Here is a 57,046-nt window from a genome sequence, read left to right on the forward strand (position 1 = left end):
CGGATCATCCATGCGGCGGACGCCACCGGCCGGGCCGTCTCCAACACCCTCGTGGACCGGGTTCAGGAGGCCCCCCACATCACCCTGCTGGAGTACCGCACCTGTGTGGATCTCATCACCCACGCCAAACTGTATCTGCCCGGCAACCGCGTGGCAGGCGCCTATCTTTACAACCGTCGCACCGGCAAGGTGGAAACCGTCAGGGCACGCTTCGTGGTGCTCGCCACCGGCGGCGCCAGCAGCGTTTACCTGTATGCCAGCAACCCGGAGGTAGCCACGGGAGACGGGATTGCCATGGCCTGGCGGGCCGGCTGCCGGGTGGCCAACATGGAATTCAACCAGTTCCATCCCACTTGTCTTTACCACCCGGATGCCCGCTCGGTGCTGATATCCGAGGCGGTCAGGGGCGAAGGCGGCGTGCTCCGGCTCCCCAACGGGGAGCGCTTCATGGCGCGCTTTGACGAGCGGCTGGAGCTGGCCCCGCGCGATATCGTGGCCCGCGCCATTGACCATGAAATGAAGCGGCTGGGCGCCGACTGCCTGTATCTGGACATCTCCCACAAGCCGACAGACTTCATCAAGAGCCACTTCCCGACGATCTATGAAACCTGCCTGGAGTACGGGATCGACATGACGAAGGAGCCGATCCCCATCGTTCCGGCGGCCCATTACACCTGTGGCGGCGTGATGACCAACCTGAAGGGTCAGACCGATCTGCCCTACCTGTACGCCGTGGGTGAAACCGCCTTCACGGGACTGCACGGCGCCAACCGCATGGCCAGCAATTCCATTCTCGAGTGCCTGGTGTTCGGTAAGGCCTGTGCCGAGGACATTGCTGCACGCCTGAACCGGGTGCCGGAAACACCCCCTCTGCCCGACTGGGATGAATCTCAGGTGACCGATTCGGATGAAGACGTGGTCATCTCCCACAACTGGGACGAGATCCGCCGCTTCATGTGGGACTACGTGGGCATTGTGCGCACCAACAAGCGGCTGCAGCGCGCCAAGCACCGGATCGACCTGCTGCAGCAGGAAATTCGTGACTACTACAGCAACTACCGTGTCGGCAATGACCTGCTGGAGCTGCGCAACCTGGCCGTGGTGGCCGATCTCATGATCTGCTCGGCCATCGCCCGCAAGGAAAGCCGCGGCCTGCACTACACCCTGGATTACCCGGGCACCAGTGACCGCCCGCAGGACACCATTCTGACCCCGATCAACCATACCCGCGATGCGTGGTAACAGCGGAGAAATGTCATGACAACCCAAGAAGATCTGGTCTACAAGCGACTGCGCTGGCACAGCCGCCGCGGCATGCTGGAACTGGATGTCCTGCTGATTCCCTTTCTGGAAGAAGCGTATCCGTCGCTGCCCGAGGATGACCAGGCCAGGTACCGCAAGCTGCTGGAGTGCGAGGACACGGATCTCTTCCACTGGTTCATGCAGAAGGGAGAGCCGGACGATCCCGATCTGAAGCGCATCGTCAGGATCATCCTGGATCGTGTTCAACCCGATTGAATTACCCGTTTTCGCCTCGCGCCAGCTCACGGCCTCGGGCCTGCTGATCTGGCTGACCATGGTGGCCGGCGTGGTCCAGACCAGCCTTGCGCTCTGGGCTCAGGCCGCACTGGTCGTGCTGGGCACCCTTCCGCTCCTTTCCGTGATATGGCATCAGGGATTTCAGGCCAGCCCGCGGAGCATCACGCACGTTCAGTATCTCTGGCATGACGGCACCCATTACGCCATCCTCAGTACGCGGTCCGGCCGGCAAATCAATGCCCGCGTGCATCCGGACACACGCATCCTGGGAACCTGGGTCATACTGCTGACCCACCACCCTCGCCACCAGATCATCCTGCATCCCGGCAATACGGATGTTGACGCTTTACGGCGCTTGCGGGTAGCCTTGCGCTTCCAACCGGGAGGGGAAGACCATGTTCGTGCGTAACGATCTCACTGCGCTCACACTTGAAGGACCGGATACTCAACGCTTTCTGCAGGGACAGCTGACCTGTGATGTCAACGCGCTGGCACCCGGCCAGTCAGTCTGGGGCGGCTGCTGCACGCCCAAGGGGCGTCTGGTGGCCACCTTCCTGCTGGCCCGAACCGGCGAGCACCAGTTCGTGCTTGTCGTGCCTGACAGCATGACGGACCTCCTTCAGGCCCACCTGAACAAGTACCGGGTATTCTTCAAGACCAACTGGCAGACCACCACCTGGAACCTGGTCTGCACCGACGCGGACACCCAGCCACCGGCGAGCGGAACATCCCTGCCCGCACCCGGTGGCTGGTCACAATGCCTGCAAGCCGCCAATGGCCTGCCGGAAGTGCCCGAAGACGTCCTCGCCCGGCTGCAGGTTGCGGAAATCAGGGCCGGGTTTCCGGTCATCCTGCCGGCCACCACGGAGCTGTTCCTGCCGCAAGCCGTGGGCCTGGACCACCTGGGCGGCGTCAGTTTCAGCAAGGGTTGCTACACGGGACAGGAAGTGGTTGCCCGGGCACGCTACCGGGGCAAGGTCAAGAAGGCCCTCTATGTCCTGCAGACGGATGCGCCCTGCGACCCCGGAGCACGCATCGCCGGTGACAGGGATGAGGCCTGGGGTACCGTATTGCGCTCAGCCGAAGCGGATGGCATCACATGGACTCAGGCGGTGCTCGACCGGCCCCCTGAAGGCGTGGCGCTCCGGGCCGGCAATGCACGGGTAATCGACTGTCAGCCCGCCCCCGGTCAGTAACGAATTTCAACAGCAAATGCACACTCCATCTGCTATAACTGTAGCAGTGACTTGATACCCAACTCAGGATGCCTGCATGTCTGCTGAACTGATTCAGAAAATCCGGACTGACATTATCGAAGCCATCAAGGCAGATCGCCTCGTGCTGCCGACACTGCCGGAGGTGGCCCTCAGGATCAAGGAAACGGCGGAAGATCCGGAGGCGTCCGTCGCCGAACTGGCCAGCATCATCAGTTCCGATGCCGCCATGACGGCCCGCATCATCCGGGTCTGCAACAGCCCGCTGTTTCGCGGCAGCCGTGAAATCACCAGCCTGAACATGGCCGTCAGTCGTCTGGGCATGGAGTATGCCGCCAACCTGGCCATCGGACTGGCCATGGAGCAGATGTTCCAGGCCACCACAGACATGATTGACCGCCGCATGCGCGAAATCTGGCAGACCAGCACGGAAGTGGCCGGCATGGCCAACGTCCTTGCCCAGCGCTACACGCGCCTGAAACCCGATCAGGCCACACTGGCGGGGCTGGTTCATTACATCGGGGCCCTGCCGGTGCTCGCGTACATCGAGGAAAATTCCATTGCCATCAACAATGTCATTCTGGACAACCTGATTGACACCCTGCATCCGGCCATCGGCGTGCGGATCCTGCGCACCTGGGACTTCCCGGAAGAGATCCAGATCGTGCCCAAGGCACACCTGGACTTCAAACGGGAGCGCCCCGAGGCGGATTATGCGGATGTGGTCATGGTGGCCAAGCTGCAACGGGTCGCCGGGACCGACCACCGCTGGACGAAGCTGGACTGGAACGAAATCAGCGCCTTCCGGCGCCTGGGCATTGATCCCAATGAGGTTCAGGGCGAGGCCGAGGATCTGACTGCCGAAATGGAAGCTGCCATGGCCCTGCTGAACGGCTGATCAGTCCGGCAGCTGCCAGTCAATCGCCGGCATGCCGCGGGACTGAAGCCAGGCATTGGTCTTCGAAAAGTGCCGGCACCCCAGAAATCCCCGGTGTGCCGAAAGGGGTGACGGGTGGGGCGCACGCAGTACCAGATGCCGCGACGTATCCACCCGCGCCCCCTTCTTCTGGGCGTGACTGCCCCAGAGCAGGAAGACCAGCCCCTCACGCTCCCGGTTCAGATGATCAATCACCTTGTCCGTGAACAGCTCCCACCCCCGGCCCTGGTGCGCACCGGCCTTGCCCTGCTCCACCGTCAGCACTGCATTGAGCAGCAGAACTCCCTGCGCGGCCCAGTGACTCAGGCAACCGTGGGACGGCTGCGGAATGCCCAGATCTGCCTGCAATTCCTTGAAAATATTGACCAGACTGGGCGGAGGCTGAATTCCCTTCTGAACGGAGAAGCACAGACCATGGGCCTGCCCGGGCCCGTGATACGGATCCTGCCCCAGAATCACGACACGCACCTGATCAAAGGGCGTACTGTTGAGCGCATTGAAACAACATTCCCGCGGCGGATAAATCACCTTGCCGGCACGACTCTCGGCGGCCAGAAAGGCCGCCAGCTGCGCCATGTAGGGCGCCTCGAACTCAGGTTCGAGACGCTCGCGCCAGCCCGTGCCGGGCTGCAGGGATTCAAACAGCCAGGCGGTGACCCGGTCCATCAGCCGTCCTTGCGCGGACGCATGTGCGGGAACAGGATCACATCCCGGATGGAGGGCGAATTGGTCAGCAGCATGACCAGCCGGTCAATACCGATCCCCACGCCCGCCGTGGGCGGCATGCCGTGCTCCAGTGCGGTGATATAGTCCGCGTCAAAGAACATGGCCTCCTCGTCCCCCGCTTCCTTTTCAGCCACCTGCTTGCGGAATCGCTCGGCCTGATCTTCCGGATCGTTCAGCTCCGAGAAGCCGTTGGCCAGCTCGCGCCCGCCAACAAAGAACTCGAAGCGGTCGGTCACGAACGGGTTGGCGTCATTGCGCCGGGCCAGTGGCGAGACTTCGGTCGGATACTCGGTAATGAAGGTGGGCTGCATCAGACGGTGTTCAACCGTCTTCTCGAAGATCTCGATCTGCACCTTGCCGAGGCCCCAGGTCTCCTTCAGCGGAATCCCCAGGCTTTCAGCAAACCTGCGCGCGCCCTCCGGATCCGAAAGCTGTTCTGCCGTGATCTCCGGATTGAAGTGCAGGATGGACTCGAATACCGTCATGCGCCGGAACGGCTGTCCGAAATCATATTCGATGGTTTCGGCCTCATCTCCTTCTCCGACGGTATTGACGAACCGGGTGTCGCCCAGGACTTCCTGTGCCACCGTGCGCAGCATCTCCTCGGTGAGGTTCATGGCGTCCTGATAGTCGGCATAGGCCTGGTAGAATTCCAGCATGGTGAATTCCGGATTGTGGCGGGTGGACAGCCCTTCGTTCCGGAAATTCCGGTTGATCTCGAACACGCGCTCGAAACCGCCCACCACGAGGCGCTTGAGATAGAGCTCCGGCGCAATGCGCAGGTACATCTCGATATCCAGGGCATTGTGGTAGGTCACGAACGGACGTGCCGTGGCACCACCCGGAATCACCTGCAGCATGGGGGTTTCCGCCTCGATGAAATCACGCGCGGTCAGGAACCGGCGAATGGCCTCCACCGTGCGTGAACGGATCTGAAATGTACGCCGCGAATTCTCGTTGACGATCAGATCCAGATAGCGCTGACGGTAGCGCATTTCCGTATCGGTCAGCCCCTTGAACTTGTCCGGCAGCGGGCGAAGCGCCTTGGTCAGCAGACGTGCATCATCCATGTCCACATATAGATCGCCCTTGTTGGACTTGCTCAGGCGGCCTTCCGCGCCGACGATATCCCCCAGATCCCAGGTCTTGATCTGAGCCAGGGTCTCTTCCGGCAGGGCCTTCCGGTTGACGTAGAGCTGAATCTGCCCGGACATGTCCTGAATGACGATGAAGGCACCCCGGTTGCGCATGATACGCCCGGCCACCCGGACACGAATGCCACGGTCTTCCAGCTCTGCCTTGTCCATGCCGGCATACTTGCCCTGCAGCTCCGCACAGAGGGTGTCCCGCTTGAAGTCATTGGGGAATGCCTGCCCCTGCTCGCGCAGGGCCTTGAGCTTGGCCTTGCGTTCGGCAATCAGTCGGTTCTCTTCTTCTGTCAGCGCTGCTTGGGTCTTTTCGTTGCTCATCAGTCAGGTCATCTCACGTTAGGGTTACAGCCCTTTTTTCAGGCTGGCCTCGATGAAGGCATCCAGATCGCCGTCCAGAACGGCCTGTGTATTGCTGGTCTCGACGCCGGTACGCAGATCCTTGATCCGTGACTGGTCCAGCACATAGGAACGGATCTGGCTGCCCCAGCCGATATCGGCCTTGGTCTCTTCCAGCGCCTGAGACGCTTCGCGCCGCTTCTGCATCTCCAGCTCGTACAGCTTGGCCTTGAGCTGTTTCATCGCCTGATCCTTGTTCTGGTGCTGGGATCGGCCACTCTGACACTGCACGACAATGCCCGTTGGGTTGTGCGTGATGCGGACAGCGGACTCCGTCCGGTTGACGTGCTGTCCTCCGGCACCCGAAGCGCGATAGACATCAATCCGCAGATCAGCCGGATTGATTTCAATTTCCACGCTGTCATCAATTTCCGGCGATACGAAGACGGAAGCAAACGACGTATGGCGGCGATTTCCGGAATCGAACGGCGACTTGCGGACCAGGCGATGTACACCCGTTTCCGTACGCAGCCAGCCAAAGGCATACTCGCCCACCACATGGATGGTGGCACTCTTGATGCCCGCCACTTCACCTTCGGAACATTCGATCAGTTCGGTCTTGAAGCCCCTGGATTCGCACCAGCGCAGATACATGCGCAACAGCATGTTGGCCCAGTCCTGCGCTTCCGTGCCGCCGGAACCGGCCTGAATATCGACATAGCAGTTGTTGGCATCCATTTCGCCGGAAAACATGCGACGAAACTCGAGCTTCTCCACACGCTCTGCCAGCTCGGACAGCTCGGACTGGACATCACCGAGCATGGATTCGTCGCTTTCCTCGACGGCCATGTCCAGCAGCTCCTCCAGATCATCGAGCCCCTGGGTGACGGTATCCACGGTTTCAACAACCGCCTGCAGTGACGAGCGCTCGCGCCCCAGATCCTGGGCCCGCTCCGGATTGTTCCAGACATCCGGGTCCTCAAGCTCGCGCTCGACCTCGGTCAGACGCTCTTTCTTGGTATCGTAGTCAAAGATACCCCCTAAGCGCTTCAATGCGCGCACGGAGATCCTTGATCTGGTTCACAATCGGATTGATTTCCACAGTCTGCTCCCAAAGAAGTTCAAGGGGCGCTATTTTAGCGCGTCAATCGTGCCCCAGCCAGTGGCGGGCCAGCAGTTGAAGCCGGGTGCGCCCCTGATAGCGATTCACATTGAGCTGATAGGCCAGATGCACCCGCCTGCAGCGCTTCAGCACATCCCAGTGCTCGAAATTGAACAGGATGGCATCGACAACCTGATCCTGCCCCTCTGGCGTCAGAGTCAGCTTGAGGTGCTTCTGCCCTACCTGACGATGGGCCAGCACCTCGAACCAGCCATCAAAAACGGGTTCCGGAAACCCCTGGCCCCACGGTCCGGCGGCTTCCAGTTCCAGCGCGCTGGCCAGTGTCATTTCCTCAGCGGCCAAGGGCCCGTCCGTTTCCACCCGCTGTCCCGGTGGCTGTTCCCCCAGCCATTCACGGGAGACAGTCTCGAAAGCCCGCCTGAAGGTCTCCAGCTTTTCCCGCTCGATTGTCAGCCCCGCTGCCATAGCGTGCCCGCCGAAGCGGCTGAGCAGGCCGGGATGACGATTGGCCACGCAATCCAGCGCATCCCGGAGGTGAAAGCCGGGAATGGACCGTCCACTGCCCTTGATCAGCCCGCCTTCGCCGGGCGCCATCACGACCACAGGCCGGTGCACGCGTTCCTTGATCCGGGATGCGACGATGCCGATTACACCCTCATGCCAGCCCTCGTCAAACAGACACAGCCCCGCAGGCAGGCGTGCCAGGCTTTTTTTCAGACCACGCAGAATGGATTCTGCCCGATCCCGCATGTCCTGCTCAATTTCCCTGCGCTGCCGGTTGAGGTCATCCAGGGCTTCCGCGTGAGCACGGGCCGACGCCAGATCCCGGGCCAACAGGCACTCCACGCCCACCGCCATATTTTCCAGACGTCCGGCGGCATTGAGACGGGGCGCAACAGAAAACGCCAGATCCTGGGCTGACAGGCTGGACAGGTCGCGCCCGGCCACATCCAGCAGCGCACGGATCCCCGGCCGGCAGTCTTCTCGCCGCATGCGGGCGAGACCCGCCGCAACGAGAATGCGGTTGTTGTATTCCAGCGGTACCAGATCCGCCACGGTTCCCAATGCCACGAGGTCAAGCCAGTCGGCCAGCCGCACATCCGAAGCCGCTGCCCAGCCTGCGGCACGCAGCTGCTGACGCACCGCAGAGAGCACATAGAAGATGACGCCAACACCCGCTGTCGACTTCCAGGGAAAGCGGCATCCCGGCTGATTGGGATTGACGATGGCATCCGCGTCAGGAAGCACATCACCGGGCAGATGATGATCGGTAATGACGACTTTCATCCCCAGCGCCCGTGCCCGGGCGACACCGGCCACGCTGGCAATGCCGTTATCCACGGTGACGAGAACCCGAGGATCGCGTTCCCGCGCCAGTTCGACAACGGCCTCGCTCAGACCATAACCGCAGGCGAAGCGATCCGGTATTAGGTAGTCCACATGCCCGGCACCCAGTGCCTTCAGCGCGGATACGGCAAGTGCCGTACTGGTCGCACCGTCCGCATCATAATCGCCGATAATGAGAATCCGCTCGCCAGCCATGATGGCACCGGCCAGCACCCCGGCCGCCTCATGCAATCCGGCCAGCTGATCCGGTGCTGCCAGTGAGGCCAGACGATAGTCCAGCTCGCTGACAGACGAGACACCCCGGGCCCGGTAGACCCGCGAGAGGAGGGGCGAACACCCCTCCAGCGGGGTATCGACGCGGGGAACGCGCCGGACAAGACGCAATGAACCCGATTCAGGTGCGGTCATGCCTTGCGCATGTGCCCTGCGACAAACTGCTGTACGGCTTCCAGATCATTGGGCAGCACGGTGTAGCGTTCTTCGCGCTCGTAAAGATCGGCCATGTGACGCGGCAGCGAAGGTGCCACCCCGATGCCGCTCTTCTCGATGGCTTCCGGAAACTTGGCCGGATGAGCTGTCGCCAAGGTGACCATCGGCGTCTTCCGGTTGCGCCAGCAGTGCCGCGCAGCCCGGACACCAATCGCGGTATGCGGATCCACCATGTAGGCACACTCTTCCCAGACCTGACGGATGGTATCGAGCGTCTCATCATCGGTAACGGCCAGGCTGTCGAACAGGCGACGTGCAGCCTTCCAGCGCCCCTCTTCCACGCTGGCCTCACCGCGGGCCATGTCCTGCATCAGCGCGGCGACCAGTGTGCCGTTGCGACCATGCAGATCGAACAGCAGACGCTCGAAATTGCTGGACACCACAATATCCATGCTCGGCGACAGCGTATGGGTGAGCGGCTGGGTCTTGTACTGATTGGCGCTCATGAAGCGATGCAGAATGTCATTGCGGTTGGTGGCCACAATGAGCTGGTTGACCGGCAGCCCCATCTGGCTGGCCAGATAGCCCGCAAAGATGTCACCAAAATTGCCCGTGGGCACGGAGAACCCGACACTCCGCCAGGGTGCGCCCACACTGATTGCGGCATGGAAGTAGTAGACGATCTGAGCCATGATGCGCGCCCAGTTGATGGAATTCACGGCAACCAGCCGACGACCGTTGAGGAAGGACTGATCGCCAAAGCTGGCCTTGACCATGCGCTGGCAATCATCGAAGTTTCCTTCAACGGCAATATTGAACACGTTATCGGCCAGTACCGTCGTCATCTGACGGCGCTGCACCTCCGAAACCCTCCCGTGGGGATGCAGAATGAAGATATCAACGTGATCACTGTGACGACAGCCCTCGATGGCCGCCGAACCGGTATCACCCGAGGTCGCCCCCATGATCACCACGTTCTCGTTCTTTTTCTTCAGGACATAGTCGAACAGCCGTCCCAGCAGCTGAAGTGCATAATCCTTGAACGCCAGCGTCGGACCATGATGCAGTTCCAGCACCCACTCGTTCGGGCCAGTCTGCACCATCGGCGCCACGGCCTTGTGATCAAACCCGGCATAGGTGGCGTTGACTATCTCCCGGAAATCCTGTGCCGGAATGCAGGTTTCCACAAAGGGGTACATGACCTTGAAGGCCAGCTCAGCATAGGACAGCGCCCCCCACTCTCCGATTTCCTCCAGGGTGAACCGGGGCAACGTTTCGGGCACATACAGACCACCGTCTGACGCCAGACCGGCGAGCAGAACATCTTCAAATTCGAGTGCGGGGGCCTGCCCGCGGGTACTGATATATTTCACTGTCTTGTCCTTTTCAGGGCTCGGGTCAGAACACTTCCACGCGAATACGGAAGACTTCGCCATGAATATCCGGCAAGGCTTCAATGGCCTGCAGGGCATGATTGATGGCAGACTCCCGTACCCGATGGGTGAGCATGATCATGGGGATGTGACCGTTCTCAAGCTCCGATTCCTTCTGCATGATGGATTCGATATTGATACCGTGGTCACTGAGCACGGTCGCCACACGGGCGAGCACGCCCGGGCGGTCCTCTGCCAGGAGGCGCAGGTAATAGGCACTCTCCACCTCATCAATCGGGACAACGGGCACTTCACTGATATGTGCGCTGTGATAGCCCAGGTGCGGCACCCCGACGCGGGCATCCTGGCGCTTGCTTCGCGCAATGTCCACCAGATCGGCGATGACGGCGGATGCGGTGGCCTCGCTGCCGGCACCCGCTCCGTAGTAGAGGGTCTGCCCCACGGCATCACCTTCTACCAGCACCGCGTTCATGACGCCGTTGACGTTGGCAATCAGGTGAGTTTCCGGAACCAGCGTGGGGTGTACCCGGAGCTCAAACCCATTCTCGAGACGCCGTGCAATACCCAGGTGCTTGATTCGGTACCCCAGCTCGTGTGCGTAAACGAAGTCCTGCGGCGTAATCCGGCTGATGCCTTCAGTGTAAGCGCTGGCGAACTGCAACGGCACGCCAAATGCCGTGGAGGCCAGAATGGTCAGTTTGTGCGCCGCATCAATGCCTTCCACATCAAAGGTGGGATCTGCCTCCGCGTAGCCCAGTGCCTGCGCTTCTTTGAGCACATCGGCAAACTCCCGCTGCTTTTCTGCCATTTCGGTCAGGATGAAGTTGCCGGTACCATTGATGATGCCGGCCAGCCATTGAATACGGTTGGCCACCAGCCCTTCACGCATGGCCTTGATGACCGGGATGCCACCTGCCACGGCAGCCTCATACGCCACAGTGACACCCGCCTGCTCAGCCGCTTCGAATATTTCTGCACCATGCTCGGCAATCAGCGCCTTGTTCGCAGTCACCACATGCTTGCCGCGTTCAATGGCACCCAGCACCACCTCACGTGCGATACCCGTGCCGCCAATGGTCTCCACCACCACATCCACATCCGGCGCATCCAGCACCGTTGCCACATCCGTTGAGAACACGGCACCATGAAGATCAACTTCAGGCGCTGGCGGGGTCCGCGAGGCAATGCGCGTCACCTCGATGGGACCACCCGCGCGGGCAGCAATATCACGCTGATTTCGCGACAATACGTTCAGGGTTCCCGAACCCACGGTTCCAAACCCACAAATTCCAACTTTCATTCGGTTCTCCAGTGATGTCGTGCTTTGTCCAGACGGATGACGCTCCGGGCAGGGCTGCGGCCCGCTATTATAACCCGATCCGGAAGAATTACACCCGGCGATCCCCGGGCAAGTCGCCTTGGCACGACCGCTCAATCTGTTCTAGGCTTTGACGGGTAACCAACAAAGAGGAGATTTTATGGCACGCATCTGGATGTTGGCTGGAGTGCTTACAACTGCGATGATGGTGAGCGGCTGTGACAGCCGGCCCTTTGAAAACTACAGCAACTATGAACTCAGCCAGGAATACCAGTCCTGCCAGCGCGGCGGTTTGTCACCGGCAGGCGCACAACGCTGCAACAACATCATCAAGGAATGCGAGATCCGCAAGGAAGAAAAGAACTTCCGCTGCTGAGTCCGCTTCGTCAGGCTTCACCTTGCCTCAGGGGGTCAGCAAGCCCAGCGTTCTGGCCAGATTGTCTGCCGGCACATACCCGGGCAGAAGCCGCCCGCTTTCCAATACAATCGCCGGCGTTCCCGTTACACCGATCCGGTTGCCCAGCTCAAACTCCTCGGCAACCGGGTTGTCACAGACCCGGCTTTCCGGTCGGCCACCCTGCTTGGCCACCGTCATGGCCGCCTGCCGATCCTCGGCACACCAGACACTCACCATCTTGTTGTAGGAATCCGAACCCACGCCCGCACGCGGGTACGCCAGATAATTCACCTGGATACCCAGTTCATTCATGCGGGGGACCTCACGATGCAGTTTGCGGCAATAACCGCAATCTACATCCGTAAACACATAGACCTTGCCTTTGACATCCCCCCGAGGCCGGAAGACGACCATATCCTCTTCCGCCACCGCCGTGACCAGCTTTTTCCGGTAGGCTTCACGCCTCAACTCGGTCATGTTGGCAATCTTGGTTCCATCGATCTGATACATGTCACCGGAAAAGATGAAACGACCGTCTTCACTGGCATACAGGAGTTGCCGATTGGACGTTTCCACCATGTAGATCCCCTTGAGGGGACTGGGCTCGATTGAGGTAATGGCGATGCCCGGCACGGCCTGCTTGAGCTGAGAGCGGATACGATCCTCTGGATGCACCCCATCCTCCGAGGCCACCTGAGTAATGCCTGCAATACAGGTTACAGCTACCGCGGCCAGTCTGACCCACTGTTTCATGACATGTTCTCCAAGTTTGATACCCCAATGTAATCAAAACCTGAAACAGCTGCCATTAACATACGTCAATGCGGGCGTCATGCCCTGGGATGATGCTCAGAATGCAATCCCTTGAGCCGGGAAGCCGCAACATGCGTATAGATCTGGGTGGTCGACAGATCTGCATGCCCCAGCAGCAGCTGGACCACCCTGAGATCAGCACCATGATTGACAAGATGTGTGGCAAAGGCATGACGAAGGGTATGGGGAGAAATGTCGCCACGAATACCCGCCAGCCGCGCATAGTGCTTGATACGATGCCAGAACGTCTGTCGTGTCATGGGACGTCCGCGGGACGAAGGAAAGACGATGGACTCACCCGGCGCGCATAACAACGGCCTGACCTCCCTAAGATAGCGCCCCAGCCAGTCCATGGCCTCATCACCCAGCGGAACCAATCGCTCCTTGTTGCCCTTGCCGATGACACGCACGACGCCTTGCCGCAGATTGAGCTGGGTCAGGGTCAGCGCCACCAGTTCACTCACCCGCAATCCCGTGGCATACACCACCTCGAGCATGGTTCGGTCACGCATCTGAATGGGATCGCTGCAGTCCGGTGCAGCCAGCAACGCCTCGACTTCGGTTTCACTCAGTGTTGCGGGAAGTTTGCGTTCACGCCGGGGAAATTGCAGAAGTGCCGATGGGTCCGAATCCGCAAGCCCACGCTGGACTCGCCATGAATAGTAACGCCGTACCGAGGACAGCTTGCGCGACAGAGATGAGCGGGTAATCTTGCGATCAAACAGGCTGGCCAGCCACGCCTGGAGATCTGCCGCGTCCAGCGCATCCAGGGATGTCCCCTGCTGCCGGGCCCAGACATCAAGCTGCCGGAGATCCGTAAGATACGCCGAACAGGTCCGGGAGCTCAGACCCGCCTCAAGCCGGAGGCTCTGTTCGAAGGATTCCAGCATCACACGTCAACAAAAAAAGGGGCTTGCGCCCCCTTTTGTATACCAGGCAAGCCGCTTACGCCAGCTTTTCCTTGATGCGCGCAGCCTTTCCGAAACGCTCGCGCAGGTAGTACAGTTTGGCCTTGCGCACGTCACCACGACGCTTGACCTTGATGCTGTCAATCAGGTGGCTGTAGGTCTGGAAAGTACGCTCGACACCAACGCCGTAGGAGACCTTGCGAACAGTGAAGCTGGAGTTCAGGCCACGGTTGCGCTTGGCGATCACCACACCTTCAAAGGCCTGCAGGCGCTCACGGTTACCTTCCTTGACCTTGACGCTGACAACGACAGTGTCACCGGGTGCAAAGGCCGGAATTTCTTTGTTCATCTGCTCAGCTTCGATCTGGCTGATAATCGGGTTTTTGTTGCTCATGACTTGCTCCTGATTCTCGCAAAGTTCTCAAATTCATTCAGCCGGGTGCGATTGATCCACGCCCCACTGCCGCAGTAACTCTTTGTCCACCTTCGTCAACCGCGCCTGATCCAGCAAATCCGGCCGCCGTTGCAATGTTCGCTTCAGTGCCTGCTCCCGTCGCCACGCCGCAATCGCACCGTGATCGCCACTTCGCAGTACCTTTGGTACTTCCCGCCCTTCAAACACAAGGGGACGGGTGTAGTGGGGGCAGTCCAGCAGCCCTTCGGAAAAAGAATCCTCTTCTGCCGATTGCTCATGCCCCAATACTCCGGGAACCAGCCGCGCCATCCCGTCGATGACGGCCATCGCTGCCAGCTCGCCACCGCTGAGTACAAAATCACCCAGCGACCACTCTTCGTCAATCCGGGTTTCGACGATACGCTCGTCAATCCCTTCGTAGCGCCCGCAGACCAGAATGACACCCGGCTTGCTGACTGCTTCCTGAAGCAGCGCCTGAGTCACCCGGCGTCCCTGCGGGGAAAGGTAAACCACCGGCGCTCCCTCCGGTGCCACCTTTCGCGCCTCATCAATCGCCGCCGCAAGCGGTTCAGGCTTCATGACCATGCCCGGACCGCCACCGTAGGGCCGATCATCAACGGTCCGGTGCACGTCGTGCGTATAATCCCTGGGATTCCAGGCCCTGAACGTCAGAAGCCCGTCCCTGAACCCTCTCCCTGTCACACCCTCTTCGGTGACCACCCGGAACATTTCCGGAAACAGGGTGACCGCACCAAACCACATGTCAGTAGTCCGGGTCCCAGTCGACCGTTATGGTTCCGGCCTCCCGGTTCACTTCGCGGACAAACTGACCCGGAACCCAGGGGATCAGGCATTCCCGCCCCCAACTCCGTGTCGTGTCGCTGCGCACCACCAGCACGTCGTTGGCTCCGGTTTCCATCAGGCGCTCGACACGCCCCAGATCCCGGCCATTCAGATCCACCACACGCAGCCCGATCAGCTCGAACCAGTAGTACTCACCTTCCGGCAGCTCGGGCAGCACCGACGCATCCACCTGAATATCCAAGCCGGTCATGCGCTCTGCAGCGGTGCGATCACCGACACCTTCCAGACGAACCACCCAGCCTTTGCCCTGAGGATGCCAGTCCAGCACCTTCAGCGGCTGATCTTCACTGCCGTCGCGCACCCCGATCCATCCGGGGTACTCAAATATATTCTCAGCCGGGTCAGTGAAGGAATGCACCTTCAGCCAACCCTTCACGCCCCACGCGGCCCCCAGTCGACCTACAGTAGTCCTGCGAACCGCCATCGGGATCAGGCTGCCTGGTTGGCAGCATTCTCCTTCAGCAGACTGGCAACACGATCAGACAGCTGGGCACCCTGAGCCACCCAATGCTCAACACGGTCAGTGTCAATACGCAGACGCTCAGCCTGACCTTTGGCCAGCGGGTTAAAGAAACCTACACGCTCGATGAAACGGCCGTCGCGTGTATTGCGGCTGTCAGTCACGTTGATGTAGTAGAAGGGGCGCTTCTTGGAGCCGCCACGAGCCAAACGGATCTTTACCATTGTCGTCAGTATCCTGTTTTACGTTTCGATTGCACAAACAATCATCTATATCAGAAAGGGCGCATATTCTACGCAACTTTTCAAGCTTTGAAAACCGTTTTTTACTTGAATCGTCCCATCGGAGGCATACCCCCACCCGGCGGCATCATCCCCTTCATGCCGCGCATCATGTTGGCAAGGTTGCCTTTCTTCAGTTTTTTCATCATCTTCTGCATCTGCTTGTGCTGCTTCAGAAGACGATTCACATCCTGAATCTGGGTGCCCGAACCTGCAGCAATCCGGCGCTTTCTCGAGTTGTTGATGACGTCCGGATAGCGGCGCTCCTGTATGGTCATGGAGTTGATGATCGCCTCCATCTGCACGAACATCTTGTCACTGATCTGTTGCTGCACCTGCTGGGACATGCCCGCCATGCCCGGCAGCTTGTCCAGCATGGCCGCCATGCCACCCATGCGCTTCATCTGCTCGAGCTGATCCTTGAAATCCTCAAGGTCAAAGCCCTTGCCCTTGACGAACTTGCGTGTCAGCTTTTCGGCCTTGGCCTTGTCGATCTTGCGCTCGGCCTCTTCGATCAGGGAGAGCACGTCCCCCATGCCCAGAATGCGCGAGGCGATCCGGTCAGGATGGAAAGGCTCCAGCGCATCGGTTTTTTCACCCACACCAATGAACTTGATGGGCTTGCCGGTAATGTAACGGACGGACAGCGCCGCACCACCCCGCGCATCACCATCAGCCTTGGTCAGGATCACACCGGTCAGAGGCAGTGCATCGTTGAACGCCTTGGCCGTATTGGCCGCGTCCTGGCCGGTCATGGCATCAACCACGAACAGCGTCTCGATCGGATTGATGGCGGCATGCAGACGCTTGATTTCGGACATCATGTCCTCATCAATGTGCAGGCGGCCAGCCGTATCCACGATCACCACATCGCAGGCCGAGCGCCGGGCAGCATCAATGGCACCGCGGGCGATCTCCACCGGATCCTGATCTGCCGAACTGGGGTGAAAAACGGCTCCCACCTCTCCAGCCAGCGTTTCCAGCTGCTTGATGGCGGCAGGCCGGTAGATGTCCGCACTTACCACCATGACTTTCTTTTTCTGGCGTTCACGAAGGAAGCGTGCCAGCTTGGCCACCGAGGTGGTCTTGCCCGCACCCTGCAGACCCGCCATGAGAATGACCGCAGGCGGCTGACACCTGAAGGACAACTCCGCGTTGTCGCCGCCCATGAGCGCTTCCAGCTCACGCTGAACAATACGGACAAAGACCTGCCCCGGCGTCAGGCTGCGCATGACCTCCTGGCCCACGGCCTTCTGCCGCACGGTTTCGACAAATTCCTTGACGACCGGCAGGGCCACGTCGGCCTCGAGCAATGCCTTGCGCACTTCACGCAAGGTCTCCTTGATGTTCTCGTCCGTCAGCTTGGCCTGCCCGGTAATTTTGCGCAGACTTTCGGAGAGGCGTTCGGTCAGGTTCTCGAACATGATGACCAGACTCCAGGGTACAGGTTGAATTCAAGCGCGGGATTATACATGCTTTGCCTGCAGCTGACGAGAACCCGCGCACGCCGGCCACGACACATGTGCAGGAAGACCCGTCACAGGTCTGTACAACCCGCCACGACCTCCCTATCATTGGGACTTCTCAGGATCGAGCATTGACCCTCACGATGACAGGCGTCACCCTACTTCTGATATTTTTGTCCGCGCTGCTCTACGGGGCAGCCTGGGCGCTGCAGCTGCGCCACTACAGGCGCCGTCAGGCCGCCGTGTCCAGACGCGCGCTGTCGTTGGGAATCGTGGCGGCTGCCTTTCACTTCGGTGTGGCGCTCCGCCTGATCCGGGCGCATGGTGGCTGGGACTTCGACATTTTCAACACCGCTACCGTGATCAGTGGCGTCATCGCCGTGCTGGCACTTTATCTGGCGGCACGGAAGCGCGTCGGCAACCTGATCCTGTTTGTCCTGCCGGTCACCACCCTCTTCCTGTTTGCCGGCCTTTTCTCTCCAGGCGTACCGACCACTGATCCCAAAAGCCTTGGCCTGACCGCGCACATCAGTTTGTCTCTGCTCTCCTACGCCATTCTGAGTATCGCTGCGGTACAGTCGTTGCTCATCTACGCGCAGAACCGACAACTCAAGCAGCATCGCAACGGCCGGCTTCTCGGCGCGCTGCCACCACTGCAGGCCATGGAGGCCATCCTGTTCGAGCTGATCTACAGCGGCGCAGCAATACTCGCACTGGCGATTGCCCTGGGATTTGCCTTTGTCGACGACCTCTTCGCACAGCACCTGGCGCACAAGACCTTCTTCTCCTTGCTGTCTCTGGCTGTATTCATGACGCTGATCTGGGGCCACAGGGCCAGGGGGTGGCGCGGGCTGACAGCAGCACGATTCACCCTGATCGGCTGCATCTTGCTGATGCTGGGCTTCTTCGGCAGCAAACTGGTTCTGGAACTGATACTGGGCACACGCTGACGTGAGCGATCTGTCTGACCTTACCCTGTTCCTTCTCCTCGGGTTACTGATTCTGCTATCAGCATTCTTTTCCAGTTCCGAAACCGGCATGATGTCCCTGAACCGGTATCGGCTGAGACACTTGCGCAAGCAGGGACACCGGAGTGCAGCACTGGCTGCACGCCTCCTGGAGCGCCCGGATCAGCTTATCGGCGTCATTCTGATCGGCAACAATTTTGTCAACATCCTGGCTTCATCCATTGCCACGCTGCTTGCACTGCGATTCTGGGGCGAAGGCGGCATCGCCGCGGCCACCCTGATTCTGACGCTGGTCATCCTGGTCTTTGCGGAAGTGACGCCAAAAACCATTGCGGCCCTGCACCCGGAGCGCATCGCTTTCCCGGCCGCATACGTCCTCCTGCCGCTGCTCAAGGTCGCTTACCCCATGGTCTGGCTGGTCAACCTGGTTTCCGGTGGACTGATGCGGCTGGCCGGTATCCGCACCAACGAAATCGGCAGTGACCACCTGTCGCGGGAGGAGCTCAAAACACTGGTGCGGGAAGCCGGCAACCGGATCCCCAAACAACACCAGGACATGCTCGTCAGCATCCTTGAACTTGAGCAGGTGACCGTCGAGGACATCATGATTCCCCGGAACGAGATCAGCGGGATTGATCTGGATGACGACCTCGACCATATCCTGAACCTGCTCAAGGCACCGCCCCATACGCGACTACCCCTTTACAAAGGCGATATCAACGACATTGTCGGTATTTTTCATACCCGCAACAGCGGCCGGCTCCTTTCCATGCCCGAACCGAACAAGGCCGAACTGGTCCAGATGTCCCGCCCGCCTTACTTCATCCCCGAAGGGACGCCGCTCCATACACTCCTTTTCAACATGCAGCGGGAAAAGCGGCGCATAGGGGTGGTGGTAGATGAGTATGGCGAGGTAATCGGCCTGGCCACCCTGGAAGACATTCTGGAGGAAATTGTTGGCGAATTCACAACCGACCTCACCTCAGCCCAGAATGAAATCGCTCAGGTTGATGAAGGTGTCTACCGTGTCAGCGGCAGTGTCGCGTTGCGGACGATCAACAAGACACTCAACTGGAAACTGCCCACGCAGGGCCCCAGAACACTGAGCGGCCTCATTATCGAGGCACTTGAGTTCATTCCGGATGCGCCCGTGTGTGTAAAGGTTGGCCCCTACCGCATTCAGGTTCAGCAAGTCCTCGATAACCGGGTCCGTTCGGCACTCATATCACGCGAGTCCTGATGCCCGAAATAAACCGGGCATTATTCCACCTGCCTCTAAACACCGGGTGCTTAGCACCCAAAAATCTAAATCATGATTTGACTACAATTTGAACACGCTCCATATTGTTTTTGACAATAATCAAAACAAAGGAGCCCAACCATGATCCTCGAACATACTCTGGATCTGTTCACTCACCCTGACAAGGCCTGGCAGGACATCCGCAAGGAACATCCGGACACCAAGAAACTGTATCTGAGACACATTCTGATTCTGGCCTTGATCCCGGTTGGCGCCGCCTATTACGGCACCACTCAGGTGGGCTGGAGCATCGCCGGCGGAGAACCTGTCCGCCTGACGCCGGAAAGTGCCGCAAACCTCTGTGCGCTGGCTTACATGGCCATACTGGCCGGCATCTACATCTTGGGGCGATTCATTGACTTTCTGGCAGGCACCTATGGCGTTGACGGCAAGGAACACCGGGGGATTGAACTTGCTGCGTATACGGCCACACCACTGCTGATCATCGGCGCCATCCTGCTTTACCCCCATCTGTGGATCAACATGTTTGCCGGACTCATCGGTATGACTTACGCGCTGTATCTGCTTTATGAGGGACTCCCCATCCTCATGAACATTCCGCCGGAGCGCGGCTTCATGTTTGCCAGCAGCGTGCTGACGGTCGGGCTGGTCATGCTGGTCGGCCTGCTCGGCATCACGGTCATTGTGTGGAGCGTGGGAATCGGCCCCGTGTACGTTTCACACTGATTCCATACCGGCCCGAAGCATCCACTCTGTCCGGCCCGATCATGCGACCGAAAACCTTCGGGCGCATGATCGTTTGCGTTGGCATTTCGGCCCGATCCCGCTTACAATGTGTAACATATCCATTCGCCGCCAATGAGCATGGACCACAACAATAACAATTCATAAGTTTAAATTTGCGCCGGTACGTTTTGGGAGACCAACCTATGAACGAGGGATCAGGCGTTACCCCGCTCCGCGCAAAAAGCGGGAATCACGATTCGCAACGGCGGCTCACTACGGCCAGGCTGATCAGCGTCAGTGCGGATCATGCGCGCCAGTTTTTTCAGGGCACCTTCCAGCAGCTGTTTGACGGGATTGATGACGCCTTTTTCGATCTGGCCAATCACGCCCACAGCAACAACGAACAGAATGTTTTCTTCGAGGCCATGAGAGAGGCCCGCCTCAAGCGGCGTCAAATTGAACAATCCTTTCTTGCTAGCGTCCAGAGTCTCTTTGAACATCCGGTTGTACTCGGCGACATCAGCCGGGAGAAGCAGACGCCAACCGACGAGCCGGCGCTGTCGCTGGTGGATCATGCCGATCTGGAAGAAGAAGTGGCCATGACATCCCTGGCCACCAAAATCCGGGCAAATCACGCCGGTGAACTCCTTGCCTTTCAGGCCCGCTTTACCTGGCTGGTCTGCGAGGGCAAACCAATACAGGATGACGCCCGTTATAACCCCCTGGAACCCAGGCTGCTCTGCGATGCATTTGTCGATGCCTGCGCCATTCTGGACATGCACATCCGTGAACGGCTGATCGTCTACAAGCAGTTTGACAAGTGCGTCATGAGTCATCTGGGGCATTTGCTGGATGACCTCAATCAACGACTGATAGCAAGCGGAGTCCTGCCGAAATACCGTCCCGGTGTGGCTGGCCAGACTTCGGAAACGCGCAGCACTCGGCGCCGGGCTGACGACACTCAGGCCGACACCGCACAATCTGCGCAAGCCGGATCGCAGGATGCAACCGGCAATCTGCTGCTCTCCGAGCTGGTCAATGCCCTGCATGCAGCGGTACAGCAGCAAAAGCTCCAGTACCAGTTCCGGCCTACAACACCGGATGCCATCGTCCTGAATGGGACAGACCTGATCCACGTATTGTCTGCGCTCCAGTCAGATCACACAGACCTCTCGCCCGCCGGCGATCCGCTTTCTCCCGAGCAGATCCGGACACAGTTGAAAGCAACACTTCAGAATCGCAGCCAGCAATCCGGAAAGGAACACGCCCTGCGTGAATACGATGAAGATCTCATCAACCTCGTGTCCATGCTCTTCGAATTCATTCTGAACGACTACAACCTGTCCCCTCCCATACAGGTATTGATCAGCCGCCTGCAGATTCCGATTCTGAAGGTGGCGATTACAGACAAGAGCTTTTTCGGCCGCAGTGGCCACCCGGCACGCCGCCTGTTGAACGCACTGGCGAAAGCCGGCATGGGCTGGGCCGATGCGTCCGAGCAGGCCCGGGACAAGCTATACCAGGAAATCCACCGTGTGGTCGGGATCATTCTGGATGAATTTGACGGAGATCTGGCACTGTTTGAGCGCCTGCTCGATGAGTTCCAGCATTTCCTGGAACGCGAGGAAAAGCGGGCCCGGATCGTGGAAGCCCGAACACGCGAAGCCGAGCAAGGTCGCCTGCTCTCACGCCGGGCAAGGAAACTGGCAGAACTGTTCATCTCCGAACGTATTGCAGCCCAGCCGTTGCCGCCGGCCGCTATCGAACTGCTCCGGGATGGCTGGACACGCGTCCTGTTTCTTGCCTATCTGAAAGATGGCGAGAATGGCTTCCAAAAAGCTGCTCACTGGGTCGATAACCTGCTCTGGTGCCTCAAGCCCCATTCCCATGAAGAAGAACGCAAGCTCTGGGTCCAACTGGTTCCCACGCTGCTCAGGGAATGCCGCCTCAGACTCGCCGACACAGGATTTGCGCCGGTACGGCTGCAGTCCCTGATCACGGATCTGAAAACCGCGCTGACCGAAACCTTCAAACAGCAATCTGCACTGGCGGCTCAGGAGGCCGGACTGGGCAGGACCACTCGTTCGGCCACCCCGCCATCACGGCCGAAGCCGTCCCCGATACCCAATGCCGTGGAGCGTGAGGCGCGCAAGGAAGATGCAACTCTGGCACACTTCCTGCAGCAGACAGATGCTCTGCCTCTGGGCACATGGGTAGATTTTGAGATGCTCAACGGGACACACGTACGGTGCAAACTGTCTGCGCGGCTGGATGATGACACCCTGATTTTTGTCAACCGCATGGGGCTCAAGGTGATGGAAAAGACGCGGGAAGAAATGGCGCAGGCCCTGCGCAGACAACACGCGCGCGTTCTTGAGTCCGGTGCGCTTGTTGACCGCGCCCTCAACGCTGTTGCAGAGCGTCTGCGCAGCAAGGCAGCCTGACGGAGCCTTTGCCGCACGATGAGATATCTCGAGTTCGATGTGGTACGTGCGGCACTGGCGCTCTCGGTTTCGTTTGTGTTTCACCTGATTCTGCTGGCAATCCTGGGGCCGGGAATCCCGACATCATCCGGATACAGCACCACGATTGAAGTAGAACTGGCCTCTGCACCCGCCTCTGAAATGGGGGCATCATCCGGTGCAGCTGGCGACACCGCCCGAGACGTGACCGACACATCCCCGGCCTGGTCCGGAAAGACCACTTCATCACGCCCGATTCGTCGCAAGGCGAACCGTCAGCACAACCTGGACTGGATGAATGATTACTTCAGCGGGTCCGCAAAGTCCGGCACCCCGGCGCCCTCTTCTGACAGGCCGGTCTCACCGGATATCGAGAGCATTCTGGCGTCTGCCCCCACAACCGGAACACCTTACTGGCAATTCCTGGTCAGGCACCTGGCCCAGAGTCGCTATTTTGACAAGCAGTATGATTTCAGCCGGCTCAGAAAGGAACGCACCGTCATCCTGGAACTGAAAATCAGCCCCAATGGTTTCATGGAAAAAGCCCGGGTACGTTTGAGCAGCGGGGACAAGGCACTGGATCAGGCGGCGATCCGCTCAGCCTATGCCGCCAATCCGTTCAAGCCACCGCCTGCAGAAGATGCAGCCAGTGGCTATATCTATCTGGTCAGGATTACCTATACGCCACGCGAGCGGGCGAAGTAGCCCATCAGGCGTTTTCTTCGCCTGCAACGGCATCCTTGATCAGCTTCTGCAGTTCACCGGATTCATACATTTCGGTGATGATGTCTGCACCTCCCACCAGCTCACCATTGACGTACAGCTGCGGGAAAGTGGGCCAGTTGGAATAGATCTTGAGGTTTTCACGGATGTCCGGGTGCTCAAGGATATTGACATAGGCGAACTTCTCCCCGCACGCCATCAGTGCCTGCACGGCACGAGCCGAGAAACCGCACTGGGGCATGTTGGGGGTGCCCTTCATGTACAGAATCACCTTGTTGGAGTTGATCTGGTCTTTAATGGTTTCCATGATGTCCATCGGTCGAACCTCTTCAGATGTGAAAGACCCATTATAGCGCCAAGGTATTCACTCCGATACCTCGGGACTTGCATATCCGCCACCACCCGGCGTTTCAATCGTGAGCAGGTCACCCGCCGCCACATCCAGGTTGACTTTAGCCGGCAATTCTTCACCGTTGAGCAAGTTGACGCCCGGCTGCCCCGGAAAACCACCTGCCAGACCCGCAGGGACGCTCCGTCGGCGCTCCGTCAGCAGGGTCACCCGTGCCGGCGCAAGAAACCGCCAGCTGCGTACAAGCCCATCCCCACCATGCCAGCGTCCCTTGCCGCCGCTACCGCGACGAACCGAATAGCTTTCCACTCTGACGGGATAGAGTGTCTCCAGCACTTCCACCGGGGTATTGAGGGTATTGGTCATATGTACCTGTCGCGCACTGAGACCATCAAACCCCGGACCTGCGCCATGACCGCCTCCGAGCGTCTCGTAGTAATGCCATGCGTGACCCGCCCGGCTTCCCGACAGCACCACATTGTTCATGGTCCCCTGGCTGAGCGCCGGCACCCGTTCAGGCAGCATGGCGGCCAGCGCCCGCTGCATCAGATCCACTACCCGCTGACTGGTTTCCACATTCCCGGCGCCCACAGCCACGCCTGCAGGTGCATTCAGCAGCGAGCCTTCCGGAGCACTGACCCGGACACAGGAAAAAACACCGTGACAAGATGGGGTCTGCGGCGGCAGCAAACAACGCACGGCATAGAAGGCTGCTGCCGCGGTCACACTGAGAGGACAGTTAATATTGCCATCAACAGCCGGCGGTGCCTCGAAACAGCAGTGGATCTGTCCCGACCTGTGAATCAGCCTGAGTCCCAACGGAATCCGTTCATTCCCCCAGCCATCGTCATCCATCACATCCTGTGCACGCCACTCGCCCTCCGGCCACTCTTCCAGAGTGCCGGACACCAGTCTGCGTCCATACGCGTTCAAAGCCTGAAGGCCAGCTTCGAAACCTTCCTTCCCCATACCCTGAAGCAGGATGCCCAGTCTCCGGACGCCGCGCTCACAAGCCGCCAACTGAGCCAACCAGTCAGCCGGCAAGTCACCATCACCGCTCCGGGCTCCTTCCAACAGACGGATACGCGCTGCAATGGCTTCCTGCCACTGTCCATCCCTGCGCAGCAGCGAGGGTGGAAAAACCTCCCCCTCTTCCTCCAGTCGCCTCGCCAGGGGCATACTGCCTTCAGGTTCGCCGATATGAGCATGATGCGCGCGACTGGCGGCAAACCCGGCCAGGTCATCCTTCACAAAAACTGGCATGACCACCGTAACATCCGGCAGATGGGTACCTCCGCACCGGGGATCGTTGAATACCACCACATCCCCGGGCTGCCATGCGATACGCCCAACCACATCCCGCATGGCATGCGCCATGGAGCCCAGGTGAACCGGTATGTGTGCAGCCTGAGCACAGATATGGCCATCCCGGTCGAATAGCGCACACGAGAAGTCCAGGCGATCCTTGATGTTGGAGGAAACAGCGGCATGACGCAGTACCGTTCCCATTTCCTCGCACACCGCGTTAAGGCGGCTGGCAAACAGGCTCAGCCCTATGGCATCCAATGACATGATCTTGTCTCCATGCTGTGCATGATGCACCCATGGTAGCACACGCGTATCCAGCCATGTTAGCAACAAATAGAACTGTCCGGTTTTGTAGCACATAAACTGTCCGCTTTGGGTCCACTGATGATCAGACTTGGCAGCGGACGTTGGCCGGTGCCTGATCAATAGGTTCGAGGGGGTCGAAGGGCAGGCCTTCTGGGGTGTAACTGGCCAGTCTTCTGGGGCCGTGGAAGATCGCCAGGGAGCGATCAGGATAACGGTGTACCCGAACCTTGGCCTTGACGTAATGGCGCCGATAGCGGTCGGCAGGGATCTGCAGCTTGAGTCCCTCGAACGAGACGCAGTTGTCCTTGTTCACGGTGCGTTCGTACTGCTCACACAGGATGTCGTCCAGTCCAGGGCCGATGAAAGGCACGAAGGCGCTGCCCTCGACGGCGGGTTTGACGCAGAACTCCCGGTTGAAGGCCGGCAGGTAGTGCTCCCGAAGGTAGCGGTTGGCCGCCGCCATGGTGGTAATGCCCTGGGCTGCAAGTTCCTTGGGCAGGCGTCCCTGATGGGTGGCGAACTGGCGCTCACAGCGGCCCCGGGCCTCGGGGGAATAGGCGGGGATCATCTCGACCCCGAGCTGGGCCATGGCCCTGCCGAACTGGGTGAGGTTGGACTTGTCGACCTTGCCGCCGGCCTTGGGGGTGTGCCAGTAGTGACTGCCCCGGTCGGTATAGAGGCTCGAGGGAAGGCCGTGATCGGTGATGACCTCTCGCATGGCCTGGAAGCTCGAAGCCGTGCCTTCCTCCTCGACGAAGAACATGGAGTAGTGCTCAGAGGTGGCGTCATCGAAGGTGATGATCAGATCCCAGTGGTGGCCGGGAACCCATTCGTGGGTGGAGCCATCCTGGTGGAGCATCATGCCGACCATGGGCGCCCGCTCGCGGCGTCGACGATGCTTACCCCGAGCCGGTGCCTTCTTGACCAGGCCTGCCTTCTGCAAGGTGTTCCGTACCCAGGTATAGCTGCGTGTGCCGCCGTGACGGTCGCGGTAGAAGCTGTAGAAGTGTTTGATGTTCCAGCCGTCGTAGCGCTCCTTGTAGAGCGCCTCGAGGCGTAGAACCTCATCCACCGGGGCCTTGCGGTGGGAAACCTGACTCAGGCGCTTGTCGATCAGGCCGTCGAGGCCCTCCTCCTCGTAGCGGTCGATATAGCGCCGGAAGGTCCGCTCACAGACCCCCAGCAGCCGCGCCGCCTCTTCCTGGGTCAGCCGTTTCTCGGTCCATCCCGTATAGGCTTCTTCGAATCGCATTTTCCGGATCTCCTGTAGCAGTTCTGTCCGTCTCATGGCTCACCTCCTTGGTGATCATGAAACCGGACAAATCACGTGCTACAAGTCCGGACAGTTTATTTGCTCCCAACACACGCGTATCCAGCCATTGCACCCTTCAGTCCGAGCCGGTAAGATAGATCTTCTCGGGGCAGCACTGGCTGCCTTTTTGCGTTGTGAAGGGGAAAATCAGGACATGTCGCACAACCCGCTGATGCAGACTTATGGTCGCCAGCCGCTGGCCTTTGACCGGGGTGACGGAGTCTGGCTGTATGACGAAGCCGGCAACCGGTACTTTGATGCCATATCCGGCATCGGCGTCAACGGTTTGGGGCACAATCACCCGGCGGTTACCGATGCCATCCAGCGTCAGGCGGCACGCCTGCTGCACTGCTCCAATCTGTACGAAATTCCCTTGCAGACCCAGCTCGCCCGCGAATTGTGTGCAATAGCCGGCATGGACAATGCTTTCTTCTGCAACTCGGGCGCCGAAGCCAATGAGGCCGCCATCAAGCTGGCCAGGCTCTACGGACATCGCCGCGGCATCCGCACCCCCACCATTGTCGTGCTCGACAATGCCTTTCACGGCCGGACACTGGCCACGCTGACCGCGACGGGCAACCGCAAGGTTCAGGCAGGCTTCGAACCATTGGTTTCCGGGTTCGTGCGGGCGCCCTTCAATGACCTGGATGCGCTGCAGCATATTGCCCGGAACAACCCCGACATCGTCGCCATTCTCATGGAGCCGGTTCAGGGCGAAGGCGGACTCGCCGTGGCCTCGGATGAATATCTCCGGGGTGCAAGAGCCCTGTGCGATGCTCAGGGCTGGCTGATGATGCTGGATGAAGTCCAGACCGGCAACGGGCGGACCGGCCATTTCTTCTGTTATCAGGGCGCAGGCATACTGCCTGATGTGGTGACCACGGCAAAAGGGCTTGGAAACGGCCTGCCCATTGGCGCCTGTCTCGCCCGCGGCGAGGCGGCCGGCGTTTTCACCCCCGGCAGTCACGGTTCCACCTTTGGCGGCAATCCGCTGGTCTGTGCGGGCGCACTGGCTGTGGTCCGCACGCTGCGCGACGAGCACCTGCCGGAGCGCGCCCGGGTACTGGGTGATCGCCTTCGGGAAACGTTTGAAACCTATTTCAGGGGCTCGGGCTATGTGCGCGACATCCGCGGCAAGGGGCTCATGATCGGGATAGAGCTCGACGAGCCCTGCCCCGAGCTTGTGCCGCTGGCCAAGACCCAGCAGTTGCTGATCAATGTGACGCGCGAGTCGGTCATCCGGCTGCTGCCACCGCTGATCATGACGGACGATGAGGCTGACTGGCTGGCCACTACACTGATTCGTCTCATCAAACTCTACAAGGCAGACGAGCGTGTTCTGCCCCGCTCTTCATGACTGACAGGACAAGACCATGACTGCTGTTCAACATTTTCTGACTCTCAAGGATCTGCCACCGGGCACCCTGGATTATCTGATCCGCCGTGCCATGATTCTCAAGGACAAGCAGAAGCGGGGCATTCCCTATGCCCCCCTGCCCAACAAGGTGCTGGGCATGATCTTCGAGAAGTCCTCCACCCGCACCCGGGTTTCCTTTGAAGCCGGCATGGCCCAGTTGGGTGGCCACGCCATCTTCCTGTCACCACGGGATACGCAACTGGGCCGCGGAGAACCCATCGAGGACAGCGCCCGGGTGCTGTCACGCATGGTGGACATCATCATGATCCGCACCTTCGAGCACGAGAAGCTGGAAACCTTTGCCCGCTACGCCAGTGTTCCGGTGATTAATGCGCTCACCGATGATTTTCACCCTTGCCAGCTTCTGGCCGACATCCAGACCTGGGTCGAGCATCGCGGTGCCGTGCAGGGCAAGCGCGTGGCCTGGATCGGCGATGGCAACAACATGTGCCACAGCTACATGAATGCTGCCACGCAATTCGACTTCCAGCTTGTGGCCGCCTGCCCCAAGGGCTTCGAACCCAAGGCGGCCATCGTGGCTGACAACGCCTCCCACGTGGCAGTCGTGGAAGATCCCACCGAGGCGGTGCGTGACGCAGATCTGGTCGTGACCGATGTCTGGGCCTCCATGGGGCAGGAAGATGAGGCCGAAGCCCGCAAGGAAAAGTTCCGCCCTTACCAGGTTTCTCCCAGGCTCATGGACCTGGCCAAACCGGACGCATTATTCATGCACTGCCTGCCGGCGCATCGCGGCGAGGAAGTCTCGGAGGACATGCTCGACGATCCCCGCTCGGTGGTTTGGGATGAAGCCGAAAACCGGCTGCATGCCCAGAAGGCATTGATGGAATACCTGCTGCTGGGAGCCCTGAGCGCGTGACCACGGAAAGGCCCGAACTGGAAGTGACCGGCCTTGCCTGCCGTTACGATGAGACGCCGGTGCTGCAGGATGTCACCTTCCATCTGAATCGCGGCGGTCTCGCCAGCTTGCTCGGACCGAGCGGTTGCGGCAAGACCACATTGCTGAAAGCGCTGGCCGGCTTTCAGCCGGTTGATGCCGGACAGATCGTGCTGGCGGGACAGGTGCTGTCGCGGCCGGGCATGACCGTTCCGCCCGAAAACCGGCGCATCGGCATGGTGTTTCAGGACTACGCCCTGTTTCCGCACCTCACGGTTGCGGACAACATCGGCTTCGGTCTTCACCGGCTGGACAAGGCGTCCCGGAAGCGTGTCGTGGCCGACATGCTGGATCTTGTCGGCCTGCACAGCGTGGCGGAGCAGTACCCTCACGAACTTTCCGGAGGGCAGCAGCAGCGTGTGGCCCTGGCGCGGGCACTGGCCCCGGAGCCCGAACTGCTGCTGATGGACGAGCCATTCTCGAACCTGGATGCGGAGCTCCGGCTCCGGCTCTCCCTGGATGTGCGCGACATTCTCAGACAGCGCAAGACATCGGCCATTCTGGTGACTCATGATCAGAACGAAGCCTTCGCCCTGGCTGATCATGTGGGCGTCCTCCACCAGGGACGCCTCCAGCAATGGGATACACCCTACAACCTGTACCACAATCCTGAAAACCGGTTTGTGGCCGGGTTTGTGGGGCGCGGTTCCTTTGTCCCCGGTCGTCTGGAAACGCCGGACAGCGTGGCCACGGAACTGGGCGTGATTCGCGGTGACCGGGCCTATATCTGGCCGCCCGGCACGGCGGTGGACGTACTTTTGCGCCCGGACGACATTGTACTGGATGAACAGTCCGGTCTCAGAGCGCTCATCCGTGACAAGATCTTTTCCGGCTCGTCGACCCTCTACCGGCTGACACTGCCCTCGGGACTGGCGCTGGATGTACTGGCACCCAGCCACCAGGATTACCCGACAGGTACGGAGATCGGCCTGCGTCTCGTGGCCGATCACCTGATTGCCTTTCCCGTTTCGCCCTGAGGCTCAGCGGGTCAGCACCCGCTGAACGGCCGCCTGCCAGCCGTGGTAAAGCCGTTCCCGACGCTCTTCCGGCATCCCGGGCTCGAAACTCCGGTCGCACTGCCAGAACCTGTCCAATTCAGAGAGATCTCCGATCACCCCGGCGTTCAGCCCCGCCAGCATGGCGGCGCCCAGCGCCGTGGTTTCTGTCACCCGCGGGCGATCCACGGGCACGGCCAGCATGTCCGAGAGAAACTGCATGAGCCAGTCATTGACCACCATGCCGCCGTCCACCCGGAGCCGCTCCACGGATCCGGCATCCCGTGCCATGGCCTCGATCAGATCTCGGGTCTGATAGGCAACCGCCTGAATGGCCGCCGTGATGATGTGGTCGGCCGAAGTATCCCGGGTCATGCCCACAAGCGCCGCACGCGCGTCCGCATCCCACCAGGGCGCGCCCAGCCCGGTAAACGCGGGAACCAGATAAACCGGATTGTCCGCACCCACCCGCATGGCCGACTCGGTTGTTTCGGCGGCAGAGCGTATCAGCCCCAAGCCGTCCCGCAACCATTGAACCGCTGTGCCGGCATTGAAGATGCTGCCTTCCAGGGCATAGGTGGTCTGCCCATTGAGACGATAGGCGACCGTGGTCAGCAGACGCGAAGTGGACGTGACTGCTCGTTCGCCGGTATTCAGCACCATGAAGCACCCGGTACCATAGGTGCTCTTGATCTGCCCCGGCGCGAGGCACGCCTGTCCCACCAGTGCCGCCTGCTGATCGCCGGCCATGCCGCCAACGGGTACGGCAGACCCGAACAGTGCCGGTGACACATGACCATAATCCGCAGCACTGTCCCGCACTTCCGGCAGCATGACAGCAGGAATACCGAACAGATCCAGCAAGGTGTCATCCCACTGCTGGGTATGGATATTGAACAGCAGGGTTCGCGAGGCGTTGGTGGCATCCGTGGCGTGAACCTTGCCCTCCGTCAGGCGCCAGAGCAGAAAGCTGTCGATGGTACCGGCGCAGAGTTCACCCCGGGCAGCCCGCTCACGCGCGCCTTCCACATGGTCCAGGATCCAGGCGATCTTGCTGGCACTGAAGTAGGGATCCAGCAGCAGTCCCGTGCGTGCCGACACTTCTGCCTCATGCCCGGCCGCCCTGAGCGCCTCGCACCGTTCCGCCGTACGCCGGTCCTGCCAGACAATGGCGCGATAGAGCGGTCGCCCTGTGGCACGCTCCCACACCACAACCGTTTCCCGCTGGTTGGTGATGCCGATGCTGGCCAGGTTGCCGGCTTCGATGCCGGCGGCATCCAGCGCAGCACGAATGGTCTGCAGGGTGGTATGCCAGATATCTTCCGGGTCATGTTCCACCCAGCCATCCTGTGGGAAATACTGGGGAAATTCCTGTTGCCCCACGCCGCAGATGTTGCCCTGCCCGTCAAACACGATGGCGCGGCTGCTTGTCGTACCCTGATCAATGGCCAGCAAATATGTGTTCATTTTCGCGCAATTCCTTTTTGATTGGCGTTATACTAGGGTGATTTTCAGTTCTGAACATTCTAAACAGAAAACGAACAAAAAAATTTGACCCAGTCCGCCTTTCGGGCGGCCAGACGAGGGAGGCAAGGCGTGGCCCACGAACACAGACATGATCAGATTGTGGCGCTGGTACGCGAGCGCGGATTCGTGTCCATCGACGAACTGGCCCAGCATTTCGGCGTGACGCCGCAAACCATCCGTCGCGATATCAATGCCCTGGATGCGGAACAGCGCCTGAAACGCTACCACGGCGGGGCTGCCTTGCCGCCGTCCACCGCCAACACGGCCTACAGTGAACGGAAAATCCAGCATCTGGCGGAAAAACAGCGGATTGCCGAAGCCATCGCCCGCCGCATCCCGAATCAGTCGTCACTGTTCATCAATATCGGTACGACAACGGAAACGATCGCTCAGGCACTGCTCAACCATGAAGGCCTGACCGTCATCACCAACAACCTTCATGTAGCCAGCATCCTCAGTGGCAAGGAAGATTTCACCATCATCATCGCCGGCGGCCGGGTGCGCAGCCGTGATGGCGGTATCATCGGTGAGGCCACCGTGGACTTCGTCAGGCAGTTCAAGTGCGATTTTGCCGTGATCGGCATCAGCGGCATTGACGAGGAGGGAGACCTGCTGGACTTCGATTATCAGGAGGTCCGTGTCGCCCAGGCCATCATCGAAAGCTCGAGGCGTGTCTTTGTTGCGGCCGACCACACCAAGTTCGGTCGCAAGGCCATGATCCGGCTGGGGCCCGTGTCACTGGCCAGCCATATTTTCACGGATACACGTCCATCCGACGAGATGGTTTCGCTTCTGGAACGGGAAGGCGTAAAACTGGTTGTTTGCGAACCCTGACGGATCAAATTTCAGTACACTTGTCACATTTTTATTCAATTTGTATCGCCACCCTGTCCTTTCATGTTGTATTATGAAAATACAGCGTTCACACACGAAAGGACACTCTCATGGCAACTCTTTCCAACACTCCCGTGGATGTGCTGATCATCGGCGGCGGCATCAATGGCACGGGCATTGCCGCCGATGCGGCCGGCAGAGGACTCAGTGTACTGTTGTGCGAGCAGAGCGACCTGGCGGCCGCCACCTCATCGGCCAGCTCCAAGCTCATCCACGGCGGACTGCGTTACCTGGAGCACTACGAGTTCAGACTGGTTCGTGAAGCACTTGCGGAAAGAGAGGTGCTGTTGCGCAATGCCCCTCACCTGGTCGCACCATTGCGCTTCACGCTGCCCCACGCCCCGCACCTGCGGCCGGCCTGGATGATCCGCATTGGCCTGTTTCTCTACGATCACCTGAGCAAGCGCACGACGCTGCCGGGGAGTCGCCAGGTCAGTCTGCAAAACAGCCCGCTCAAGCCGGAGTTCACGACCGGTTTTGAATATTCCGACTGCCAGGTGGATGACGCCCGCCTTGTGGTCGCCAATGCCCTGCAGGCGAGGCTCCATGGTGCCCGCATCCTGACACGCACCCGCTGCATTCATGCCGAGCGTCAGTCAGCGGACAAATTGTGGAAAGTCCGCCTGCGCAATCTGTCAGATGGTTCGGAACAAGTGATTTTCGCCCGCGCGCTGGTCAATGCAGCCGGCCCCTGGGTGCAGCAGTTCATCGAAACCGGTATCCGGACCCGCTCACCGCGCAACATCCGCCTGATCAAGGGCAGCCATATCCTGGTCAAAGCGTTTCATGATGCGCCGGGCGCTTTCATCCTGCAGAACAAGGATGGCCGGATTGTCTTTGTCCTGCCCTGGGAAGATGACCTGCACATGATCGGCACGACCGACAAGGAGTATCGGGGTGACCCGGCCCAGGTGAGGATTGATGACGAGGAAATCGACTACCTGCTGGACGTGGTCAACCGTCACTTCCGCCATACGCTGACGCGCAACGATATCCTTGATACGTTCAGCGGTGTGCGCCCCCTGTGTGACGACGAAAGCAGCAATCCGTCCGCAGTGACCCGGGACTATACGCTGGAACTGGATGACGAGCTGGGTGCCACGCCACTGCTGAACGTCTTTGGCGGCAAACTGACCACCTACAGAAAGCTGGCCAATGCGGCCATGTCCCGGCTGAAGCCGTACTTTCCGTCAATGGGACCGGCCTGGACCCACGCTGCTCCGCTGCCCGGGGCCACCACTGCGCTGCATACCCGGGCACAGGTGGAGGAGGTGCTGCGTCAGGCCGCTCCCTGGCTGCCCGATACGCTGCTCAGGCGCTATGCCCGGAGCTATGGCGTACTGGCGCTCAAATTTCTGGATCAGGCAACCTGCATGGCAGATCTCGGCCGGGATTTCGGCTCGGGACTGACGGAAGCTGAAGTCCGCTACCTTGTAAACGAGGAGTGGGCGCTGACTGCCGAAGATATCCTGATGCGAAGGACTCGCCTGGGACTGCGTCTGAGCGCCGAACAGAAAGCGCAGCTTGATGACTGGCTCGCATCGGAAGTGAATACGCCAGCCCCTTCGGCCAGTCCGACAGGTGAGGCCCTTCCGGTCTGAACTGAAGGCGGAGCACAGGTGCTGTCAAAGGGATACCGACGGAATCCGGCCACTCGCCGGGCATCAGATTCCGGGCATGCCTGATTGTGGCGGCGTGTCCGGACGAAAAAAGGGCTCGCAATGCGAGCCCCCGAAACAAGGAAAGTTCGATAAGAACTACAACCTCAAAGAGTCATCCTTTACGGTTCTGATTATGGCCAAAAGGATGACGTCCGTCTGTAGGCTTCGTGTCAATAAACTGTAACATCAGGTAATATCCTGCCGACGGGGCCACACGAGCGTGAAGCAGGCACCTCCCAGTGACTTGCTGCGACTGACCATGGCCTGACCACCATGCCAGTACAGGATACGACGGACAATGGACAGGCCCAGTCCGTATCCTCCGGAGGAGCGGGTCCGACTGTCATCCAGTCGGGCAAAGGGCGTGAACACCTTTTCCCACTGGCTTTCCGGAATGCCCGGACCATCATCCTCCACGTCCACCCGACAGGTCTGCCGCTCCAGGCAACAGTTGACCACAACCCGGGACTTCGCATAGCGACAGGCATTACCGACCAGATTCTGGATGGCGCGATGGATATAGCGAGGCTCGACGTCGGCCAGCACATAATGCTCCGAACCGGGTGCAAAGCGGGCTTCAATACGGATCTCCGGGCGAATGCTCTGCTGCTCTTCCACCACCTGATTCACGATGTCGGCAACATTGGCCTCCTGAAAATCGATGACCGGCCCGCCCTGCTCCAGCCTGGCATAGGTCAGGATCTCGTCAATCAGCTCGTTGAGTTCCTGGATGTCATGGTCAATACCCTGCAGCTGCTTCTGGCGCTGCTCAGGATCGTCCAGATCCTCGATCATCTGCACGCCAAAGCGGATGCGCGCAACCGGTGTCCGCAGCTCGTGCGACACCGCGTGAATCATTTCCCGCTGCACGGACACCAGCCGCTGGATGTGCTCCGCCATGCGGTTGAACACGGAAGCCAGCCTGCCCACGGAATCCAGCGCTCCCGTCATTTCGCTCTCGTCGATCCGTGCGTCCAGCTCCCCGCGGGAGATACGGGTGGCTACGCTTTCCAGCTTGCGCAGGCGAAGCTCGGTGCGGGCAAAGGACTGGTACAGTACGGCGGCCAGAATGCAGAGCACCAGAATGGTCAGGCTGAAGATGAGCGGGGCGGACCAAGGATCAAAGGCGGGTTGAGGTGCAAGACTGAGCACGCCCAGTCCGGGCACTTCGAACAGATATCCCGCGTTTTCAGGCAGGCGCAGCCAGCCCTGCTGCGTGAGTTCTTCCCTCAGCACCGCAGGCAGGTCGGCCAGCGAGTCTCTCGGTGCCAGCGTCCAGGGCAGCTGCCAAGCCCGGGCGAACCGGGCAACACGCGCACGTGCCGCGTCCGCTGTCAGTCCGTCCAGCTCCAGAGTCAGAATGCGGGCCATCCATTGCACCGCCTCATCCACGGCATAGGTGTAATAGACACCCAGTGCCTGATCTCCGTCCTGCTGCAACAGGTGCGAGCCGAATGCGGTCGGCACCAGAATGGCCTGCCCCATGGTCAGACGCTCCCGTTGCACGGGGTTCAGCGGCAGGCTATCCAGCGGCAGTGCAGAAACCTGAAGTCCGGGCGGGGCCGAAGTCCTCAGCAGCATGGCACGGGCATCCCCGGGCTGCTGTCGCAACCACTGCAGGGGCAGACTCAGGACATGCTCCTGCCAGGCCGCGTGCCTGACCTCATTGATGCCCTGAAAGGCCAGCACGGCCAGGAGCAGACAGGCCGCCAGCCCGCTGACGACCAGCACGAATGTCCGGGCGAAGACCGTATTCACCAATCCGTGCTCAGGCTTCCTTCACGAACAGATAACCCTTGCTGCGCACCGTCTTGATCCGCCGGGGATGCACCGGGTCATCGCCAATCTTCGGGCGTATGCGGGAGACACGCACATCAATGGAGCGGTCCTGACCGTCATATTCGATACCGCGCAGGGCGGTAAAGATTTCCTCGCGGCTGAGCACCCGGCCCGCATTGCTGGCCAGCAGCCAGAGCAGGTCAAACTCGGCACTGGTCAGATCAATGCTGTTGCCAGCCAGCCAGGCCTCACGCATGGAACGGTCAATGACCAGGTCATTGAACTCCAGGCGCACGGGTTCCTCTTCCTGTGCAGCGCCGGTCTTCTCCCGGGCTGCCTCCTGCTCACGGATGCGTCTGAGCAGCGCCCGGATACGTGCCAGCAATACCCGTGGCCGCACCGGTTTGCACATGTAATCATCTGCGCCCATTTCCAGACCCAGTACCTGGTCCAGGTCATCGGTTCGCGCAGTGAGCATCAGTATGGGTCCGTTATAGTGCGGCCGCACCTTGCGACAGATCGACAGACCGTCCTCACCCGGCAGCATGAGATCCAGAACAACCAGATCCGGCTGTTCCTGTTCAATGCGCTCGATTGCACGCGTTCCGTTTCCCTCCACCGACACGACCAGCCCATTGGATTCCAGGTATTCCCGTGTCAGGTCGGCCAGCCGCTCGTCATCCTCTACAATCAGTATCCGCCAGGTTTCGTTGGTATCCACGATATCCTTAACTCTTTGTTGTTGTAACCCCGTCATGCCTGTTTCCCCCGGGTGGTGTTAACGTTCACACACATCCTTTCAAGAAACATAGCACTTGCCCGACATAAAGTATAACCTCTGTTTCAAAATTTACATGCATCCCGTGCACCCTGCCGGCGGATTTCCCGGAAGTGTCACACGCCGTTCATGGCACCGTCATGCCCGCACCCCATCATCACTCCTGTCCAATCAGGAGGGATGATCATGACCATCACCACTCAGCACAACCAGACCCCATCGGAACGTCCCCGAGCCCCCCGGCTTCAGGTTGGCCTTGCTGGCTCGGCGCTTCAGGTTGCCCGGGCTCAGCGGCTCAGGTTTGAAGTGTTTACCCGGGAGTATGGTGCCCGGCTTTCAAGCCCCATTCCGGGGCTGGACATGGATGCCTGGGATCCCTGGTGCGAACACCTGATCGTTGAGAACGTGTTCAATGGTCAGGTGGTGGCCACCACCCGGCTGCTGCGATCGGAGCATGCCAGGCAGGCAGGCGGTTTCTATTCCGAAAGCGAGTTCGATCTGTCTGCACTGGTGAAGCGATCCGGCAGGATTCTCGAGGTTGGCCGCACATGTGTCCACCCGGATTATCGCACCGGCGCCGTCCTGTCCCTGCTCTGGTCCGGTATCGCCGCCTTCGTGCTGGACGAAGGCTACGATACGCTAATCGGCTGCGGCAGCATCAGCATCCGGGACGGTGGCACGCTGGCCTGGTCAGTCACCGATCAGTTACTGGCGTCCCATGGTCTGGAGCCGGCACACCGGGTCTTCCCGCGCTTCCCCCTGCCCCGCCCCCATGAAGCCTCCCGTCAGCCGGCAGCCATTCCGCCGCTCATTCGCGCCTACACCCGTCTCGGCGCGCGCATCGGTGGCGAACCCTGCCTGGATGCAGCTTTTGGCTGCGCCGACCTACTGATTGTGCTGAATGTGAAGACACTGGCGGAACGTTATGCACGACACTTCATGAGCCGGGAGCGTAACGCATGATGGCTGCGATATTCCGGGCGTTGCGTATTCTGTCTCACCTCATCCGGGGCATGGGCCTGGCCCTGGCGATGCACCTGCAGGAAGCGGCCGGCATGGCAGTGCGCCGCGATATCGCCATGCAGGACTGGACCCGCAGGCTACTGGAGATTCTTCGCGTGAATGTCCATCATGTGGGCACCCCATCCGAAGGCGGGGCCACCCTCATTGTTGCCAACCATATCAGCTGGCTGGACATTCCCGTATTGGGGGCAGCATGTCCGTCACACTTCCTCGCCAAGGCAGAAGTGGGACAATGGCCTGCCATCGGCTGGCTGGCCCGGCAAGCGGGCACGCTGTTCATCCGCCGGGGCGGCGGGCATCTCGCTTCTGCACGCCGTGCCATCCGACAAAAGCTGGCTGCAGGCCGCACTGTGGTGTTCTTTCCCGAAGGCACAACGACCCGGGGCGACAAGGTAGGCCGCTTCTATCCGCGGCTTTTCCAGGCCGCGATGGAGGCCTCCAGGCCTGTTCAGCCTGTCGCCATCCACTACCGCAGGCGCGGAGAACCCGACACCCTCGCACCGTTCGTGGGGGATGACACCTTTGTCCCGCACTTGTGGCGCTTGCTCAAGGCACCGCCCACCGACGCCTATGTGCACTGGGGGCCCTTGCTTGAGCCGGCGGACAGTCCGGCCGCACTCGCGCGGCAGTCGCACCGGTTCTGTGCCACCACGGTTGCCCGGCTCAACTGGATCCCTCACGAAGGCCACCTGGATCTATGGGTGGAAGGGCTTGCCTGATGCAATTTCGTCCGGCGTGGCGTCCCGGACCGACAGGATTTCCACTTCAAAATAGAGTGTCAGACCGGCGAGCGGATGATTGGCATCCACCCGCACCTTGTCACCGTCCACATCCACCACCTTGACCACCTGGCGCTCATTGCCGGACCCGGTCTGGAAGATGGCGCCAGGCTTGACGGCTTCTGGCTGATCGAACAGGGCACGGGCCACCGTACGCACCTTGTCCGGATCGTGGGGCCCATACGCCAGCTCCGGCGGAATGGTGACTTCCAGAACCTGCCCCGGTTCACGTCCGGCCACCGCCTTTCTCAGACCGGGAATGACCGTCGGGCTGTCATCCAGAAAAGTCATGGGCTGGCCACCAACGGAGGTATCCACTACCTCTCCGTTGCGGTTCTTGAGCTTGTAGTGAATGGTATAGACTTTTGTCACCAGTACACCCTCCGTCTTGCGACGCGAGAGTGTACCAGATTCGTGAGGAAGACGCTGCGCCTGTCAGACCAGCCGCATCAGTTCCGCAGCCAACAGCTTCTGCTCCAGCTTTTCGCGGAAATCCTTCGGGGCCATCATGTCCATGCGTTCGAGCAGCGGTACCACATTCTGCGGAATCTCCCGCAAGCGCATGGCTTCCCACAGGGCCTTGAGCAGCCCCTGTCTGGTGGCCGTCCTGGCCTTGAGCTGCTTCAGCGCCTTGCCGATCTTGAGTTCTTCTTCGGTGAAATCACAGCCGAACGGGAAGGGATCGAAGGCGCCGCGCGGGCTGAACTTGCGATACATGGCCTGAATCCGCTCAGGCGTGTTCTGGCGGTAGGCTTCAGGAATCTGATAATCCTGAGGCAGCTTCCCGGCCGCCTTGGCCTGGGCCATGAGCTGAGGCTGGAAGCGCGAATCGGCAATTTTCAGCATTTCCATCACGCACTCCGCATCGCTCTTGCCACGAAGATCGGCAATACCGTACTCGGTCACGTAGATATCACGCAAATGGCGCGGAATGGTGCAGTAACCATAACTGAAGACGATGTTGGACACGGTGCGGCCGCCCGCCACCCGCGTTGACTTGAGCTTGAGAATGGACCGGGCGCCCGGCGTGTCGTGGGCCATGGCAACAAAGTTGTACTGTCCGCCCACCCCGCTGACCACCTTGCCGTTCTCCAATCCGTCCGATACGGCCGCGCCGAAGAGTGTGGCCATCATGGTGGAGTTGATGAAACGGGCATGCTGGCGCTGGGCGATCTTGAGCTGTTCGTTGCCCAGACGGTGGTCATAAAGATGATTGATGAAACGCACGCTGGTCATGCAGATTTTCTGGTGATCTTCGTCCGTCAGCTCACGCAGCATGTCATAGAAGTTGCGCGGCCCGAGGAAGAAACCGCCATGCAGGACAATACCGCCCTTCAGGGACTGCCCCAGCGCATTGGCGGCAATCCAGGCGCGGCTTTCCTCCTTGCGCAGATCGGCTTCGGCATGGTTATCCTCGTCCACGAGCAAGTGACCGCCCTTGAACTGAATGTCCTCGCGCAGAATGCCAAACCGCTTGAGATACTCGATGTCCCGGGCCAGCAACCTGGCGGAAATGGCACCTGCTTCCGCCAGGGCATCCAGCATGTCCAGATCCGGCGTTTCAGTAATCCGTCCGGTGTTGAGCAGCGTCTGCAGGGTATGATCCGGGAACACCTGCCGCTTGAGGATACCGGCCTTGTACAGGTGGATAAACCCATCCACCATCATTTCACTGCAGCCGTACAGGCCTTTCTCGAAGGTGTCCATTCCGCCAATTTTGCCGATAACCGGAAAACGGCTTTCCAGATCCAGCTCCTGACACATGTCCCGGTAGAGGGCATTATCCTGGTGACGGGTCAGCGTGGCGCTGGACAGGGCCGTGCCCAGAGAGCCGATGCCCACCTGCAGCGTCCCGTTATCACGGATCAGCGTGCTGGCATGGAAGCCGATCATGTAGTCCGTGGGCGTGACGGCCATGTTGGGGGCCCCGAACAGAGGGTAGTCATACCGCGGATTATCGATGATAAAGTCGAAGCTTTCCGCTTCCACCTCGGCATCATTCTGCATGAACGGCAGATTACGGTTGATCTCGCCGACGATCGCCACCGGCTTGCCCTGAGCCTCCAGCGCGCGCAGCTCCGGCTCAAGGTCAATGGCCACATCCGGGTTGCAGCTGAGGCTGTAGCGACGCTTGTCGCCCTCATCACGCACGGCAACGATCTGGGCGGCCACGTTCAGCCCCTGATCCATGAGGTCCCGGAAGACATGGGTGTAGTTGCTCATGATGTAGTTCTGCTGCTGCCCCGGATGGTTCAGGTAGCTGCCGGCCTTGAAGAAGAATTCGTGGATGACCACGTTGTCGGGAACCTGATTGCGACGCAGGTCGCGGACATATTCCAAGTCCGGTATGCCGTCAAACAGGCGCTTGGCAAAGGGCCCGAAAAACTTCTTTTCGAGAGCGGAGCTGCCGGACGGCTTTTCCAGCGAGATCGCCGTGATGATTTTCAGCCGGAGCGTCGGATCCTTTTTCGCCCGGGCGTACAGGGCATTGGCCAGATGGATCGGCTTGCCCAGACCCAGTGGCATACCGAACACGATCTCCTTGCCCACTTTTGCAATGATGGCATCGACACAGGCTTCCACATCCCGGAATACGGTTGGTGCTGACATGATTCCCCCTCTGCACGGAGCAGACTGCTTGAACATTGACGCTGAAAATGCCGGGCCTGACCAGCCCGTTCAGTTCTTGTATTGTGGCTGAAGTATGCCGGAATCAAAGTGCGGGCACTTTGACGATCATCAAAAGAGAGGCTTTATTGTAATATCTGAACGGCGGGGACAACAGCCCGGTGACAGACACATACCCGTTACCAATATCCGGCTGCCGAGGGCTTAAGAGGTTACTCAATCGCGTTCAGCAAGAGATCCGGGGCACCCCGTCACCGCAAGCAGGAAAACACTCCGCAGACAGCATGCTGAAAAGACCGGATCCGCACCTGACTCTACATTGCTTTTCAGGTTCGGATCCGAGCAAGACAGGACAATATGATTCTGATACAGGCCTTTCAGGTGTCGGGGCACTGCCGGTCAGCGGACATCAGTTGTATTCTCCCGCCTGAGCCGCCTTCACAATAGCGTCATAGGTACCATCCTCACGCAGCGCCTTCAGCCCGCGATTGAACTTTTCCATCAGCGCCTTGTTTTCAGGCTGTTTCTTGTTCAGGATAAGGTGGTAGTCCCGCATCTTGATCGGTTTGGGGTGAACTTCAATCTTGTCAGCCAGCCCCAGCTTGTTGACCAGCTCCATCCCCACCTGACGATCTTCGATAAATGCATCCAGACGGCCTGCCGCCACTTTCTGGAGGTTGGCATCCGCACTGGTAATGCGGCTGATTTTCACGGTACCCGCTTTTTCAGCCTCATCCAGACCATAACTGTATCCGATGACCCCGCCCAGACTCTTTCCGGAGAGCGACTGAGGCGTCCCGTCCCAGTCAAATCCACCTCCCTTCCTGACGAAGAGCACGGTTTCAAGCCTGATCACCGGGTCACTGTAGTCAAAGAACTGTTCCCGCTCTTCAGTACGACTCCAGACCAATGAACCATTGAGCTTTCCGTTTTTGGCCTCCTCGTAACCGCGTTTCCAGGGCAGAAAAACATACTTGACCGTCACGCCCTCACGCTCGAAAGACTGAGTCACAATATCCGAAACAAAGCCATACTTCTTCAGCTTCTCGGAAAGATAAGGCGCCCACTCACCGTTCGCCAGGGTGATTGTTTCTCCCCAGCTCAGAGTCGCAAAGATCAATGACATAAACAGTGTGATTATCCTCAACATTTTCTTGATACCTCTTGCATTGTTGTTGTAAAGGCCTTTCTCAGCATAGACGAAGCGCTCTTGTTTTTCACGACTACCCAGGTACGCGATCGCTTGCTTACCTGTGCAGATCATACCGCACACGGTCAAAGTGATGTGTTCCCGGGCCCGGGTTCGAACAGGCACACTAACATCCATCCTCCTGTATCTTGCCCCGCCTATACTTTGAAACGTTCCATCTGGCGGGCAAGGTCGGCCGCCATTTCTGCAGCTTCCCGGTTGGCCTTGACCGTCTCCTGCGCCTTGTCAACCGACGCATCGGCCACCTGGGAAATCGCCACAATATTCTGATTGATATCTGCAACCACCAGACTCTGCTCATGCGCTGCTTCGGCAATCTGGACATTCATGCGGGTAATTTCATCAACCGCCTCTGCAATACTGCGTATCGCTTCGCCGGCTGAAGCGACCTGATCAACCGAAGTAGATGCCTGATCCTGCACCTTGAGCATGCCCGCCTTGACCTCCTCAGCACACTGCTGCAAACGGGAGATGATGCTTTGAATCTCGTCCGTGGACTCATGGGTACGCTGCGCAAGCGTCCGGACTTCATCCGCCACCACAGCAAACCCGCGGCCCTGTTCTCCCGCCCGCGCAGCTTCAATGGCCGCATTGAGGGCAAGCAAATTGGTCTGCTCGGAAACGCTCTTGATCACATCCAGCACCGTGCCGATATTGGAAGCCTCGACCGCCAGTTTTTCCGTCACTTCTGAGGCATGATTCACCTCGCTGGACAAATCACCAATCACACCGATAACCTCCTGTACAACCGTATTGCCTCGCCGGGCCATATCATCCGCATGACGGGTCAGGTCGGACGCTGAGTTGGCGTTGTTTGCCACATTCTCGATGGCGGAAGACATTTCTGTGCTGGCGGTTGCCACCATCTCAATTTGTTCACGCTGACTTGAAATGTCTCGGGCGATCGCTTCCACCTGATGAGAAGCCCGAGCAAAGCTGTCAACCAGAGTGACCGCCGATTGCTTGACGTTCGCAATGATTGTCTGCAGGTTTTCTATAAAGTGATTCACCTCTCCGGCGAGCTCGGCGAACTCGTCCTTTCGGTCAAACCTGAGGCGACGGGTCAGATCGCCTTCCCCGCTCGCCAGATTGCTGACCGCCTCACGCACTTCTGCCAAAGGTCGCAAGACCTGGGCACGCAGAAGCAAAACCATCAAAACGCCAATCACGAGGTCAAGAACAACGATCTCTGTGACAGTACTGCGCAGCTGGCGGGACAGGGCTTTCCGAACCGGCGTGTCATCTACATAAACCAGAACCTTGCCAACCTCGTTTTCGGTGCCACCATCGTTGTATACGAGCTTTTCCTCAAGTGGTTCCGCCGCGTGCAAATTCTCAGGCTCCTGTTTGGATACGATTCCATCTGCATCCTTATACAGTGCGGCAATGACACCTTCCCCGTTCCGGACCACAATGGCTGATACCAGCGGATCCTGCATTTCTGACTCGATGCTGCGGAACAGGAATTCCGACTCGTAATTCCAGATCGGCGCAGGAAGACTGAGAGATAATCGATTGAGAACATTTTTGGTTGTGGTCTGCAGGCGCATCTGCAGATCGGTCCGTGCATCCTCATAGCTGATATACCCAAAAACGAGCAGAAGCACGGTAACCAATGACGTGAAGAGCAGGGGCAGGCGCACACTGATGCTGGAAAGTTTCATCTTGATTTCCGTTGCACATCTGAAGTTGATATCAGATTAGCTCAGAAAAACAACTTTGCCAGCGCCACGATGTTAGCAAGCGCTTGCGTTCGGACGCTGCCGGGGAGTAGAAAAGGTTCAGAACCGGAAGGTATAACCCAGCGTCGCGCCATCGTCATGGACATCCAGACGCAGCGCCGGATCAGTGGCCACCTCGACAAATGTACCGAAACCGCTGGGGAGCCGGTCACCCTCAATCCCCACCCACTCCCGGACCCACTGGCCGGCGAGGATGCGCAGGGTTTGCTGTACGACGGTACCCCGGGAAAGATCGCCCTCCGAGGCGAAACCCTGCACAACGGCACGGGCATCCGCTTTCTCCGTGGCATGCCCGGTGCCTGCCAGTGTCAGCGCCAGCAAAGCCAGGAGTGTCAGGATAATGCGTGCCATGGGGAACCATCTCTTGATACGGGTGTCTATGGTTTCAGAATACCCGGTTCTGAATGGTATTACCGTGAACGGGCCGTCATGGCACGCATTTCTTTTCGTCAATATTTTGACATCAGTCCGACCGTGAAGCCAGCCACTCGGCTGCAATAGCCCAGGTATGGGCCGGTGCCCGGCTCCCTGCGAACACTCCGGCATGGCCTCCCGGAACCACGCAGAATTCCTTGTCCTCGGAGGACACGATATCCAGAACCCGGTGCGCGGCTTCGGGGCTGACCAGGGTATCGTCCTCACCCGCAAAGGCCAGGATGCTGGCGTGAATACTATTGAAGTTGGCCTCCTTGTCCCCCATGCGCATGCGGCCCTTCGCCATCTGGTTTTCCAGCATCATCTTGGCCACCATTTCCTTGACGGTCGCGCCCGGATAATCAACCATGTCGTCGAACCACAGGCTCATGGTGGTGTGCTCCTTGAGATACTCCCGGTCCCAGAGATTGACCAGCACTTCGAGAGTGTTGACCAGCGTGCCCACCGGATTGGTCAGCTTGAAGGCCAGCGAGTTGAGCCAGCCTGGCACGTGCAGGTAGCGGGATGGCAGGTCCATCAGGGAGAAGTTCAGCACCCTCGAGACCAGCTGGGCCGGCCGATAGACAAACGAAAGCAGCCGGCCCGCCAGCCCGCTCTGGTGCATGTCCACCGGGCTGGCAACAGTCACGATATTCCGGACATGAGGATCCCCGGTCGCTGCCGCATACATGAGTGTCAGCAGCCCGCCCATGCAGTAGGCGAAAATGCTCACATCCTGCTGGCCGCCATGTCTGCGGATCGCCTCCAGCGCCTCCGGCATCCACTTCAGCACATAGGTGCTCAGTGACAGGTCTGTATGGCTTTCCGTCACCTCCCCCCAGTCGATGAGGTAAACATCATATCCTTGCGCCAGAAAGTAGCGAACCAGACTCCGGTGAGGCAGGAGATCAAATATCATGGCCGTGGCCGCCAGCGGCGGTACCAGCACCAGCGGGACCCGGTGCCGCGTCCGGCTGACCGGAATGATGTCATCTCCCACACGGATGCTGTCCTCTTCCAGAGGCAGATAGTGCCGGACCGACATGATGTCGTCACGAAAGATCTCGGTATAGGGGGTCTGGTTGGCCACCACGAAGTTGTCGGCAAACAGGTAGCGCTCCAGGCCGTTGAGAATGGCCAGAACCAGCTTTTCGGTCAGCCCGGCCCGCGCATTGGCAAACCGGCCCGAGAGTGCTTCCGCCGTGTTACGGGCAGGGGAAACGATAGCGTTCATGAATGTCCTCAATCTCCTTCAGCAGGGGTTCGGGCAGTTCCACCTCAAGTGACCCGATATTTTCATCAAGCTGGGCAAGCGAGGTGGCACCGATGATATTGCTGCTCACGAACGGGCGGGTCGTCACGAATTGCAGTGCCATCTGTGCCGGAGACAGGCCATATTTCCGGGCCAGCGCCACATAGGCCGCTGTGGCCTGTTCACCCTGCGGGTTCATGTAACGGCTGAAGCGTTTGAACAGCGTGATCCGGGCACCTTCCGGCCATTGACCACCCAGATACTTGCCGGTCAGCACGCCGAAGGCCAGCGGTGAATAGGCCAGCAATCCGACGCCTTCACGGTGGGCGAACTCTGCCAGACCGACTTCAAAGGTCCGGTTGAGCAGGTTGTAGGGGTTCTGGATGCTGACAATCCTTGGCAGACCCAGCGTCTCCGCATAATGAAGAAAACGGGAAACACCCCAGGGCGTTTCATTGGAGACACCGATGGCTCTCACCTTGCCCGATCGCACAAAATCCGCCAGCACTTCCAGGGTTTCCAGGATGGGTGTGGCGTCTTCCTGCTCGACCGGCTCATAGCCCAGACGACCGAAGAAATTGGCGTTCCGGTCCGGCCAGTGCAGTTGGTACACATCCACATAGTCGGTCTGAAGACGCCTGAGACTGTCATTCAACGCCTGCGTCAGATGCTCAGCCGTGAAACGGGGGCCGCCCCGGATATGCTCAATGCCCGGCCCGGCTGCCTTGGTGGCCAGAATGACCTTGTCACGGTTGCCGCGGGCCCTGAACCATTCACCGATGATGGATTCCGTGCGCCCCTGCGTTTCCGCCATGGGGGGCACCGGATAGAGCTCTGCCGTATCAAAAAAGTTGATCCCCGCATCCAGGGCTCTGTCCATCTGGGCAAAAGCCTCGTCCCGGGTATTCTGCTGCCCCCAGGTCATGGTGCCCAGGCACAGGGCGCTGACACGCATGTCCGTCTTGCCAAGCGGTCTGTATTCCATGCTGTTTCTGCTCTTCGTCCGGTTTTCGTTCGCCGTGTCGTCCTTCCATCATGGGTCAGACACGATACTCCGGACACCAGTTTACCACGCGCCGCACTTGTACCCACCCCCATTTGCTTCTATGCTCAGGGAACCGATAGCGGCCGGTCGCCGCTCAGAAAATGCCCTTTTCGTCAGAGGCCCATGATCACACGCCTGACACATCGCACCTGCATGCTGGTTCTCGTCACCTTGCTGATTGGCTTGCCGGCCGAAGGGGCGCTGCGCGACCGCCCCGACTGGCTGACGGTGGACGAAAAGGCATGGCTTGACCGTCACCCGGTCATCCGGGTCGGACCGGCACCGGCCTTTCCCCCCATCGAGTTTTTCAACGAACGGGGCGAATATTCCGGCATCGCCGCCGACTACCTGCGTGAAATCAGTACCCTGCTGGACGTTCAGTTTGATGTCCGGCGCTTCAGGGATTGGCAGGCGGTGCTTGATGCCACTCGCCACGGCGAGGTGGACATGTGGGCCGAAGCCGCCAACACGGCACCGCGCCGCACGTACATGCGCTTCACCCGCCCCTACATTCGCATGCCTTCGCTCATCATCACGCGCAAGAATCTTCCCTCCCTGACGCCCGAAGCCATGTCCGGCATGACGGTGGTTGCGGTGGCAGGCTATGCCTCCACGGAAGCGTTTCAGCGACGCTATCCCGAAATCAGGGTGCGCACCGTCCCCACGGTGGCGGATGCACTGAATCAGGTGTCCTGGGGACAGGCCGATGCCGCCATTGTGGCCAGCGGACCTGCCGTCTATTTCATGGAGCGCCTGGGCATCACCAATCTGCACGTTGCCGGCCAGTCCGGTTATGACTGGGAGCTGAGCATGGCCGTCCGCAAGGACTGGCCCGAACTGGCCAGCATTCTGGAGAAGGCGCTGGACCACATTCCCGAAACCACCCAAAGTCAGATCATGCAGCGCTGGATTCGTCTGGATACCTCCCACGCCCGGACGGAGCGCTGGATCTGGATGACGCTGATTGCCACCATTTGCACACTCGTCGTGGCCGGCATCTTGGCCTGGAACCGCTCGCTGCGCAACCTGGTCGCGCGCCATGCCGCCGTGCTGGCAGAACAGCGCCACGCCAGGCAGAAGCACCTGAGCCAGGTCAACCAGCTGCAGAGCCAGCTTGAAGCCGTGTTTGACATTTCACCCCAGCCCCTGATGGTTCTGGCACCTGATGGCAGCATTCTCAGAATCAATGAAGCCGGCCTCCGGCTGTTTGAACTGACCCCGGCGGATCTCCAAGACTTTCGCAAGGCCGCCATGCTTTCCTCACCCAAGGAAGACAGGCAGCATCTGGATCAGCGCTGGCGGGAAACCATTGCCGCAGGCGATGGCCGGTTTCGCTGGATCATCCGGGCGCAGCTGAGCATGAAGGACCGGAAAGTCGAAGTCCACGCCCGGCCACTGCCACATCATTCACCGCCTGCGGTATTGGTCGCACTGACCGACCTCACCGGGCAGGATGAACGTCTCAATGAGCGTGCCGAGGAGTTCAGGCACCTCTATGCCGAGGCCAGCCAGGCGGTCAACCGGCTGCAGGAAGCGGTGGACAGCCTGCGCAATGCGCTCACCCAGCCTGACAGCTGGCAGGATTCCACCACACTGCTGGCCGCCCAGCAAAGCGCCCTCCAGACCTTGCAGCGTCTGGTGGAGGACGCCTGCACGGCCGGACTGTTCAGTTGCTTTCCTCCGGATCCGGCCCGGACCATGCTGAACATCCGCGGGCTGCTTGAAGAAGAACTGCCCGAGCTTGAACACGCCGCGCAGCGCTATGGCGTGCAGGTCAGCCTGTTGCCCGTGGATCCGGGGCTGCATGTATTTGCCGATCCCAGACACCTCTATCAGGCAGTACGATACCTTTTCCGGGTCGCGGGACAGCTGGCCAACCCGGACTCCACCATCTCGCTTTCCGTGCAGAACCTGGCGGACCACGTGACGCTGGCGATCACCTATCACGGACGCCCCGTACCTTCAGCACAGTCCGCCCGGGCACTCAATCCTCAGCTGGCAACCCTGCCGGGCCTGAGCGGTTACGAACTGTACCTGGCACGCCACTATATCCAAGCGCAGGGTGGCCGCCTGATCATCGATAGCGCCGGCGAGTTGTCCACGGTCATGTATCTGCGGCTGCCCCGGTGTGAAGACAGTGAAACGGACGAAGGCGGGCAAGCGTAGACCCTCCGCCGGCAATTGCATACAATCCACAGCCAATGACCCAACGGAGACAGGATTCCCCCATGTCGGCTCCCCTGCGAATACGCGCCAGCCGCGCCATGCTGACCACACTGGAAATTCTCGAGACCGATCCGGAAACCATCCGGACATTTCTGCATGACCAGGCGCGCCAGGCCCCCGACCTCTTCCGACACATGCCGGCCGTGCTGGATCTCTCGGCCGTGGAAACAGATCTGGATCCTTCGGCCCTGGCCAGGCTGACTGAAGCCGTCAGCGGCTGTGGTGTACGGCTTGCGGCGGTGCATACCCGCTCGGACGACCTGCGCGCCGCGGCCGATGCCCTGGGACTCGGCGACCTGCATCTGCAGGCTGTACGCGAAACAACCGCCACGCCTCCTGCGGCGCCGGCGCCTGCTGCGGCCGAGCCGGTGGCCAGCAAGGTCATCACCCAACCGGTACGTTCCGGTCAGCAGATCTACGCCCGCGGCACCGATCTGATCGTCCTCGGGCCGGTCAGTGCCGGTGCCGAGCTGTTGGCGGACGGGCACATCCACGTCTACGGGCCGCTGCGCGGGCGCGCCCTGGCGGGTGTCCACGGCCGCAGTGACGCGCGGATTTTTTGCCAGCACCTGGAGGCAGAGCTTGTGTCCATCGCTGGTCAGTATAAAATCAGTGAGGATTTGCAGGCGACGCAATGGAAGCAACCGGCACAGATCCGCCTCGAAGCGGACAGGCTGGTCGTCAGCGCATTATAACACTCACACAACGACGATTACGGGAAGGGAACAACCTTGAGCAAGATCATCACGGTGACATCCGGAAAAGGCGGCGTCGGCAAGACCACCACCAGCGCCTCCATTGCATCCGGCCTGGCCCTGAGGGGCCACAAGACCGTCGTCATTGACTTTGACGTCGGCCTGCGCAATCTGGATCTGATCCTGAACTGCGAAAGACGGGTCGTGTACGACTTTGTCAATGTCATTAATCAGGAAGCCACCCTCAATCAGGCACTGATCAAGGACAAGCACTGCCCTGATCTGTACATTCTGCCGGCCTCCCAGACACGGGACAAGGAAGCCCTGACCAAGGAGGGAGTGGAACGCGTCCTCAACGAGCTCAGCGAACGCTTCGAATACATTGTCTGCGACTCGCCCGCCGGCATCGAACACGGTGCACTGATGGCGCTGTATTATGCCGACGAAGCCATTGTCGTCACCAACCCGGAAGTCAGTTCCGTGCGCGACTCGGATCGCATCCTCGGCATTCTCCAGAGCAAGTCCCGCCGCGCTGAACTGGGGCTGGATCCGGTGAAGGAGCATCTGCTGCTCACACGCTATAACCCGGAACGGGTGGAAAAGGGCGAAATGCTGTCCGTCAGTGACGTGCTGGACATTCTTGCCATTCCGCTGCTGGGTGTGATCCCCGAATCCAAGGCCGTCCTGACGGCTTCCAACCAGGGCGTCCCGGTGATTCATGACCAGGATGCGGACGCCGGGCAGGCTTATCAGGATGCCGTGGCACGCCTGCTGGGCGAAGAGCTCCCTCTGCGCTTTACCGAAGTGCAGAAGAAGGGCTTTCTGAAACGGGTATTCGGAGGTCGTGCATGAGTTTCTGGGATTACTTTCGCAACCGCAAGGAAACGTCGGCCTCCATTGCCAAGGAGCGGTTGCAGATCATCGTGGCGCACGAGCGCAACACCCGCAGCCAGCCGGATTACCTGCCCCAACTGCAGCAGGAACTGCTCCAGGTCATCAGCAAGTACGTGGACATTGATCCCGAGGATGTTCAGGTTCAGCTCGACCACAACGATCACTGCGCCGTACTGGAGCTGAACATCACATTGCCCGAATAGCCTACCAGCGGGCGTAGTGATCTTCGGCAAACCCGCTCAGGGGACCGAATTCCAGTGTCCGGCCATCGTCCAGCACGAGACGGCCGGACCAGAATCCCCCCATCTGGGTGAAGTTCGACGCCAGCATCAGGGCGTCCACACGTTCATGCCTTGCACCCCGGGGTTCAAAGGTCAGCTCGACCCGCCCGTCTTCCGATCGCACCTGCCACGGACGCATCAGGTCATCCCGGTCAAAATAAAACAGTACGGGCGGCAGACGCTGAATCTGCCCGTCCACCCAGCAGGCATTCTCGGTGGTACCACTCTCGTTCATGCCGGTTGCCAGATTGAGCCCGAAGGCTTGCCCTGATTCCAGTACGCCGTTGATGCTGGCCCATTGCCAGACCGTCTCCCGGCGCATGAAGCCACCACTCCAATCCAGACCGGCCCGCCAGGCGCGCGGATCCAGATCCAGGGACTGTCCATCCACCGACAAGTGACCCGAAACAGGCAGCCCGTTGCGTTTCTGGGTATAGGTCCAGCCATCATAGCCGGCTGGCGCACACACCCTCAGCGGCACCCCTTCCAGACCAATGGACACCTCGCCCCGGATACGGGGCGTCCGCACCTGAAGCATCAGTTCGTTGTCCCTGAGCGTTATCCTGATCTCACGGCCTGGAGCGCAGCCCACCGACTGCCCGGTATCCGGGGTTCGGGGCAAGTCAATGCCGGCGGCGCCCGGCGCAAGCCAGTTGTGTTCCGTCTTGTTTCCACCGGTCAACGGCAACGCATAGACAAAGGCATTGCCCACCCAGAACAGGTCAACCAGCGCCGCCCCCAGTACCCAGTCCGGCCCGGTGATGCCCACAAACTGAAACTGGTTGAAGGCCTGACGCCTGAACAGCCGGCTCCTGCGGTGCCCCATGGGCGAACGCAGGCTGGCATCCATGAAGTTGACACAGGAAACGGGCTCATCCAGCCAGCCCAGGCGGGGCCGGCCGTTTTCCACGAGAGGTCTGCTCACAACAGGTTCCTTCAGAAACGGTACTTTTCGACAGTTTTGTCCCGGCGGGTTTTGATAACATCCTGCCTCACCCTTAATGGACCGTCAACCAACAGGTACGTTTGTGCAATTATTTTTCCGAATTTCGTTTCTGATACTGTTCTGGGCCAACAGTGCGCTGGCCGCCGATATTCCGCTTGAGGCGGAGGACTGGACGCTGGCCACCGAACAGGATGGCATCATCCTCTATACCCGTCCCCAGCCGGACTCTTCCTACAAGGCCTTCAAGGCTGTCACCGTTCTGGACGCGCCTCTGAATGATGTGCTGGCGGTGATGGCGGATCCGCAATCCTGCCTGGCCTGGGTCAAGGGCTGCATTCATGTCGAAGGCTTTGACGAGCGCAGCTTCAACGACCGCTATGCCTATTCGGTCAATGACATGCCCTGGCCGGTGAAGGACCGGGACTACGTGATCCACATTGTCACCACGGCCCGGGAGATCCCCGGCACAGTGGTCATGCACATGACTGCCGCACCGGAGAAACGGCCGGTTTCAGCCGACCTTGTGCGTGTCACCGTGACCCAGACCCATTACTACTTCACCCCCACGGAAGACGGTCGCACCCGCATGGTCTGGCTTCAGCATGCCGAACCGGGCGGTGTGTTGCCCGCCTGGCTGGTCAATGCGTTGATTGTGGACATCCCGGTCGAGTCCATCAGGGCCTTGCAGAAGGTCGTGAAACAGCCCCGCTACCAGGGCTATCATCTGATTTACAGGGATGGCGAACTGGTGGGGGTGTCCCGCTGAGACGTACCGGCATCCAGCTCGCCACTCACCACCTTCAGCATGTCGAAGGTGGTGATGATCCCGGTGAGCTTGCCATCCCGGCGAACAAATACCCGGTGCAGATGCTCCTCCATCATCAGGCGCGCCACCTGCCGGACGCTGTCGTTTTCATCCACGGAAAAGAGAATCGGACACATGATATCGGAGACCTCAACCGGTACCCGCTGCATTTCCTCAAAGATGAACTGTTTCAGACGCCGCGCTTCCTGACGCTCTTCTTCAGTCATGTCCGTCTCGGGTGAACGCTCCACCGTATTCCAGTGGAAATCTGCGATATCGGTGAGCGTCGCAATCCCGATCACCTCACCCGAATCATCCACAACCGGACTGCCGCTGATGCCATTTTCACTGAGAAACGCAGCAAAACGCTGCAGTGTCCAGTGCTGGGGCACGCTCTTGATGTGGGGCGTCATGATATCGCGCGCCTTGAGCCTGTCTGCCAGTTCCATACTTCATCTCCTGAACCTTCGCCCCATAGTGTGATGGGTTTGTATCCGTTTTTGAAGTCCCCGAACGGGCTAAATCCTGTTTGATGCTGCAACCTGACCCTCTGCTTTCCTGCCCCATTGCACGGAGCGCCCGGATATCCGCGCGTATCCGGCTTCGCCGTCAACACATGAAGGAATCATTCGGGCTTCGGTCACGTTCCGGGTGAGCGCCCCCTGCTGATGGCGGATTCAGGGCAATGCGTACTGGTTCACAGACAGGAAAAGGCAACCGAGGCGACAAACTGCCCGCTTCACGCTATGATTCCGACATGACTCCCTTGCACATGGACTGAAGAGCATGAACAGATACACCCTCTGCGCATCCGCGCTCATTCTGGCCCTGGCCACCACAACCGCCCAGGCCGGAAAAGTCTACAAGTGGACGGATGAACAGGGCGTGGTGCACTACACGGATCAGCCTCCGGCCAGCGCCACGTCGGTCAAGGAAATGGACATTGCCGAACCCCGCTACACGCCGTTACCGAAGTCGTCCCCAGAGACCGGGAACAGGGACGCCGATACTCAGAAGGAAATAGATAAAGTCCGTGCCCAGCAGCAGGCAGAAAATGCGCAGGTGGAAAAACTGCGCAAGGAGCGCTGCGAGGCGGCACGCAAGAATCTGGACATTCTCAATACCACCACGCGCGTCCGTATTGAGGACAATGGCAAGAGCCGCTTCCTGACGCCGGAAGAAATCGTCGAACGCAAGCAACGTTATCAGGATATTGTCAACGCGGAGTGTCAGGACAACTGACAATGGACAGCGATCCGGAAATCGTTTCCGGCAGCCTGTTGCGGACATAAAAAAAGGGCGGCTCAAGGCCGCCCTGAGAGTGCAGCGTTTCAGGCTTTCTTGCGGAAGGCCAACTGGCCATTTTCCACATACCCCTCGATGGTATCGCCCGGGACAAATTCCCCTGCGAGCAAGCGCTGGGCCAGCGGGTTTTCCACCCTTTGCTGAATGGCCCGCTTGAGCGGACGGGCACCATACACCGGGTCGAACCCGGCTTCGGCCAGCAACGCCATGGCGTCTTCGCTCATTTCCAGCTTCATGTCCTGCTCGGCCAGGCGAGCATTCAGACGTTCCAGCTGGATGGTGGCGATGCCACGGATCTGCTCCGAAGTCAGCGGGTGGAAGACCACAATCTCGTCCACGCGGTTGATGAATTCCGGACGGAAATGTTGTCCCACCACCTCCAGAACTGCCGCCTTGATCTTGTCGTAATCCTCGTCCTTGCCGCCCATGGACTGAATCAGATCGGAGCCCAGGTTGGACGTCATGACCACCACCGTATTGCGGAAGTCCACGGTCCGGCCCTGTCCATCCGTCAGGCGGCCATCTTCCAGCACCTGCAGCAGGATGTTGAACACATCCGGGTGCGCCTTTTCCACCTCATCCAGCAGCAGGACGGAGTACGGCCGGCGCCGGACGGCTTCGGTCAGGTAGCCACCTTCCTCATAGCCCACATATCCGGGCGGTGCACCGATCAGCCGGGCCACGGAGTGCTTCTCCATGAACTCGGACATGTCGATGCGCACCATGGCCTCTTCCGTATCGAACATGAACTCGGCCAGTGCCTTGCACAGTTCGGTCTTGCCCACACCCGTCGGGCCAAGGAACATGAACGAACCATTCGGACGGTTGGGATCGGACAGTCCGGCCCGTGACCGGCGGATCGCATCGCTGACCGCCCGGATGGCCTCGTCCTGACCAATGACCCGCTTGTGCAGGAACTCTTCCATGCGCAACAGTTTCTCGCGCTCGCCTTCGAGCATCTTGGAGACCGGAATACCGGTCCACTTGGACACCACCTCGGCAATTTCTTCCTCGGTGACGCGGTTGCGCAGGAGCTTCATCTCCATCATTTCAGCCTGGCTGGCCATGTCGAGCTGCTTCTCCAGCTCCGGAATCCGGCCATACTGCAACTCGGACATCCGGGCCAGGTCGCCGGCACGCCGCGCATGCTCCAGCTCGATCCGGGCCTGTTCCAGCTGCTCCTTGATGCTCTGCGTCCCGTGGAGCGCCGCCTTCTCGGCAGTCCAGACCTCCTCGAGATCGGCATATTCTTTCTCGAGCTCGGCTATCTGCTTTTCAAGCTCGTCCAGGCGCTTGCGGGAGGCTTCGTCACTTTCCTTCTTGAGCGCCTCACGCTGCATCTTGAGCTGGATCAGACGCCGCTCCAGACGATCCAGCGGCTCGGGCTTGGAGTCAATCTCCATGCGGATCTGAGCCGCAGCCTCGTCGATCAGGTCAATGGCCTTGTCCGGCAGCTTGCGGTCCGTGATGTAACGGTGAGACAGCTTGGCCGCCGCGATGATGGCGCTGTCGGTGATTTCCACCCCGTGGTGCACCTCATAACGCTCCTTCAGACCGCGCAGAATGGCGATGGTGTCTTCCACGCTCGGCTCATCCACCAGCACCTTCTGGAAGCGCCGTTCGAGCGCGGCATCCTTTTCAATGTACTCGCGGTACTCGTCCAGCGTCGTGGCACCGATACAGTGCAGCTCGCCGCGCGCCAGCGCCGGCTTGAGCATGTTGCCGGCATCCATGGAGCCTTCGGCCTTGCCGGCACCGACCATGGTATGAATCTCGTCAATGAACAGGATGATCTGACCTTCCTGTTTCGTCAGCTCATTGAGCAACGCCTTCAGACGCTCCTCGAAATCACCGCGGAACTTGGCGCCGGCCAGCAGGGAGCCCATGTCCAGAGACAGGACACGCTTGCCCTTCAGCCCCTCGGGCACCTCGCCATTGACAATACGCTGTGCCAGACCTTCCACGATGGCGGTCTTGCCCACACCCGGATCGCCGATCAGTACCGGGTTGTTCTTGCGACGGCGCTGCAGAACCTGAATGGTGCGCCGGATCTCATCATCCCGGCCGATCACCGGGTCCAGCTTGCCTTCCTGCGCACGTGCCGTCAGGTCTATGGTGTATTTTTCCAGTGCCCCGCGATTTTCTTCTGCACCCTGATCCTGCACGGTTTCGCCTCCTCTGAGTTGTTCGATGGCCTGCTCCAGACGCTCACGCGTCACGCCGCAGGACTTGAAAATGTCGCCAAGCGGCCCCTTGTCTTCAATACCCGCAAGCAGCACGATCTCGCTGGAGATGTACTGATCGTTGCGCTTCTGGGACAACTTGTCGGCCAGGTTCAGCATGCGTGCCAGGTTGTTGGACAGATGCACTTCAGCATCAGCCCCCTGAACCTGAGGCAGTGCTTCCACTGCCTGGTTGACCTTGGCAGCAAACTGGTTAGCGTCCCCACCCGCCTCGCGGATGAGATTGAGCACGGCGCTGCCCGGCTGGTCAATCAGTGCCTTGACCAGGTGCACCGGCTCGATGAACTGATGATCCTTGCCCAGTGCAAGGGACTGGGCTTCTGAAAGGGCCGTCTGCAGACGGCTGGTGAATTTGTCGAATCGCATACCCGCTCCTGAAGTGTTTTTCCTCAATCTGACACTTTATCTGAGGGCAAATGAGGTAACTTCAAGACAAACGGGCAGAATTTATGGCTGATTTCGCCAAATCAGTGTCGCCATTCGCCCGCATGGTGCCTGACGACGATGAGAGAAGAATCGGGAATCAGACCAGGTACACCAACCCCCGCCGCTGATCTGCGACACCCCCGCATGCTGCAACCGCAGACGTGCCAGCTTATACAGGTCGGCAAGCCAGCGCCCGGCCGGTGAGGGACTGAACGCTGTCTCCGCTTCCGGCTGTGCACGGAGAAAGGCATCGCGCACTTCCTCGCCCACCTCGAAGGCCTCCGGGCCAATCGCCGGCCCCAGCCAGGCCAGAACCGATGACCGGACCGCACCTTTCCCGGCCAGCGCATCCAGTGTGGCCTCCAGTACACCCGACACCAGTCCGCGCCAGCCCGCATGGGCTGCGGCCACATGCCGGCCATCCGCCGTACAGAACAGCACCGGCAGACAATCGGCCGTCATCACGACGGCCACCCGCCCGGGCTGTCCCGTCACCGCAGCGTCCGCATCCGGAATCACACCCGGCGGAAGCCTGTCGAGATCCGCCACAGCGGTGCCGTGCACCTGATTGAGCCAGCCGAAAGCAGAAGGCG

Annotated in this window: 54 protein-coding genes (2 of these 54 running past the window's edge); 24 read left to right on the forward strand and 30 right to left on the reverse strand. The window is 59.8% G+C overall.

What is annotated here, in order from left to right:
* The 5 genes from nadB to AAIA72_RS07635 all read left to right on the forward strand — a co-directional run.
* Positions 1 to 1,242: the 3' portion of an L-aspartate oxidase gene (gene nadB, locus AAIA72_RS07615; RefSeq protein WP_369602802.1), read on the forward strand. Its footprint begins 375 nt before the window's first position; 1,242 of the gene's 1,617 nt are visible here — the last part of the coding sequence; its start codon lies off the left edge, out of view; the stop codon is at positions 1,240 to 1,242.
* A 15-nt stretch (positions 1,243 to 1,257) separates the two neighbouring features.
* Complete coding sequence (locus AAIA72_RS07620) at positions 1,258 to 1,518, forward strand: succinate dehydrogenase assembly factor 2 (RefSeq protein ID WP_369602803.1); 261 nt, start codon at positions 1,258 to 1,260, stop codon at positions 1,516 to 1,518.
* Entirely contained in the window at positions 1,502 to 1,948 is a 447-nt protein-coding gene (locus AAIA72_RS07625) for a hypothetical protein (protein ID WP_369602804.1), read from the forward strand. Before AAIA72_RS07620 ends, AAIA72_RS07625 begins: the two co-directional genes overlap by 17 nt.
* The gene (locus tag AAIA72_RS07630; protein ID WP_369602805.1) at positions 1,935 to 2,735 is read left to right on the forward strand and encodes a folate-binding protein YgfZ; all 801 of its coding nucleotides are present in this window, start codon (positions 1,935 to 1,937) and stop codon (positions 2,733 to 2,735) included. Before AAIA72_RS07625 ends, AAIA72_RS07630 begins: the two co-directional genes overlap by 14 nt.
* A gap of 76 nt (positions 2,736 to 2,811) precedes the next feature.
* A complete protein-coding gene (locus tag AAIA72_RS07635; protein ID WP_369602806.1) occupies positions 2,812 to 3,651 on the forward strand; it encodes an HDOD domain-containing protein in 840 nt (279 codons plus the stop codon).
* Here the strand turns inward: AAIA72_RS07635 and ung are convergent, their stop codons facing one another.
* The 6 genes from ung to AAIA72_RS07665 form a co-directional block, all read right to left on the reverse strand.
* Positions 3,652 to 4,356, reverse strand: coding sequence for a uracil-DNA glycosylase (gene ung / locus AAIA72_RS07640; RefSeq protein ID WP_369602807.1), 705 nt, complete (start codon positions 4,354 to 4,356; stop codon positions 3,652 to 3,654).
* On the reverse strand, positions 4,356 to 5,885 hold the full coding sequence (gene lysS / locus AAIA72_RS07645; RefSeq protein WP_369602808.1) for a lysine--tRNA ligase: 1,530 nt from the start codon (positions 5,883 to 5,885) through the stop codon (positions 4,356 to 4,358). The genes ung and lysS overlap by 1 nt, the downstream gene beginning before the upstream one ends.
* Positions 5,886 to 5,909: 24 nt before the next feature.
* Positions 5,910 to 7,005, reverse strand: a protein-coding gene (prfB, locus tag AAIA72_RS07650) for a peptide chain release factor 2 (RefSeq protein WP_369602809.1) whose coding sequence is annotated in 2 segments (ribosomal slippage) — positions 5,910 to 6,932 and positions 6,934 to 7,005 — 1,095 coding nt in all. Because the reading frame shifts where the segments join, the coding sequence is not laid out codon by codon here.
* A 42-nt stretch (positions 7,006 to 7,047) separates the two neighbouring features.
* Positions 7,048 to 8,781, reverse strand: a complete 1,734-nt coding sequence (gene recJ, locus AAIA72_RS07655; RefSeq protein ID WP_369602810.1) for a single-stranded-DNA-specific exonuclease RecJ — start codon at positions 8,779 to 8,781, stop codon at positions 7,048 to 7,050.
* A complete protein-coding gene (thrC, locus tag AAIA72_RS07660) occupies positions 8,778 to 10,175 on the reverse strand; it encodes a threonine synthase (RefSeq protein WP_369602811.1) in 1,398 nt (465 codons plus the stop codon). Before thrC ends, recJ begins: the two co-directional genes overlap by 4 nt.
* A 25-nt stretch (positions 10,176 to 10,200) precedes the next feature.
* Positions 10,201 to 11,496: a homoserine dehydrogenase gene (locus AAIA72_RS07665; RefSeq protein ID WP_369602812.1), complete on the reverse strand. Its 1,296-nt coding sequence runs from the start codon at positions 11,494 to 11,496 to the stop codon at positions 10,201 to 10,203.
* 178 nt (positions 11,497 to 11,674) lie between these two features.
* Between AAIA72_RS07665 and AAIA72_RS07670 the strand changes: the two genes are divergently transcribed.
* Positions 11,675 to 11,890, forward strand: coding sequence for a hypothetical protein (locus AAIA72_RS07670; RefSeq protein ID WP_369602813.1), 216 nt, complete (start codon positions 11,675 to 11,677; stop codon positions 11,888 to 11,890).
* A gap of 27 nt (positions 11,891 to 11,917) precedes the next feature.
* Here AAIA72_RS07670 and AAIA72_RS07675 read toward each other — a convergent pair whose 3' ends face one another.
* The 7 genes from AAIA72_RS07675 to ffh form a co-directional block, all read right to left on the reverse strand.
* A complete protein-coding gene (locus AAIA72_RS07675; protein WP_369602814.1) occupies positions 11,918 to 12,664 on the reverse strand; it encodes a DsbC family protein in 747 nt (248 codons plus the stop codon).
* A 77-nt stretch (positions 12,665 to 12,741) separates the two neighbouring features.
* Entirely contained in the window at positions 12,742 to 13,614 is an 873-nt protein-coding gene (xerD, locus tag AAIA72_RS07680) for a site-specific tyrosine recombinase XerD (RefSeq protein WP_369602815.1), read from the reverse strand.
* A gap of 55 nt (positions 13,615 to 13,669) precedes the next feature.
* The gene (rplS, locus tag AAIA72_RS07685; RefSeq protein WP_369602816.1) at positions 13,670 to 14,026 is read right to left on the reverse strand and encodes a 50S ribosomal protein L19; all 357 of its coding nucleotides are present in this window, start codon (positions 14,024 to 14,026) and stop codon (positions 13,670 to 13,672) included.
* 33 nt (positions 14,027 to 14,059) lie between these two features.
* The gene (gene trmD, locus AAIA72_RS07690; protein WP_369602817.1) at positions 14,060 to 14,809 is read right to left on the reverse strand and encodes a tRNA (guanosine(37)-N1)-methyltransferase TrmD; all 750 of its coding nucleotides are present in this window, start codon (positions 14,807 to 14,809) and stop codon (positions 14,060 to 14,062) included.
* A gap of 1 nt (position 14,810) precedes the next feature.
* The gene (gene rimM, locus AAIA72_RS07695) at positions 14,811 to 15,335 is read right to left on the reverse strand and encodes a ribosome maturation factor RimM (RefSeq protein WP_369602818.1); all 525 of its coding nucleotides are present in this window, start codon (positions 15,333 to 15,335) and stop codon (positions 14,811 to 14,813) included.
* Positions 15,336 to 15,340: 5 nt separating this feature from the next.
* Complete coding sequence (gene rpsP / locus AAIA72_RS07700) at positions 15,341 to 15,595, reverse strand: 30S ribosomal protein S16 (protein WP_369602819.1); 255 nt, start codon at positions 15,593 to 15,595, stop codon at positions 15,341 to 15,343.
* A gap of 101 nt (positions 15,596 to 15,696) precedes the next feature.
* A complete protein-coding gene (gene ffh, locus AAIA72_RS07705) occupies positions 15,697 to 17,076 on the reverse strand; it encodes a signal recognition particle protein (RefSeq protein WP_369602820.1) in 1,380 nt (459 codons plus the stop codon).
* A gap of 185 nt (positions 17,077 to 17,261) precedes the next feature.
* Between ffh and AAIA72_RS07710 the strand changes: the two genes are divergently transcribed.
* From AAIA72_RS07710 to AAIA72_RS07730, 5 genes are all read left to right on the forward strand, one after another.
* Positions 17,262 to 18,068, forward strand: a complete 807-nt coding sequence (locus AAIA72_RS07710) for an inner membrane protein YpjD (RefSeq protein ID WP_369602821.1) — start codon at positions 17,262 to 17,264, stop codon at positions 18,066 to 18,068.
* A 1-nt stretch (position 18,069) separates the two neighbouring features.
* Entirely contained in the window at positions 18,070 to 19,326 is a 1,257-nt protein-coding gene (locus AAIA72_RS07715; RefSeq protein ID WP_369602822.1) for an HlyC/CorC family transporter, read from the forward strand.
* Between the two features lie 141 nt (positions 19,327 to 19,467).
* Entirely contained in the window at positions 19,468 to 20,073 is a 606-nt protein-coding gene (locus AAIA72_RS07720; RefSeq protein ID WP_369602823.1) for a Yip1 family protein, read from the forward strand.
* A gap of 203 nt (positions 20,074 to 20,276) precedes the next feature.
* Positions 20,277 to 22,517, forward strand: coding sequence for a DUF1631 domain-containing protein (locus AAIA72_RS07725; RefSeq protein ID WP_369602824.1), 2,241 nt, complete (start codon positions 20,277 to 20,279; stop codon positions 22,515 to 22,517).
* An 18-nt stretch (positions 22,518 to 22,535) separates the two neighbouring features.
* Positions 22,536 to 23,240, forward strand: a complete 705-nt coding sequence (locus AAIA72_RS07730; RefSeq protein ID WP_369602825.1) for an energy transducer TonB — start codon at positions 22,536 to 22,538, stop codon at positions 23,238 to 23,240.
* A 4-nt stretch (positions 23,241 to 23,244) separates the two neighbouring features.
* Here the strand turns inward: AAIA72_RS07730 and grxD are convergent, their stop codons facing one another.
* From grxD to AAIA72_RS07745, 3 genes are all read right to left on the reverse strand, one after another.
* Complete coding sequence (grxD, locus tag AAIA72_RS07735; RefSeq protein WP_369602826.1) at positions 23,245 to 23,574, reverse strand: Grx4 family monothiol glutaredoxin; 330 nt, start codon at positions 23,572 to 23,574, stop codon at positions 23,245 to 23,247.
* 48 nt (positions 23,575 to 23,622) lie between these two features.
* Positions 23,623 to 25,179, reverse strand: coding sequence for a hydantoinase B/oxoprolinase family protein (locus tag AAIA72_RS07740; RefSeq protein ID WP_369602827.1), 1,557 nt, complete (start codon positions 25,177 to 25,179; stop codon positions 23,623 to 23,625).
* A gap of 124 nt (positions 25,180 to 25,303) precedes the next feature.
* Complete coding sequence (locus tag AAIA72_RS07745; RefSeq protein ID WP_369600308.1) at positions 25,304 to 26,473, reverse strand: ISNCY family transposase; 1,170 nt, start codon at positions 26,471 to 26,473, stop codon at positions 25,304 to 25,306.
* A 214-nt stretch (positions 26,474 to 26,687) separates the two neighbouring features.
* Here AAIA72_RS07745 and AAIA72_RS07750 point away from each other — a divergent pair, with 214 nt between their 5' ends.
* From AAIA72_RS07750 to AAIA72_RS07760, 3 genes are read left to right on the forward strand one after another with little or no spacing between them, the layout of a single operon-like run.
* A complete protein-coding gene (locus AAIA72_RS07750; RefSeq protein WP_369602828.1) occupies positions 26,688 to 27,890 on the forward strand; it encodes an aspartate aminotransferase family protein in 1,203 nt (400 codons plus the stop codon).
* Between the two features lie 16 nt (positions 27,891 to 27,906).
* Positions 27,907 to 28,827, forward strand: a complete 921-nt coding sequence (argF, locus tag AAIA72_RS07755) for an ornithine carbamoyltransferase (RefSeq protein ID WP_369602829.1) — start codon at positions 27,907 to 27,909, stop codon at positions 28,825 to 28,827.
* A complete protein-coding gene (locus AAIA72_RS07760; RefSeq protein WP_369602830.1) occupies positions 28,824 to 29,882 on the forward strand; it encodes an ABC transporter ATP-binding protein in 1,059 nt (352 codons plus the stop codon). Before argF ends, AAIA72_RS07760 begins: the two co-directional genes overlap by 4 nt.
* 3 nt (positions 29,883 to 29,885) lie before the next feature.
* Here AAIA72_RS07760 and glpK read toward each other — a convergent pair whose 3' ends face one another.
* Positions 29,886 to 31,367: a glycerol kinase GlpK gene (glpK, locus tag AAIA72_RS07765; protein ID WP_369602831.1), complete on the reverse strand. Its 1,482-nt coding sequence runs from the start codon at positions 31,365 to 31,367 to the stop codon at positions 29,886 to 29,888.
* A 129-nt stretch (positions 31,368 to 31,496) separates the two neighbouring features.
* Between glpK and AAIA72_RS07770 the strand changes: the two genes are divergently transcribed.
* Together AAIA72_RS07770 and glpD are read left to right on the forward strand one after the other, a co-directional pair.
* Positions 31,497 to 32,261, forward strand: a complete 765-nt coding sequence (locus AAIA72_RS07770) for a DeoR/GlpR family transcriptional regulator (RefSeq protein ID WP_369602832.1) — start codon at positions 31,497 to 31,499, stop codon at positions 32,259 to 32,261.
* Positions 32,262 to 32,371: 110 nt separating this feature from the next.
* The gene (gene glpD, locus AAIA72_RS07775; protein WP_369602833.1) at positions 32,372 to 33,922 is read left to right on the forward strand and encodes a glycerol-3-phosphate dehydrogenase; all 1,551 of its coding nucleotides are present in this window, start codon (positions 32,372 to 32,374) and stop codon (positions 33,920 to 33,922) included.
* Positions 33,923 to 34,168: 246 nt separating this feature from the next.
* On the opposite strand, the gene AAIA72_RS07780 is transcribed toward glpD, so the two are convergent.
* Positions 34,169 to 35,740 carry an ATP-binding protein gene (locus AAIA72_RS07780; RefSeq protein WP_369602834.1) on the reverse strand — a complete coding sequence of 524 codons (1,572 nt, stop codon included), beginning with the start codon at positions 35,738 to 35,740 and terminating at the stop codon, positions 34,169 to 34,171.
* Between the two features lie 10 nt (positions 35,741 to 35,750).
* Positions 35,751 to 36,518 carry a response regulator gene (locus tag AAIA72_RS07785; protein WP_369602835.1) on the reverse strand — a complete coding sequence of 256 codons (768 nt, stop codon included), beginning with the start codon at positions 36,516 to 36,518 and terminating at the stop codon, positions 35,751 to 35,753.
* 207 nt (positions 36,519 to 36,725) lie between these two features.
* Here AAIA72_RS07785 and AAIA72_RS07790 point away from each other — a divergent pair, with 207 nt between their 5' ends.
* Together AAIA72_RS07790 and AAIA72_RS07795 are read left to right on the forward strand one after the other, a co-directional pair.
* Complete coding sequence (locus AAIA72_RS07790; RefSeq protein ID WP_369602836.1) at positions 36,726 to 37,502, forward strand: GNAT family N-acetyltransferase; 777 nt, start codon at positions 36,726 to 36,728, stop codon at positions 37,500 to 37,502.
* Positions 37,499 to 38,281 (forward strand): lysophospholipid acyltransferase family protein, encoded by a 783-nt coding sequence (locus tag AAIA72_RS07795; protein WP_369602837.1) that lies wholly within the window; start codon positions 37,499 to 37,501, stop codon positions 38,279 to 38,281. The genes AAIA72_RS07790 and AAIA72_RS07795 overlap by 4 nt, the downstream gene beginning before the upstream one ends.
* Here AAIA72_RS07795 and AAIA72_RS07800 read toward each other — a convergent pair.
* From AAIA72_RS07800 to AAIA72_RS07830, 7 genes are all read right to left on the reverse strand, one after another.
* Positions 38,258 to 38,713, reverse strand: coding sequence for a peptidylprolyl isomerase (locus AAIA72_RS07800; protein ID WP_369602838.1), 456 nt, complete (start codon positions 38,711 to 38,713; stop codon positions 38,258 to 38,260). The genes AAIA72_RS07795 and AAIA72_RS07800 overlap by 24 nt on opposite strands.
* 63 nt (positions 38,714 to 38,776) lie before the next feature.
* Positions 38,777 to 40,951, reverse strand: a complete 2,175-nt coding sequence (locus tag AAIA72_RS07805; RefSeq protein ID WP_369602839.1) for an acetyl-CoA hydrolase/transferase C-terminal domain-containing protein — start codon at positions 40,949 to 40,951, stop codon at positions 38,777 to 38,779.
* 427 nt (positions 40,952 to 41,378) lie between these two features.
* Positions 41,379 to 42,095, reverse strand: coding sequence for a substrate-binding periplasmic protein (locus AAIA72_RS07810; RefSeq protein ID WP_369602840.1), 717 nt, complete (start codon positions 42,093 to 42,095; stop codon positions 41,379 to 41,381).
* A gap of 221 nt (positions 42,096 to 42,316) precedes the next feature.
* Positions 42,317 to 43,843, reverse strand: a complete 1,527-nt coding sequence (locus tag AAIA72_RS07815) for a methyl-accepting chemotaxis protein (RefSeq protein ID WP_369602841.1) — start codon at positions 43,841 to 43,843, stop codon at positions 42,317 to 42,319.
* A gap of 117 nt (positions 43,844 to 43,960) precedes the next feature.
* Complete coding sequence (locus tag AAIA72_RS07820) at positions 43,961 to 44,272, reverse strand: hypothetical protein (protein WP_369602842.1); 312 nt, start codon at positions 44,270 to 44,272, stop codon at positions 43,961 to 43,963.
* Positions 44,273 to 44,384: 112 nt separating this feature from the next.
* Positions 44,385 to 45,569: an alpha/beta fold hydrolase gene (locus tag AAIA72_RS07825; protein ID WP_369602843.1), complete on the reverse strand. Its 1,185-nt coding sequence runs from the start codon at positions 45,567 to 45,569 to the stop codon at positions 44,385 to 44,387.
* Complete coding sequence (locus AAIA72_RS07830; protein ID WP_369602844.1) at positions 45,541 to 46,572, reverse strand: NADP(H)-dependent aldo-keto reductase; 1,032 nt, start codon at positions 46,570 to 46,572, stop codon at positions 45,541 to 45,543. The genes AAIA72_RS07825 and AAIA72_RS07830 overlap by 29 nt, the downstream gene beginning before the upstream one ends.
* 183 nt (positions 46,573 to 46,755) lie before the next feature.
* Here AAIA72_RS07830 and AAIA72_RS07835 point away from each other — a divergent pair, with 183 nt between their 5' ends.
* From AAIA72_RS07835 to minE, 4 genes are all read left to right on the forward strand, one after another.
* Positions 46,756 to 48,798, forward strand: a complete 2,043-nt coding sequence (locus AAIA72_RS07835) for a transporter substrate-binding domain-containing protein (protein WP_369602845.1) — start codon at positions 46,756 to 46,758, stop codon at positions 48,796 to 48,798.
* 62 nt (positions 48,799 to 48,860) lie between these two features.
* Positions 48,861 to 49,553 (forward strand): septum site-determining protein MinC, encoded by a 693-nt coding sequence (gene minC / locus AAIA72_RS07840; RefSeq protein ID WP_369602846.1) that lies wholly within the window; start codon positions 48,861 to 48,863, stop codon positions 49,551 to 49,553.
* Between the two features lie 36 nt (positions 49,554 to 49,589).
* On the forward strand, positions 49,590 to 50,405 hold the full coding sequence (gene minD / locus AAIA72_RS07845) for a septum site-determining protein MinD (protein ID WP_369602847.1): 816 nt from the start codon (positions 49,590 to 49,592) through the stop codon (positions 50,403 to 50,405).
* On the forward strand, positions 50,402 to 50,650 hold the full coding sequence (gene minE, locus AAIA72_RS07850; protein WP_369602848.1) for a cell division topological specificity factor MinE: 249 nt from the start codon (positions 50,402 to 50,404) through the stop codon (positions 50,648 to 50,650). Before minD ends, minE begins: the two co-directional genes overlap by 4 nt.
* Position 50,651: 1 nt before the next feature.
* Here minE and AAIA72_RS07855 read toward each other — a convergent pair whose 3' ends face one another.
* On the reverse strand, positions 50,652 to 51,653 hold the full coding sequence (locus AAIA72_RS07855; RefSeq protein WP_369602849.1) for a DUF2804 domain-containing protein: 1,002 nt from the start codon (positions 51,651 to 51,653) through the stop codon (positions 50,652 to 50,654).
* A gap of 103 nt (positions 51,654 to 51,756) precedes the next feature.
* On the opposite strand from AAIA72_RS07855, the gene AAIA72_RS07860 reads away from it, so the two are divergent.
* Complete coding sequence (locus AAIA72_RS07860) at positions 51,757 to 52,440, forward strand: START domain-containing protein (protein ID WP_369602850.1); 684 nt, start codon at positions 51,757 to 51,759, stop codon at positions 52,438 to 52,440.
* Here the strand turns inward: AAIA72_RS07860 and AAIA72_RS07865 are convergent.
* The gene (locus AAIA72_RS07865) at positions 52,404 to 52,928 is read right to left on the reverse strand and encodes an HPP family protein (RefSeq protein WP_369602851.1); all 525 of its coding nucleotides are present in this window, start codon (positions 52,926 to 52,928) and stop codon (positions 52,404 to 52,406) included. The genes AAIA72_RS07860 and AAIA72_RS07865 overlap by 37 nt on opposite strands.
* A 337-nt stretch (positions 52,929 to 53,265) precedes the next feature.
* Here AAIA72_RS07865 and AAIA72_RS07870 point away from each other — a divergent pair, with 337 nt between their 5' ends.
* Entirely contained in the window at positions 53,266 to 53,721 is a 456-nt protein-coding gene (locus AAIA72_RS07870) for a DUF4124 domain-containing protein (protein ID WP_369602852.1), read from the forward strand.
* Between the two features lie 89 nt (positions 53,722 to 53,810).
* Here the strand turns inward: AAIA72_RS07870 and clpB are convergent, their stop codons facing one another.
* Both clpB and pgeF read right to left on the reverse strand, forming a co-directional pair.
* The gene (gene clpB, locus AAIA72_RS07875) at positions 53,811 to 56,393 is read right to left on the reverse strand and encodes an ATP-dependent chaperone ClpB (RefSeq protein ID WP_369602853.1); all 2,583 of its coding nucleotides are present in this window, start codon (positions 56,391 to 56,393) and stop codon (positions 53,811 to 53,813) included.
* 81 nt (positions 56,394 to 56,474) lie between these two features.
* Positions 56,475 to 57,046, reverse strand: the 3' portion of a protein-coding gene (pgeF, locus tag AAIA72_RS07880) for a peptidoglycan editing factor PgeF (protein WP_369602854.1). Its footprint extends 178 nt past the window's final position; 572 of the gene's 750 nt are visible here — the last part of the coding sequence; its start codon lies off the right edge, out of view — the gene reads right to left on this strand; the stop codon is at positions 56,475 to 56,477.

It is taken from the genome of Thermohahella caldifontis, assembly GCF_041153465.1.
In the GTDB taxonomy this organism is placed as follows: Bacteria; Pseudomonadota; Gammaproteobacteria; order Pseudomonadales; family Oleiphilaceae; genus Thermohahella; species Thermohahella caldifontis.

What these genes read in the sequence shown, in the direction of transcription:
- ffh (WP_369602820.1), bottom strand. Translation starts at nt 17,076, where the DNA reads ATGTTCGAGAACCTGACCGAACGCCTCTCCGAAAGTCTGCGCAAAATT.
- grxD (WP_369602826.1), bottom strand. Translation starts at nt 23,574, where the DNA reads ATGGACATCATGGAAACCATTAAAGACCAGATCAACTCCAACAAGGTG.
- xerD (WP_369602815.1), bottom strand. Translation starts at nt 13,614, where the DNA reads ATGCTGGAATCCTTCGAACAGAGCCTCCGGCTTGAGGCGGGTCTGAGC.
- AAIA72_RS07820 (WP_369602842.1), bottom strand. Translation starts at nt 44,272, where the DNA reads ATGGCACGCATTATCCTGACACTCCTGGCTTTGCTGGCGCTGACACTG.
- AAIA72_RS07870 (WP_369602852.1), top strand. Translation starts at nt 53,266, where the DNA reads ATGAACAGATACACCCTCTGCGCATCCGCGCTCATTCTGGCCCTGGCC.
- AAIA72_RS07740 (WP_369602827.1), bottom strand. Translation starts at nt 25,179, where the DNA reads ATGTCATTGGATGCCATAGGGCTGAGCCTGTTTGCCAGCCGCCTTAAC.
- glpK (WP_369602831.1), bottom strand. Translation starts at nt 31,367, where the DNA reads ATGAACACATATTTGCTGGCCATTGATCAGGGTACGACAAGCAGCCGC.
- clpB (WP_369602853.1), bottom strand. Translation starts at nt 56,393, where the DNA reads ATGCGATTCGACAAATTCACCAGCCGTCTGCAGACGGCCCTTTCAGAA.
- AAIA72_RS07795 (WP_369602837.1), top strand. Translation starts at nt 37,499, where the DNA reads ATGATGGCTGCGATATTCCGGGCGTTGCGTATTCTGTCTCACCTCATC.
- AAIA72_RS07785 (WP_369602835.1), bottom strand. Translation starts at nt 36,518, where the DNA reads ATGACGGGGTTACAACAACAAAGAGTTAAGGATATCGTGGATACCAAC.
- rplS (WP_369602816.1), bottom strand. Translation starts at nt 14,026, where the DNA reads ATGAGCAACAAAAACCCGATTATCAGCCAGATCGAAGCTGAGCAGATG.
- rpsP (WP_369602819.1), bottom strand. Translation starts at nt 15,595, where the DNA reads ATGGTAAAGATCCGTTTGGCTCGTGGCGGCTCCAAGAAGCGCCCCTTC.
- AAIA72_RS07835 (WP_369602845.1), top strand. Translation starts at nt 46,756, where the DNA reads ATGATCACACGCCTGACACATCGCACCTGCATGCTGGTTCTCGTCACC.
- AAIA72_RS07815 (WP_369602841.1), bottom strand. Translation starts at nt 43,843, where the DNA reads ATGAAACTTTCCAGCATCAGTGTGCGCCTGCCCCTGCTCTTCACGTCA.
- AAIA72_RS07670 (WP_369602813.1), top strand. Translation starts at nt 11,675, where the DNA reads ATGGCACGCATCTGGATGTTGGCTGGAGTGCTTACAACTGCGATGATG.
- AAIA72_RS07750 (WP_369602828.1), top strand. Translation starts at nt 26,688, where the DNA reads ATGTCGCACAACCCGCTGATGCAGACTTATGGTCGCCAGCCGCTGGCC.
- AAIA72_RS07630 (WP_369602805.1), top strand. Translation starts at nt 1,935, where the DNA reads ATGTTCGTGCGTAACGATCTCACTGCGCTCACACTTGAAGGACCGGAT.
- AAIA72_RS07725 (WP_369602824.1), top strand. Translation starts at nt 20,277, where the DNA reads ATGAACGAGGGATCAGGCGTTACCCCGCTCCGCGCAAAAAGCGGGAAT.
- AAIA72_RS07745 (WP_369600308.1), bottom strand. Translation starts at nt 26,473, where the DNA reads ATGCGATTCGAAGAAGCCTATACGGGATGGACCGAGAAACGGCTGACC.
- argF (WP_369602829.1), top strand. Translation starts at nt 27,907, where the DNA reads ATGACTGCTGTTCAACATTTTCTGACTCTCAAGGATCTGCCACCGGGC.
- AAIA72_RS07635 (WP_369602806.1), top strand. Translation starts at nt 2,812, where the DNA reads ATGTCTGCTGAACTGATTCAGAAAATCCGGACTGACATTATCGAAGCC.
- minC (WP_369602846.1), top strand. Translation starts at nt 48,861, where the DNA reads ATGTCGGCTCCCCTGCGAATACGCGCCAGCCGCGCCATGCTGACCACA.
- AAIA72_RS07710 (WP_369602821.1), top strand. Translation starts at nt 17,262, where the DNA reads ATGACAGGCGTCACCCTACTTCTGATATTTTTGTCCGCGCTGCTCTAC.
- AAIA72_RS07665 (WP_369602812.1), bottom strand. Translation starts at nt 11,496, where the DNA reads ATGAAAGTTGGAATTTGTGGGTTTGGAACCGTGGGTTCGGGAACCCTG.
- AAIA72_RS07810 (WP_369602840.1), bottom strand. Translation starts at nt 42,095, where the DNA reads ATGTCATTGATCTTTGCGACTCTGAGCTGGGGAGAAACAATCACCCTG.
- glpD (WP_369602833.1), top strand. Translation starts at nt 32,372, where the DNA reads ATGGCAACTCTTTCCAACACTCCCGTGGATGTGCTGATCATCGGCGGC.
- AAIA72_RS07675 (WP_369602814.1), bottom strand. Translation starts at nt 12,664, where the DNA reads ATGAAACAGTGGGTCAGACTGGCCGCGGTAGCTGTAACCTGTATTGCA.
- AAIA72_RS07620 (WP_369602803.1), top strand. Translation starts at nt 1,258, where the DNA reads ATGACAACCCAAGAAGATCTGGTCTACAAGCGACTGCGCTGGCACAGC.
- AAIA72_RS07825 (WP_369602843.1), bottom strand. Translation starts at nt 45,569, where the DNA reads ATGAACGCTATCGTTTCCCCTGCCCGTAACACGGCGGAAGCACTCTCG.
- minE (WP_369602848.1), top strand. Translation starts at nt 50,402, where the DNA reads ATGAGTTTCTGGGATTACTTTCGCAACCGCAAGGAAACGTCGGCCTCC.
- rimM (WP_369602818.1), bottom strand. Translation starts at nt 15,335, where the DNA reads ATGGCGGTTCGCAGGACTACTGTAGGTCGACTGGGGGCCGCGTGGGGC.
- trmD (WP_369602817.1), bottom strand. Translation starts at nt 14,809, where the DNA reads ATGTGGTTTGGTGCGGTCACCCTGTTTCCGGAAATGTTCCGGGTGGTC.
- AAIA72_RS07790 (WP_369602836.1), top strand. Translation starts at nt 36,726, where the DNA reads ATGACCATCACCACTCAGCACAACCAGACCCCATCGGAACGTCCCCGA.
- AAIA72_RS07865 (WP_369602851.1), bottom strand. Translation starts at nt 52,928, where the DNA reads ATGGAACTGGCAGACAGGCTCAAGGCGCGCGATATCATGACGCCCCAC.
- AAIA72_RS07805 (WP_369602839.1), bottom strand. Translation starts at nt 40,951, where the DNA reads ATGTCAGCACCAACCGTATTCCGGGATGTGGAAGCCTGTGTCGATGCC.
- AAIA72_RS07830 (WP_369602844.1), bottom strand. Translation starts at nt 46,572, where the DNA reads ATGGAATACAGACCGCTTGGCAAGACGGACATGCGTGTCAGCGCCCTG.
- lysS (WP_369602808.1), bottom strand. Translation starts at nt 5,885, where the DNA reads ATGAGCAACGAAAAGACCCAAGCAGCGCTGACAGAAGAAGAGAACCGA.
- recJ (WP_369602810.1), bottom strand. Translation starts at nt 8,781, where the DNA reads ATGACCGCACCTGAATCGGGTTCATTGCGTCTTGTCCGGCGCGTTCCC.
- ung (WP_369602807.1), bottom strand. Translation starts at nt 4,356, where the DNA reads ATGGACCGGGTCACCGCCTGGCTGTTTGAATCCCTGCAGCCCGGCACG.
- AAIA72_RS07720 (WP_369602823.1), top strand. Translation starts at nt 19,468, where the DNA reads ATGATCCTCGAACATACTCTGGATCTGTTCACTCACCCTGACAAGGCC.
- AAIA72_RS07730 (WP_369602825.1), top strand. Translation starts at nt 22,536, where the DNA reads ATGAGATATCTCGAGTTCGATGTGGTACGTGCGGCACTGGCGCTCTCG.